This is a genomic window from Ruegeria sp. YKSD163 (assembly GCF_059612905.1).
Genome location: NZ_JBXWRM010000024.1, coordinates 1 through 54,066, shown reverse-complemented (window position 1 = coordinate 54,066; position 54,066 = coordinate 1). Strand labels below are relative to the sequence as shown.

At 60.6% G+C, this 54,066-nt stretch carries 57 protein-coding genes and 2 pseudogenes; 13 read left to right on the top strand and 46 right to left on the bottom strand.

From position 1 onward, the window contains the following. The 3 genes from AC2FNA_RS21475 to bhcA form a co-directional block, all read right to left on the bottom strand. Nucleotides 1–567 (bottom strand): alanine racemase (locus AC2FNA_RS21475; RefSeq protein WP_496830072.1); only part of this gene is annotated, 567 nt, incomplete at its 3' end. 14 nt (nucleotides 568–581) lie between these two features. Next, the gene (bhcB, locus tag AC2FNA_RS21470; RefSeq protein ID WP_234143796.1) at nucleotides 582–1,535 is read right to left on the bottom strand and encodes a beta-hydroxyaspartate dehydratase BhcB; all 954 of its coding nucleotides are present in this window, start codon (nucleotides 1,533–1,535) and stop codon (nucleotides 582–584) included. Between the two features lie 14 nt (nucleotides 1,536–1,549). Then, complete coding sequence (bhcA, locus tag AC2FNA_RS21465; RefSeq protein WP_496830069.1) at nucleotides 1,550–2,740, bottom strand: L-aspartate--glyoxylate aminotransferase BhcA; 1,191 nt, start codon at nucleotides 2,738–2,740, stop codon at nucleotides 1,550–1,552. A gap of 187 nt (nucleotides 2,741–2,927) precedes the next feature. Here bhcA and bhcR point away from each other — a divergent pair, with 187 nt between their 5' ends. Beyond that, nucleotides 2,928–3,749 carry an HTH-type transcriptional regulator BhcR gene (gene bhcR, locus AC2FNA_RS21460; RefSeq protein ID WP_496830067.1) on the top strand — a complete coding sequence of 274 codons (822 nt, stop codon included), beginning with the start codon at nucleotides 2,928–2,930 and terminating at the stop codon, nucleotides 3,747–3,749. A gap of 135 nt (nucleotides 3,750–3,884) precedes the next feature. On the opposite strand, the gene AC2FNA_RS21455 is transcribed toward bhcR, so the two are convergent. The 4 genes from AC2FNA_RS21455 to AC2FNA_RS21440 are packed head-to-tail and all read right to left on the bottom strand — an operon-like array spanning nucleotide 3,885 to nucleotide 9,660. Further along, nucleotides 3,885–5,126: an acyl-CoA dehydrogenase family protein gene (locus tag AC2FNA_RS21455; protein WP_496830065.1), complete on the bottom strand. Its 1,242-nt coding sequence runs from the start codon at nucleotides 5,124–5,126 to the stop codon at nucleotides 3,885–3,887. A gap of 28 nt (nucleotides 5,127–5,154) precedes the next feature. Next, on the bottom strand, nucleotides 5,155–6,702 hold the full coding sequence (locus tag AC2FNA_RS21450) for a class I adenylate-forming enzyme family protein (RefSeq protein WP_496830063.1): 1,548 nt from the start codon (nucleotides 6,700–6,702) through the stop codon (nucleotides 5,155–5,157). 23 nt (nucleotides 6,703–6,725) lie between these two features. Then, nucleotides 6,726–8,096, bottom strand: coding sequence for an acetyl-CoA carboxylase biotin carboxylase subunit (locus tag AC2FNA_RS21445; RefSeq protein ID WP_496830062.1), 1,371 nt, complete (start codon nucleotides 8,094–8,096; stop codon nucleotides 6,726–6,728). Between the two features lie 7 nt (nucleotides 8,097–8,103). Next, entirely contained in the window at nucleotides 8,104–9,660 is a 1,557-nt protein-coding gene (locus AC2FNA_RS21440) for an acyl-CoA carboxylase subunit beta (RefSeq protein ID WP_496830060.1), read from the bottom strand. A gap of 144 nt (nucleotides 9,661–9,804) precedes the next feature. On the opposite strand from AC2FNA_RS21440, the gene AC2FNA_RS21435 reads away from it, so the two are divergent. Both AC2FNA_RS21435 and AC2FNA_RS21430 read left to right on the top strand, forming a co-directional pair. Next, nucleotides 9,805–10,029, top strand: a complete 225-nt coding sequence (locus AC2FNA_RS21435) for a biotin/lipoyl-binding carrier protein (RefSeq protein ID WP_234143790.1) — start codon at nucleotides 9,805–9,807, stop codon at nucleotides 10,027–10,029. Nucleotides 10,030–10,072: 43 nt separating this feature from the next. Then, the gene (locus tag AC2FNA_RS21430) at nucleotides 10,073–10,810 is read left to right on the top strand and encodes a GntR family transcriptional regulator (RefSeq protein ID WP_234184806.1); all 738 of its coding nucleotides are present in this window, start codon (nucleotides 10,073–10,075) and stop codon (nucleotides 10,808–10,810) included. A gap of 2 nt (nucleotides 10,811–10,812) precedes the next feature. Here the strand turns inward: AC2FNA_RS21430 and AC2FNA_RS21425 are convergent, their stop codons facing one another. The 4 genes from AC2FNA_RS21425 to AC2FNA_RS21410 form a co-directional block, all read right to left on the bottom strand. Next, the gene (locus AC2FNA_RS21425; RefSeq protein WP_496830057.1) at nucleotides 10,813–11,718 is read right to left on the bottom strand and encodes an amidohydrolase family protein; all 906 of its coding nucleotides are present in this window, start codon (nucleotides 11,716–11,718) and stop codon (nucleotides 10,813–10,815) included. A 62-nt stretch (nucleotides 11,719–11,780) separates the two neighbouring features. After that, entirely contained in the window at nucleotides 11,781–12,809 is a 1,029-nt protein-coding gene (locus AC2FNA_RS21420; RefSeq protein WP_496830055.1) for a TRAP transporter substrate-binding protein, read from the bottom strand. 60 nt (nucleotides 12,810–12,869) lie between these two features. Further along, nucleotides 12,870–13,382 carry a TRAP transporter small permease gene (locus AC2FNA_RS21415; protein WP_496830053.1) on the bottom strand — a complete coding sequence of 171 codons (513 nt, stop codon included), beginning with the start codon at nucleotides 13,380–13,382 and terminating at the stop codon, nucleotides 12,870–12,872. A gap of 1 nt (nucleotide 13,383) precedes the next feature. Next, nucleotides 13,384–14,670, bottom strand: coding sequence for a TRAP transporter large permease (locus tag AC2FNA_RS21410; protein ID WP_496830051.1), 1,287 nt, complete (start codon nucleotides 14,668–14,670; stop codon nucleotides 13,384–13,386). A 162-nt stretch (nucleotides 14,671–14,832) separates the two neighbouring features. Between AC2FNA_RS21410 and AC2FNA_RS21405 the strand changes: the two genes are divergently transcribed. After that, complete coding sequence (locus AC2FNA_RS21405) at nucleotides 14,833–15,810, top strand: NADPH:quinone oxidoreductase family protein (RefSeq protein ID WP_496830049.1); 978 nt, start codon at nucleotides 14,833–14,835, stop codon at nucleotides 15,808–15,810. Between the two features lie 10 nt (nucleotides 15,811–15,820). Then, nucleotides 15,821–16,852: a phosphotransferase family protein gene (locus tag AC2FNA_RS21400; RefSeq protein ID WP_496830047.1), complete on the top strand. Its 1,032-nt coding sequence runs from the start codon at nucleotides 15,821–15,823 to the stop codon at nucleotides 16,850–16,852. A gap of 340 nt (nucleotides 16,853–17,192) precedes the next feature. Here the strand turns inward: AC2FNA_RS21400 and AC2FNA_RS21395 are convergent, their stop codons facing one another. Genes AC2FNA_RS21395 through AC2FNA_RS21385 form a run of 3 tightly spaced genes read right to left on the bottom strand, consistent with a single transcriptional unit; the run spans nucleotide 17,193 to nucleotide 18,688 of the window. Continuing rightward, nucleotides 17,193–17,438 (bottom strand): DUF2798 domain-containing protein, encoded by a 246-nt coding sequence (locus AC2FNA_RS21395; protein WP_496830045.1) that lies wholly within the window; start codon nucleotides 17,436–17,438, stop codon nucleotides 17,193–17,195. Continuing rightward, on the bottom strand, nucleotides 17,425–17,979 hold the full coding sequence (locus tag AC2FNA_RS21390) for an NADPH-dependent FMN reductase (RefSeq protein ID WP_496830043.1): 555 nt from the start codon (nucleotides 17,977–17,979) through the stop codon (nucleotides 17,425–17,427). The genes AC2FNA_RS21395 and AC2FNA_RS21390 overlap by 14 nt, the downstream gene beginning before the upstream one ends. A 16-nt stretch (nucleotides 17,980–17,995) precedes the next feature. Then, complete coding sequence (locus AC2FNA_RS21385; protein ID WP_496830041.1) at nucleotides 17,996–18,688, bottom strand: pirin family protein; 693 nt, start codon at nucleotides 18,686–18,688, stop codon at nucleotides 17,996–17,998. Nucleotides 18,689–18,799: 111 nt separating this feature from the next. Here AC2FNA_RS21385 and AC2FNA_RS21380 point away from each other — a divergent pair, with 111 nt between their 5' ends. Then, the gene (locus tag AC2FNA_RS21380; protein WP_496830039.1) at nucleotides 18,800–19,687 is read left to right on the top strand and encodes a LysR family transcriptional regulator; all 888 of its coding nucleotides are present in this window, start codon (nucleotides 18,800–18,802) and stop codon (nucleotides 19,685–19,687) included. A 396-nt stretch (nucleotides 19,688–20,083) separates the two neighbouring features. Here the strand turns inward: AC2FNA_RS21380 and AC2FNA_RS21375 are convergent, their stop codons facing one another. The 6 genes from AC2FNA_RS21375 to aptA form a co-directional block, all read right to left on the bottom strand. After that, nucleotides 20,084–20,566, bottom strand: coding sequence for a universal stress protein (locus AC2FNA_RS21375; RefSeq protein WP_496830037.1), 483 nt, complete (start codon nucleotides 20,564–20,566; stop codon nucleotides 20,084–20,086). 86 nt (nucleotides 20,567–20,652) lie between these two features. Further along, nucleotides 20,653–21,945 carry a TRAP transporter large permease gene (locus AC2FNA_RS21370; RefSeq protein WP_496830035.1) on the bottom strand — a complete coding sequence of 431 codons (1,293 nt, stop codon included), beginning with the start codon at nucleotides 21,943–21,945 and terminating at the stop codon, nucleotides 20,653–20,655. Next, the gene (locus AC2FNA_RS21365; protein WP_234143776.1) at nucleotides 21,942–22,556 is read right to left on the bottom strand and encodes a TRAP transporter small permease subunit; all 615 of its coding nucleotides are present in this window, start codon (nucleotides 22,554–22,556) and stop codon (nucleotides 21,942–21,944) included. Before AC2FNA_RS21365 ends, AC2FNA_RS21370 begins: the two co-directional genes overlap by 4 nt. A gap of 67 nt (nucleotides 22,557–22,623) precedes the next feature. Next, entirely contained in the window at nucleotides 22,624–23,631 is a 1,008-nt protein-coding gene (dctP, locus tag AC2FNA_RS21360) for a TRAP transporter substrate-binding protein DctP (protein WP_234143775.1), read from the bottom strand. Between the two features lie 57 nt (nucleotides 23,632–23,688). Continuing rightward, entirely contained in the window at nucleotides 23,689–24,120 is a 432-nt protein-coding gene (locus tag AC2FNA_RS21355) for a hypothetical protein (RefSeq protein ID WP_496830033.1), read from the bottom strand. 33 nt (nucleotides 24,121–24,153) lie between these two features. Next, the gene (gene aptA, locus AC2FNA_RS21350; RefSeq protein WP_496830031.1) at nucleotides 24,154–25,470 is read right to left on the bottom strand and encodes an omega-aminotransferase AptA; all 1,317 of its coding nucleotides are present in this window, start codon (nucleotides 25,468–25,470) and stop codon (nucleotides 24,154–24,156) included. Between the two features lie 231 nt (nucleotides 25,471–25,701). Between aptA and AC2FNA_RS21345 the strand changes: the two are divergent. Then, nucleotides 25,702–25,758, top strand: a pseudogene (locus AC2FNA_RS21345) (cupin domain-containing protein); the annotation flags it as partial. A gap of 9 nt (nucleotides 25,759–25,767) precedes the next feature. Here the strand turns inward: AC2FNA_RS21345 and AC2FNA_RS21340 are convergent. After that, nucleotides 25,768–26,064, bottom strand: coding sequence for a hypothetical protein (locus AC2FNA_RS21340; RefSeq protein WP_496830078.1), 297 nt, complete (start codon nucleotides 26,062–26,064; stop codon nucleotides 25,768–25,770). Between AC2FNA_RS21340 and AC2FNA_RS21335 the strand changes: the two genes are divergently transcribed. From AC2FNA_RS21335 to AC2FNA_RS21325, 3 genes are all read left to right on the top strand, one after another. Continuing rightward, nucleotides 25,948–26,184, top strand: a complete 237-nt coding sequence (locus tag AC2FNA_RS21335; RefSeq protein WP_496830076.1) for a cupin domain-containing protein — start codon at nucleotides 25,948–25,950, stop codon at nucleotides 26,182–26,184. The two genes, AC2FNA_RS21340 and AC2FNA_RS21335, sit on opposite strands and share 117 nt — an antisense overlap. A 113-nt stretch (nucleotides 26,185–26,297) precedes the next feature. Next, nucleotides 26,298–26,489, top strand: a complete 192-nt coding sequence (locus AC2FNA_RS21330; RefSeq protein WP_496830029.1) for a hypothetical protein — start codon at nucleotides 26,298–26,300, stop codon at nucleotides 26,487–26,489. 9 nt (nucleotides 26,490–26,498) lie between these two features. Beyond that, entirely contained in the window at nucleotides 26,499–26,813 is a 315-nt protein-coding gene (locus AC2FNA_RS21325) for an FAD-dependent oxidoreductase (RefSeq protein ID WP_496830074.1), read from the top strand. A 12-nt stretch (nucleotides 26,814–26,825) separates the two neighbouring features. On the opposite strand, the gene AC2FNA_RS21320 is transcribed toward AC2FNA_RS21325, so the two are convergent. From AC2FNA_RS21320 to AC2FNA_RS21255, 14 genes are all read right to left on the bottom strand, one after another. Further along, a complete protein-coding gene (locus AC2FNA_RS21320) occupies nucleotides 26,826–27,530 on the bottom strand; it encodes an ABC transporter ATP-binding protein (RefSeq protein WP_496830027.1) in 705 nt (234 codons plus the stop codon). Between the two features lie 11 nt (nucleotides 27,531–27,541). Then, complete coding sequence (locus tag AC2FNA_RS21315) at nucleotides 27,542–28,270, bottom strand: ABC transporter ATP-binding protein (RefSeq protein ID WP_496830025.1); 729 nt, start codon at nucleotides 28,268–28,270, stop codon at nucleotides 27,542–27,544. Further along, complete coding sequence (locus AC2FNA_RS21310) at nucleotides 28,267–29,217, bottom strand: branched-chain amino acid ABC transporter permease (RefSeq protein ID WP_496830023.1); 951 nt, start codon at nucleotides 29,215–29,217, stop codon at nucleotides 28,267–28,269. Before AC2FNA_RS21310 ends, AC2FNA_RS21315 begins: the two co-directional genes overlap by 4 nt. 1 nt (nucleotide 29,218) lies before the next feature. After that, on the bottom strand, nucleotides 29,219–30,070 hold the full coding sequence (locus AC2FNA_RS21305; RefSeq protein ID WP_234143769.1) for a branched-chain amino acid ABC transporter permease: 852 nt from the start codon (nucleotides 30,068–30,070) through the stop codon (nucleotides 29,219–29,221). Nucleotides 30,071–30,144: 74 nt separating this feature from the next. Beyond that, the gene (locus AC2FNA_RS21300; protein ID WP_496830020.1) at nucleotides 30,145–31,437 is read right to left on the bottom strand and encodes an ABC transporter substrate-binding protein; all 1,293 of its coding nucleotides are present in this window, start codon (nucleotides 31,435–31,437) and stop codon (nucleotides 30,145–30,147) included. A gap of 131 nt (nucleotides 31,438–31,568) precedes the next feature. Continuing rightward, nucleotides 31,569–31,712, bottom strand: a complete 144-nt coding sequence (locus AC2FNA_RS21295; RefSeq protein ID WP_496830018.1) for a hypothetical protein — start codon at nucleotides 31,710–31,712, stop codon at nucleotides 31,569–31,571. A 350-nt stretch (nucleotides 31,713–32,062) separates the two neighbouring features. Then, on the bottom strand, nucleotides 32,063–32,479 hold the full coding sequence (locus tag AC2FNA_RS21290; RefSeq protein ID WP_234143766.1) for a Rid family hydrolase: 417 nt from the start codon (nucleotides 32,477–32,479) through the stop codon (nucleotides 32,063–32,065). Beyond that, entirely contained in the window at nucleotides 32,476–33,660 is a 1,185-nt protein-coding gene (locus AC2FNA_RS21285) for a malate dehydrogenase (RefSeq protein WP_496830016.1), read from the bottom strand. Before AC2FNA_RS21285 ends, AC2FNA_RS21290 begins: the two co-directional genes overlap by 4 nt. After that, a complete protein-coding gene (locus tag AC2FNA_RS21280; protein ID WP_496830014.1) occupies nucleotides 33,657–34,280 on the bottom strand; it encodes a BMC domain-containing protein in 624 nt (207 codons plus the stop codon). The genes AC2FNA_RS21285 and AC2FNA_RS21280 overlap by 4 nt, the downstream gene beginning before the upstream one ends. A gap of 3 nt (nucleotides 34,281–34,283) precedes the next feature. Further along, a complete protein-coding gene (locus AC2FNA_RS21275) occupies nucleotides 34,284–35,663 on the bottom strand; it encodes an aldehyde dehydrogenase family protein (RefSeq protein WP_496830012.1) in 1,380 nt (459 codons plus the stop codon). Next, complete coding sequence (locus AC2FNA_RS21270) at nucleotides 35,656–36,819, bottom strand: hypothetical protein (protein WP_496830010.1); 1,164 nt, start codon at nucleotides 36,817–36,819, stop codon at nucleotides 35,656–35,658. Before AC2FNA_RS21270 ends, AC2FNA_RS21275 begins: the two co-directional genes overlap by 8 nt. A gap of 111 nt (nucleotides 36,820–36,930) precedes the next feature. Then, a complete protein-coding gene (locus tag AC2FNA_RS21265) occupies nucleotides 36,931–37,242 on the bottom strand; it encodes a BMC domain-containing protein (protein ID WP_234143761.1) in 312 nt (103 codons plus the stop codon). Nucleotides 37,243–37,282: 40 nt separating this feature from the next. Continuing rightward, nucleotides 37,283–37,546: a EutN/CcmL family microcompartment protein gene (locus AC2FNA_RS21260; RefSeq protein WP_234143760.1), complete on the bottom strand. Its 264-nt coding sequence runs from the start codon at nucleotides 37,544–37,546 to the stop codon at nucleotides 37,283–37,285. Beyond that, the gene (locus AC2FNA_RS21255) at nucleotides 37,546–38,841 is read right to left on the bottom strand and encodes a glutamine synthetase family protein (protein ID WP_496830008.1); all 1,296 of its coding nucleotides are present in this window, start codon (nucleotides 38,839–38,841) and stop codon (nucleotides 37,546–37,548) included. Before AC2FNA_RS21255 ends, AC2FNA_RS21260 begins: the two co-directional genes overlap by 1 nt. 46 nt (nucleotides 38,842–38,887) lie before the next feature. Here AC2FNA_RS21255 and AC2FNA_RS21250 point away from each other — a divergent pair, with 46 nt between their 5' ends. Further along, entirely contained in the window at nucleotides 38,888–40,078 is a 1,191-nt protein-coding gene (locus tag AC2FNA_RS21250; protein ID WP_496830006.1) for an FAD-dependent oxidoreductase, read from the top strand. Between the two features lie 32 nt (nucleotides 40,079–40,110). On the opposite strand, the gene AC2FNA_RS21245 is transcribed toward AC2FNA_RS21250, so the two are convergent. The 4 genes from AC2FNA_RS21245 to AC2FNA_RS21230 all read right to left on the bottom strand — a co-directional run bounded on the left by AC2FNA_RS21245 (nucleotide 40,111) and on the right by AC2FNA_RS21230 (nucleotide 43,976). After that, nucleotides 40,111–40,836, bottom strand: a complete 726-nt coding sequence (locus AC2FNA_RS21245) for a type 1 glutamine amidotransferase (RefSeq protein ID WP_496830004.1) — start codon at nucleotides 40,834–40,836, stop codon at nucleotides 40,111–40,113. 79 nt (nucleotides 40,837–40,915) lie between these two features. Continuing rightward, nucleotides 40,916–42,355 carry an FMN-binding glutamate synthase family protein gene (locus AC2FNA_RS21240; protein ID WP_234143756.1) on the bottom strand — a complete coding sequence of 480 codons (1,440 nt, stop codon included), beginning with the start codon at nucleotides 42,353–42,355 and terminating at the stop codon, nucleotides 40,916–40,918. Continuing rightward, complete coding sequence (locus AC2FNA_RS21235) at nucleotides 42,340–43,032, bottom strand: hypothetical protein (RefSeq protein WP_496830002.1); 693 nt, start codon at nucleotides 43,030–43,032, stop codon at nucleotides 42,340–42,342. Before AC2FNA_RS21235 ends, AC2FNA_RS21240 begins: the two co-directional genes overlap by 16 nt. Next, complete coding sequence (locus AC2FNA_RS21230; protein WP_496830000.1) at nucleotides 43,029–43,976, bottom strand: class II glutamine amidotransferase domain-containing protein; 948 nt, start codon at nucleotides 43,974–43,976, stop codon at nucleotides 43,029–43,031. The genes AC2FNA_RS21235 and AC2FNA_RS21230 overlap by 4 nt, the downstream gene beginning before the upstream one ends. On the opposite strand from AC2FNA_RS21230, the gene AC2FNA_RS21225 reads away from it, so the two are divergent. Next, a complete protein-coding gene (locus AC2FNA_RS21225) occupies nucleotides 43,893–44,789 on the top strand; it encodes a GntR family transcriptional regulator (protein ID WP_496829998.1) in 897 nt (298 codons plus the stop codon). The genes AC2FNA_RS21230 and AC2FNA_RS21225 overlap by 84 nt on opposite strands. A gap of 23 nt (nucleotides 44,790–44,812) precedes the next feature. On the opposite strand, the gene AC2FNA_RS21220 is transcribed toward AC2FNA_RS21225, so the two are convergent. Genes AC2FNA_RS21220 through AC2FNA_RS21190 form a run of 7 tightly spaced genes read right to left on the bottom strand, consistent with a single transcriptional unit; the run spans nucleotide 44,813 to nucleotide 53,261 of the window. After that, nucleotides 44,813–45,793, bottom strand: coding sequence for a response regulator transcription factor (locus AC2FNA_RS21220; RefSeq protein ID WP_496829996.1), 981 nt, complete (start codon nucleotides 45,791–45,793; stop codon nucleotides 44,813–44,815). A 27-nt stretch (nucleotides 45,794–45,820) separates the two neighbouring features. Further along, nucleotides 45,821–48,130 carry a N,N-dimethylformamidase beta subunit family domain-containing protein gene (locus tag AC2FNA_RS21215; protein WP_496829994.1) on the bottom strand — a complete coding sequence of 770 codons (2,310 nt, stop codon included), beginning with the start codon at nucleotides 48,128–48,130 and terminating at the stop codon, nucleotides 45,821–45,823. A 1-nt stretch (nucleotide 48,131) separates the two neighbouring features. Beyond that, the gene (locus tag AC2FNA_RS21210) at nucleotides 48,132–49,661 is read right to left on the bottom strand and encodes a branched-chain amino acid ABC transporter permease (RefSeq protein ID WP_234143750.1); all 1,530 of its coding nucleotides are present in this window, start codon (nucleotides 49,659–49,661) and stop codon (nucleotides 48,132–48,134) included. Nucleotides 49,662–49,664: 3 nt separating this feature from the next. Beyond that, nucleotides 49,665–50,594 carry a branched-chain amino acid ABC transporter permease gene (locus AC2FNA_RS21205; protein WP_496829992.1) on the bottom strand — a complete coding sequence of 310 codons (930 nt, stop codon included), beginning with the start codon at nucleotides 50,592–50,594 and terminating at the stop codon, nucleotides 49,665–49,667. Between the two features lie 5 nt (nucleotides 50,595–50,599). Beyond that, entirely contained in the window at nucleotides 50,600–51,298 is a 699-nt protein-coding gene (locus AC2FNA_RS21200) for an ABC transporter ATP-binding protein (RefSeq protein ID WP_496829990.1), read from the bottom strand. Continuing rightward, complete coding sequence (locus tag AC2FNA_RS21195) at nucleotides 51,291–52,028, bottom strand: ABC transporter ATP-binding protein (RefSeq protein ID WP_496829988.1); 738 nt, start codon at nucleotides 52,026–52,028, stop codon at nucleotides 51,291–51,293. Before AC2FNA_RS21195 ends, AC2FNA_RS21200 begins: the two co-directional genes overlap by 8 nt. A 15-nt stretch (nucleotides 52,029–52,043) precedes the next feature. Beyond that, nucleotides 52,044–53,261 carry an ABC transporter substrate-binding protein gene (locus AC2FNA_RS21190; protein WP_496829987.1) on the bottom strand — a complete coding sequence of 406 codons (1,218 nt, stop codon included), beginning with the start codon at nucleotides 53,259–53,261 and terminating at the stop codon, nucleotides 52,044–52,046. Between the two features lie 640 nt (nucleotides 53,262–53,901). Here AC2FNA_RS21190 and AC2FNA_RS21185 point away from each other — a divergent pair. Next, a pseudogene (locus AC2FNA_RS21185) lies at nucleotides 53,902–54,066 on the top strand (transposase); the annotation flags it as partial.

The following is a 54,066-nucleotide window of genomic DNA, read 5'->3' as shown; positions in this document are numbered from 1 at the left end:
GCCGCGATAGGTCAGGTTGTCCGCTGCGACGACGGCCTTGGCGATCTCGACCACCGCCGGGGTTGTCGTCACACCGCAGCGCCCGGCACCGCAGTCAATTTCCACGAAGACACCCAGCCGGGTGCCTGCCTTGACGGCCGCCGCCGACAGGTCCGCCACGTTGGCGACATCATCGACACAGACGATCACCTCACCCCCGCTCAGCTTCGGCAGCTGGACGAGACGCGCGATCTTGCCCGGATCGCGGACCTGGTTCGAGACGAGGATCTCCTGGATGCCGGCGCGGGCAAAGACCTCGGCCTCGCTGACCTTCTGGCAGCAGACGCCGATAGCACTGCCCAGGTCCATCTGCAGCTTCAGCACATCGACGGATTTGTGCATCTTGCCATGCGCGCGGTGGCGCATGCCATGCGCCTTGGCATAGTCGCCCATCTTCCTGATGTTGCGTTCAAGCGCGTCGAGATCCAGCACCAGAGCAGGCGTCTGGATATCGGCGGCATCCATGCCCGGCTTGGCGGGAATGTCGAAACCGACCTCGTAGGCGTCCAGGTCAATCGAGTCTTTCATGGGAATTCTCCTGTTCAGCCCTGCATCCAGGGCAGTTTGTCCAGATCGACGTTGCCGCCGGTGATGATCACGCCCACGCGCTTGCCACGAAACGCGTCGGGGTTCTTGAGGATGGTGGCCAGCGGCACGGCGCTGGAGGGTTCCATCACGATGCGCAGGTGCTTCCAGATCAGCTTCATCGCATCGACGATTTCCTGTTCCGAGGCGGTGTAGATCTCGGACACGTGGTGCGACACGAAATGCCAGGTCAGGTCCTTGAGCGGCACCAGCAGACCGTCAGCGATGGTCCTGGGCGCATCATCGGCAATGATGTGACCCGCCTTGAAGCTGCGATAGGCGTCGTCGGCCTGTTCGGGCTCGGCGGCGATCACCTGTGTTTCCGGCGCCAGCGTCGCCAGGGTCAGGCAGGTGCCCGAGATCATGCCGCCGCCCCCGATCGGGGCCACCACCATGTCGAGCCCGTCGGTCTGCTCCATGAATTCCTTCGAACAGGTGCCCTGCCCCGCGATCACGCGCGGATCGTTGTAGGGGTGGACGAAATCACCACCCGTCGCGGCCTGCACCTCGGCGAACGTCGCCTCGCGCGAGGTCGTGGAGGGCTCACATTCGGTGATCACGCCACCATAGCGACGCACCGTATCCTTCTTGGCCTGCGGCGCGGTGCGCGGCATGACCACGTTGCAGGGGATGCCCCGCAGCATCGCGGCATAGCTCAGGCACGAGGCATGATTGCCGCTCGAATGCGTCGCCACGCCCTTGGCCGCCTGCGCCTCGTCGAGGCCAAAGACCGCGTTGGTGGCCCCGCGCACCTTGAACGCGCCCGGCTCCTGAAAGTTCTCGCATTTGAAGAACAGCCGGCACCCCGCCAACTCGCTCAGATAATCCGACACTCGCACCGGCGTACGACGGATATACGGCGCAATCCGATCATGCGCACAAAGCATGTCCTCGTAGGAAGGAATATACATTCCTGGTCCCTCCCTCAGGCTGCTTTCAGCACCGAGGCGGCGCTATGTGACCGGAAATACGCCTGAGCGGCGGCAACACCCGACCCAAGCGGAACATCAAGTCCCAGATCGGCCATGCACATCTCGGCGGTGGCGATGCCCGACAGGGTCATGACATCGGTCAGGCTGCCCAGATGGCCGATGCGGAACACCTTGCCCGCGACCTCGCCCAGCCCGACACCAAAGGCGACACCATATTTGCTGGCGGCATGGGTCACGATATCGGTGGCGTTGAACCCCTCGGGCGTACGGATGGCGCTGACCGTGTCGGAATAGACATCCGGCGAGGCCGCGCACAGATCGAGCCCCCAGGCCCGCACCGCTGCGCGCACGCCTTCGGCGATGCGGTGGTGGCGGGCAAAGACATTCTCCAGCCCCTCGTCCAGCAGCATCCTGCACGCCTCGTTCAGCCCGTTCATCAGTCCCACCGCGGGGGTATAGGGATAGGCGCTGTTGGCATAGCCCCTGGCCATGTCATGCACATCGAAGAAGGTGCGCGGCAGGGTGCCGGTGCGGGTCGCCTCCATAGCCTTGGGGCTGAACCCGACAATCGCCAGCCCGGCCGGCAGCATGAAGCCCTTTTGCGAGCCGGTGACGGCCACATCCACCCCCCAGTCGTCGAAGCGGAAATCCATCGATCCGATCGAGCTGACCCCATCGACGAACAGAAGCGCCGGATGCTCCGCCTTGTCGAGCGCGCGACGCACCGCCGCGATATCCGAGCGGACCCCGGTTGCGGTCTCGTTATGGGTGGCCAGAACCGCCTTGATCCTGTGTTCGGTGTCGGCCGTCAGGATCTCTTCGTAACGATCCGCAGGCAGACCCTCGCCCCAGGGGGTTTCGACGACCTCGACCGCCAGCCCATGACGCTGGCACATGTCGATCCAGCGATGGGAAAACATGCCGTTGCGCGCGGCCAGCACCCCGTCGCCCGCCGACAGCGTATTGGTCAGCGCGGTTTCCCAGCCCCCGGTCCCGGTGGAGGGAAAGATGAAGACCTCGGCAGTTTCGCTTTTCAGCACTGCCCGAACCCCCGCCCGCGCCGGGTGCAGGATTTGCCCGAACAAGGGCGAGCGGTGGTCGATCGTCGGCATGTCGCAGGCCTTGCGCAGGCGTTCCGGGATATTGGTCGGCCCAGGGATGAAAACGGGGTTCTGGAAACTCATCTTGTGCCTCGTTCAGCGGATTCGGTGTCCTATCATCAACCGGGCACGACCCCTTGACAATTTTTTTGAAAATGTTTTTCACACTAGACAAATATCCATTTATATGTTTACTAACAAATACCTATAGTTTTTCATCTCTCCGAAGTGCGAAATCTGAAAAACGAAGAAACGACAGGAGTGCAGCGGTTTGGCGACGGAAAAACGGAAAAGAGGGCGGCCCAAGGCCTTTGCCGACAAGAGCGAGCAGAACACCAATCAGTCGCTCGACCGGGCCATCGACATCCTCGAATGCCTCGCCTCGGCGCGGGGGCTGACGCTGTCAGAGGTGGCGGACCGGCTCGACCTGGCGCCGGCGACGGTGTACCGGGCACTGCACACATTCGAGAGCCGCCGTCTGACCGAGATCGACCCGGAAACCCAGACCTGGCATATCGGCCCAGACCTGTTCCGACTGGGATCCGCCTTTTTGCTGCGCAGTTCGCTGGTCGAGCGCGCCCGCCCCGTTCTGCGCAAGCTGGTGGAAATGACCGGAGAAACCGCCAATATCGGGATCGAACGCGATGGCGAGATCCTGTTCCTGAGCCAGGTAGAGACCCAATCGAACATCCGCGCCTTTTTTCAACCCGGCACGCGCGCGCCGTTGCATGCCTCGGGGATCGGCAAGGCGCTGTTGTCGCAATACGACCGCGCCCGCATCGACAGGCTGCTGCCCGATCCACGGCTGGAACAGTTCACGATGAAGACGCTGTTCGACAAAGAGCGTCTCTTGGCCGAGCTTGACCTGATCCATCGTCGGGGCTGGGCGCTGGATGACGAGGAACGCACCCATGGCATGCGCTGTGTCGCCGCCCCGATCACCGATTTCACCGGCGAGGCGGTCGGTGGCATCTCTGTGTCCGGCCCCTCGGACAGGATGCCCGACGAGCGGTTGACAGAGATCGGCAACCTCGTGCGGGACGCGGCGATCGATCTGTCACGCAGGTTGGGCGCCCCGGTGCGGGCCGGTTGAGGTCGGCGGCAATTACAGCGATCACCTATCGTGGCCCTGCAATGACGGGGAGTATGCCGATCATCGGGCGGACGGATGTTTCGCAGGCTTTCGTGTCTTGTGAACAACGAAACACATGGCGCGCGTCGGGCAGTGTCAGCCAGCGACGGAGCGAATGTCGATACCCATGCGTCCCGCTGCGCGCTTGAATTCGGATCGGGCCATTGCACGGCGATGTACCTCGTCCGGCCCATCGGCAAGCCGCAGAGCGCGCTGCGCCGCATACATCCACGCCAGCGGCGTGTCATCGCAGACACCGGCCCCACCAAAGGCCTGAATCGCATCGTCGATCACCTTTGCAGCCATGCTCGGGGCGGCAATCTTGATCATTGCGATCTCGTCTTTGGCCGCCTTGTTGCCGACAGAACCCATCATCCACGCCGCCTTGAGACAGATCAGGCGGGTCATTTCGATGTTCAAACGCGCATTGGCGACGCGTTCTTCCCAGACCGAGTGCATGCCGATGGCTTTGCCGAATGCCTTGCGGCTCAGCAGTCGGTCGGTCATCAGTTCCAGCGCCCGCTCGGCGGCACCGATAGAGCGCATGCAATGGTGGATCCGTCCAGGACCAAGGCGCCCTTGCGCGATTTCGAAACCCCGGCCCTCGCCGAGCAACACATTCGAGACCGGCACGCGCACCTCGGCAAGCGATACCTCCATATGACCATGTGGCGCGTCGTCATAGCCAAACACGGGCAGATGGCGTTCCACCGTGACACCGGGCGTGTCCGCGGGCACCAGCACCATGGATTGCTGCGCATGAACCGACGCCGAGGGGTCAGTCTTGCCCATCACGATAAAGATCCGACAGCGCGGGTCCCCCGCCCCGGAAGACCACCATTTCCACCCGTTGATCACATAGTCGTCGCCATCGCGGCGCATTTCACATTCGATATTTGTCGCATCCGATGAAGCAACATCCGGTTCGGTCATCAGGAAGGCCGAGCGGATTTCACCCGCCAGCAACGGACGCAGCCAACGATCCTTCTGCTCCTCGGTTCCATAGAGAAAGAGCGTTTCCATGTTGCCGCTGTCGGGAGCGTTACAGTTGAATACTTCGGGCGCGATATGGCTGCGGCCCGTCAACTCTGCCAACGGTGCGTATTCCAGCACCGACAGCCCGGCGCCAAGTTCAGGATCGGGCAGGAACAGGTTCCACAAGCCCTCGGCGCGCGCCTTGGCTTTCAACTCTTCGATCACCGGCGGGACCGCCCAACGGGATGACGCCTGGCGTTGTTGTTCATGATACACCTGTTCGGCAGGATAGACATGGGCCGCCATGAAGGCGGCGAGCCGGGCTTCGTATTCTCTGGCCTTGGGGGATGGTGCAAAATCCATGAAACGGCCTCCTTGTCGTTGCCTAGGGTCAGCTTTGCGCCGCGATCTCTGCCAGGCGCATACGGTCCACCTTGTCCACGGGCGTGCGTGGCATGGTGTCGATCACGCTGATGCGCTTGGGCACCTTGAAATCCGCCAGCCGCCCCCTGCACCAGCCTTTGATCTCGTCGGCGGTCAACTCGGCGGCCAGTTCGACAAAGGCATGACCCACCTGCCCCCATTGCGGATCGTCAACGCCCAGTACGGCGGCCGCCCGAATGTCCGGATGCGCCTCGAGCGCGATCTCGATCTCGCGCGGATAGACATTGAAGCCACCCGATTTGTACATTTCCTTGCTGCGTCCGCAAAAAACGAGATAGCCATCCTCGCGGATCTTTGCCCGGTCACCCGTGTGCAGGAACCCGTCTGCCGTAAAGGCGGCGGCGCTGGCTTCGGGATTGTCCAAATAGCCTGCGAACGGATGCGGGTTTCTGACCTGCACCTCGCCTTCGGTTCCGATGGGCACCGGAACATCGGCCTCGTCGGCGATGCGCAACTCAAGGCGAGGATCAGGTTTGCCCGTCGTCTGCAACAGGATGTCCACGTCTCGAGTGGGCGGGGTAAAGACGATGGGACCGTTGCTTTCGGTCATGCCGTATTGCTGCGAGAAAACCGCGTCGCTCGCGCTCATCAGCCGCTTTAGCACGGCCTCGGGGATGGGTCCCGCACCCCAGCTGATCGCCTTGATCGAAGACAGATCCGTCGACCCGAAGTCGGGATGATCGACAAGCCGCGCAAGCATCGCGGGAACGCCACTCAGGATCGCCAGGTTCTCTTGCTCGACCGTCCTCAGCGTGACTCCCGGATCGAACTGTTCCGAGAGGATCATTTTTCCGCCCGACACCATGGCAACGCCAATGCCACTGGCCAGTGCGCCGATGTGATTGACCGGCAGGTCGATAAGCTGCGTCGGGGCCGGCAGATCGAACCGGTCCGTGTGCAGTGTATGCGAGCGGAACGCCAGACCGACATGGGTGATCAGAGCGCCTTTTGGCTTGCCGGTCGACCCGGAGGTATAGATCACCACGGCTGGCTGTTCGGGGTCCAGCTGTTCGAGCGCCACATGCCACCGGGCCATGGCGGTATCGCGAGGGACCGGAGCAGGCAGGCCCTCGATCATAAACTCTTGCTGGAAGCGGATGATGTCGAGCCCCAGCTCAGCTTCATGGCCTGCCAGGTCTTCGGAAAGGTCCCGGTTGCCGATACGGGTCATCGACATCAAAAGCGTCACATCTGCGTCGATGAGGATTTGCGCCTGTTCACGGCGCTGATAGCGGGGATTGATACCAATCCACGTCGCCCCTACTAGCCAGCACGCGAGCATGGACAGGATGGCTTCGGGTCGCGGGGGAAAAATTGCGGCGACACGGTCGCCCTGTTTTACCCCGTGGTCGCGTAGAACATCGGCTTGCGCCACCGCGAGGCAGGCCATCTCGGCAAAGGTCAGGCGATGAGCGCCAAAAACAAGCGCTTCCTTGTCCGGTTCACCAGCCAGAAACGGTTGCAATGCATGTAGAAGCGATTGGGGCGGTTTCATGGTCGTCCTTTCCGGCATCTCGCTCAGCTCCTGGAGGCAGACAACAGGTCGTCCAGATGCGTATCGATGAAACCCGTCCATACGTCGCCACCCTTGAACGTCGGATTCGATGTGACGGCGATCAGGAAATCCCGGTTCGTGACAAGACCTTCGACTTCGGTCGCGCGCAGCGCTGCATTGATCCGACCGATGGCCTGATCGCGGCTGTCCCCATAGGCGATGATCTTGGCAATCATCGGGTCATAGAACGGGGTGATCGTGTCTCCCTCGCGCACACCCGTGTCGATACGGATGCCCTCCATCCCTTCAGGCAGGGTGAAACGTTCCAGTGTGCCGGGTGAAGGGAGGAACTTTTTCGCCGGGTTCTCGGCGTAAAGCCGACACTCGACCGCATGGCCTGCAAGGGGTCGACCGCTCAGGTCGTCGGTCAGATCCTCGCCTGCAGCCAGACGCAGCTGGGCAGCGACGAGATCGGTTCCCGTGACCATTTCACTTACGGGGTGCTCAACCTGAATGCGCGTATTCATCTCGAGAAAGAAGAACTCTCCGGTGTCGGCATCCAACACGAATTCGACCGTCCCCGCGCCGCTATAATGCACAGCGCCTGCCAGCGCGCAGGCGACCTCTCCCATCCGCTCTGCAATCGTCCGATCCAGTTGTGGCGCAGGGCTTTCCTCGACCACTTTCTGGAAACGGCGCTGCAACGAACAGTCGCGTTCGAACAGATGCACCGCGCGCCCGTCACCAAAGCCGAACAGCTGGATTTCGATATGGCGCGCGCGGGCGATGTAGCGTTCCAGAAAGATGGAGCCGTCGCCGAAGCTCCGCGCAGCGGCGGACTGGGTGCGTTCGGCGATCTTGCGCAGCTTGGCCGGGTCGTCGACGCGCTGCATGCCGATACCGCCCCCGCCGGCCGTCGCCTTGACCAGCAGCGGAAACCCGACGGCGGCGCCTGCCGCCTCAAGCCCGTCGAGCTTGCCTTCGGCGAAACTTTCCGAGCCGGGCAGAACCGGCACGCCCGCCTTGATCGCAAGAACGCGGGCCTGCCCCTTGTCCCCCATGTCCGCGATCGTTTCCGGTGAAGGACCGACCCATGTCAGGCCCGCCCCGGTCACCTTGCGGGCAAACGCTGCGCTTTCGGCAAGAAACCCATAACCCGGATGCACCGCATCGGCACCGGTTGACCGAGCCGCCTCGATAAGTGCCTCCTGCTTGAGGTAGCTTTGCGCCGCCTGTGGCGGGCCAAGGCAGACGGAACGGTCTGCCATCGACACATGCATCGCGGCGGCATCGGCCTCTGAACAGACGGCGACCGTTTCGATCCCGAGTGACTTGGCCGCCCTGATGATGCGGCAGGCGATTTCTCCTCGATTGGCAATCAGCAGACGTTTCATGGTGACCTCACATCCGGAAGGTGCGGCCCTTGGGGCCCAGCTGGTCCGGAATCAGCTTCCAGGCGTCATCGAGCCAGTCATTGAGCAGCGCCCGGGTGTCGCGGGGGTCGATGATGTCGGGGATGCGGAATTTCTCTGCCGTCAAGAAGGGCGATTCCATGTGGAAGAAATGGCTTTCGATCTCGGCAAGGCGCACAGCGCGGGCCTCGGGGTCAAGCGCGTCCAGTTCCTTTTTGAACGCGGCCTCTGCTCCGCCATCGACCGGGATCGAGCCCCAACGCCCAGAGGGCCAGGCATAGTGCAGGTTGATCCCCTGAACCCGACCAAAGGTACTGCCCGCAAGCCCGTAGCACCGCCGCGTGATAATCGCACACCAGGGGACCTGGCTCTGTTCGATGGCCATGCAGACACGGACCGAACCCTTGACGGCACCTGTGCGCTCGGCCTCGGGGCCAACAATTGTACCGGGCTGGTCAACCATGTGAACGATCGGCAGGTGGAACGTATCGCACAGGTCGATGAACGCCTCCATCTTGCTGGCAGAAGCCTTGGTCATACCGCCGCCATATTGCATCGGGTCGGTGGTGATGACGCCGACGGGCCGCCCGCCAAGCCGTGCAAAACAGGTGACGATCGAGCGTCCATAACCCTTGGTCAGTTCAAAGACCGATCCCTTGTCAAAGACCATGTCGAGGATCTTGCGCGACTTGTAGACCTTGCGCTTGTCGCGCGGGATGATCTCGATCAGCTCTTCCTCGCGACGGTCCTTGGGGTCGTCGCTTTCGATGACGGGCGGCATTTCGTACACGCTCGACGGCAAGTAGGACAGGAATTTGCGGACCATCTCAAAGGCCTCTTCCTCGGTCTTTGCCTCGTTGCCCATCACGCCACTTTCGCGGGTATGAATCTTGGAACCGCCCAACTCTTCCTTGTCGACCTTGATCCCCATGCCGCGCTCGACAACCGGTGGGCCACCGGCAAAGACTTGGCTGGTGCCCTTGATCATAACCGAATAATGCGCCGTGGCGGCCTTGATCGCGCCAAGCCCGGCGCAGGGACCAAGGGCCAGCCCCACCACCGGGATCGTCCCCATCATCCGCGCAAGGCTCCAAGTGGGATAGGCAGGCAACTTGGTCGCGGCGTTCTGGTCTAGGATCTTGACGCTGCCACCGGCGCTTTCGACGAGGCGGATCAACGGCATGCGCATCGCCTCGGCGTAATTCTCGGCATAGATCCATTTTTCCGAAACCGTCGCCTCGGAAGATCCGCCCCGAATGGTCCAATCGTCCCCATCGATCGAGACCTTGCGCCCGTCGATCTTGCCGGTGCCAATCACCGCATTGGCCGGGGTTACATCGATCAGGTTATGATCCTTGTCATAGGTCGCCTTGCCGGTGAGCGCGCCGAGTTCCCGAAAGCTGCCCTTGTCGACGAGCATGTCGATCCGCTCGCGCACAGTCAGCCGCCCGGCATCATGCTGCCGCTTGACCGCCTCTGCGCCACCAAGCTCCTTGGCGATCTCGCGGCGCCTGTTGATCTCGTCAACTTCTTTCTGCCAGCTCATGAGGCGCTCCCTCCGGTCTTGTCACTCGGGTCGTCCATTCAGACTACACAAAATAAGATTGTTGACAATAAGAATGATTTAAAAAGAATGAAACCTGTCGTCGCCCGGGCCTGTCGGGCGTGCGGAAATCGTGGAGGATGAAGCATGAGTGACGAAACGATCGAATCCGAGATCGCGGGCACCGTCTGGAAAATCGAGGTCAAGGTTGGAGACACCGTGGAAGAGGAAGATGTCCTGATGATCCTGGAATCCATGAAGATGGAGATCCCGGCCGAGGCCAGTTGTGACGGCACCGTTTCCGAAATCCTTGTGGCGGAAGGCGACGCCATCTCGGAGGGTCAGCCGCTTGTGCGCATCACGCCAAGCTAATAAACTTTGCTTGGGCGTAATATGCAGCCGCAGGGACAAGTAGATGTATCAACAGACCACGGCACTGCATCGCGCGATGCTTGCTTCACTTAGGCCGTCGCTTGCGGGGGGAAGCGAAGCACTGTCGATTTCCGAGCAGATCGCGATGCAATTGGCCGATGAGATTGTCAACGAGCGCTACATGCCGAATGACCGGTTGCAGGAGATCGGCATTTCGGAGCGCTACAAGGTAAGTCGTGGCCCTGTACGCGAAGCCTTGCGTATTCTTGAAAATGCCGGGTTGGTCACGATCGCGCCCAGACGCGGGGCAATTGTCACTCAACTGTCCGCAAAAGAGGTTGCCGATGTTTTCGACATCCGCGCCGTGCTCGCGGGTCTTGGCGCGCGCCGGCTGGCCGAGACGCGTAGCAAGGATGACATCGACATGCTGCGCCGGCATCTTGCGGCCTTGAACAAGCTTGCCAAGAAAACGGGACCCAAGGCCTCGGCCGACTATGTCGACGCGGTGGTCGAGTTTGGGCTGTCCATCAGCGAGGCATCGGGCAATGAACGTCTCAACTCGATGGTGACCCTGCTCTTTCACCAGACCCTGCGGTACTCGCGGCTTGGCCTCTCGTCGCCGGAGCGCCGAGTTCAGTCCTGCGAAAACTGGTCGGAACTGGTCGATCACATTGCGGCAGGTCGGGGCGCTCAGGCCGAACAGACCGCGCGCCGTCTGGTCGAGGAATCCAAGGTCCACGCAATCCGGTTGCTGCGCGAAGAAAAAGACGCAGCCCCCTGACTTCAGATCCTGTAGAAGCGTTCAGCCGTGCCGATCAGCATGGCATGGCGTTCAACATCGGAAAAACCCGAGAGGATCTCGTCATAGGCTCGCCAGAGCCGACCGTAATCCGACATCAGCTTGTCGACGGGAAAGTTTGAGCCGAACATGATCCGGTCCGGTCCGAACGCATCGATGCAATGCAGGACAAAGGGGCGAATGCTTTCGGTTGACCAGTTGTTATCAACCATACCGAAGCCGCTGATTTTCATCGACAGATTTGGCAGTTCGGCCAAGCGCATGACGGCTTGCCGCCAGCCCTCGATATTCGCGTCATCCCGTTCGGCAGGCATCAGCGCGTGATCAAGAACGATGTCGAGTTCTGGGAGATCATCGGCCACTTCGATCAAGGCCGCGGCCTGTTGATGATAGATCTGCGCATCAAAGCTGAGGCCCATTTCGGAAAGTCTTTGCACCCCTGTCCGCCAGTCCGGGTTGGCCAAGAAATCCTGCGGAGCGCGGTTCAGTTTCGGGTCGTCATGCCGGTTAAGCACCTGCCGCACACCACGAAAGCGAGGGTGTTCCGCATGCGCTTCAAGCACCCGCCCCACATCCACCGAGGACAGATCGGCATAACCGACAATGGCGGTCGGCAGGTTGCCTGACCCCTCGTCCTGCGCGATTTCTTCAAGCCATCGGGTTTCCCCCACCGGATTCGAGAAATCGAAATTGGCCTGCACATGGACCGATTTCAGAACCGTCACCCTACCCTCTCGGGCATCTCTTTGCAGTTCGACAGGCGTGTAGTTACGCATGATGGCCGAGGTGTCGCCCCAGCCCCGGTCGCCGTGATCCTCAGTGTACCAAGGATAGCTTGCACCGTTCTTCTCTACATCCCAGAGGTGATGATGCGCGTCGATGATGTCCATGTTTCCCATCCTGAATAGGAACGAGACCTGCCGGGAGGAAGCAGGTCTCGCAAGTGACAGGCTCAGAGCGCGCCGGCCTCTTCGAGCAGCCCGATCAGCTCGGTCTGACCCTGCTCTTCCAGAATGCGCCGCGCAAGTGCCGGATCATAGGTGCCTTTGACAGCGACCCAGGCGTCAACCGCACCTTTCGACCATTCGGCCAGTTCCGTCTCGGTCGGGACATAGACCGCAACCTTGTCCTGCATCGCGGCGACGGCTTCTTCCTGCCAGGCCAGATCAAAGTTCAGCGCCTCGTTGGCAATGTCCACGGCAACCTTGTCGATGGCCTCCCTTGCCCAGTCGGGCAACTCGTCATAGCGCTGCTTGCTCATCATCACCGGTCGGCCACTGTAAGAGCTTTCCACGCGGGTGACGAATTTGGTCACCTCATAGAACTTGGCCGCGGAGACGAAAACGTCCTGCAGATACATGCCCTGAACGACGCCGGATTGCAGACCTTCATAGAGCGAGGCCCAGGCATACGGAATGGGAACCCCGCCCCACCCCTGCACCAGATTGAATTCGGTCGGGCTTTTGGTCACCCGGATCTTGAGACCGTTGAGATCGGAGGGCACACGGACTTCGCGCTCGGTATTGACCACGTTGCGGAAACCACCGGACGACACCGTCGCCAGCACGTGGATGCCCATTTCTTCGGCCGCCTGCTTGGCAAGCTCATCGCTCAGCCAACCGCGCATGATGGTCTCGGCTTCTTGCTGACCTTTGAACAGATAGGGCAGGTTCAGAATGTCGAACGTTTTGCCAAACGCACCCATGTTACCCGCCGAAACGGTTGTCATGTCGATCTGGCCAAGCCCCAACTGCTCCATGCAGGCCGCTTCGCTGCACAATGCGCCGCGTTGATGCACCTCCAGATCAATTCGGCCATCCGAGTATTTTTCGAGATTGGGTTCGATCACATCTGTCAGCAGCTTTCCGAAACCCCAGGTTGGTTGACCTGCCACGCCAAAGACCAACTTGATCTCGGCCTCGGCCCAGGCTGTTCCCGCAGTCAGAGCTGCCAGCGCACCTCCCAGCAGGGCGCTTCTCATCCGTTTCAATTTCATTTCAACCTCCTTGTTTCTTGTCGGGTTTGCACAATCGGCAAAGGTTCAGGGAAACTCCTGTTCGTCGGTATGCGGCTCTTCATCGAGCGGGCGGACAAACGAGAGGAGAGAGGCGACCAGGATGCCCGCTCCGGTGATCGGCAGGATCATCATCGGGTAGGATTTCGGCAGATTTCCAAGCTCCCAGTAAGAGCCCAGAATACGCGAAGCGGCCTCATGGCCCTTGATCAGCAACAGCAATCCAAAGCCCGCAAAAACAAGCGCCCAAAGCTTGCGGAAAAGCCTGCCGTACCGTGCGGGGATCATCTGATAGAGCGCCTCCATCGCGATGTTCGACCGTTCGCGCACGGCGATAATCAGGCCAAGAAACACCATCCAGACATTGGCGAAGAGCGCCAGTGTGTCGCCCCAGAATGGCGGATTGAGAAAGACGGTGCGCATGACCACCGTGTAGGCGATGAAAACCACCATCAGTACCAGCATGAAACCACAAATCACGGGAAGGGCGCGAAGGATCACGAAATCCGCCAGATCAGCAATGCGTTTCAAAAAGTCCATGTCAGATGAACCCCAACAGCTGCGGCAGGAAGAGCGTCAACGGCGCCAGGAAAAGCATAAGCAGCAGAACGACGATTTCGGCCACTAGGAATGGCACGAGGGCTGCTGCGGATTGCTCCAGCCGACAGCCAGCAATGGCGGTCGCCGTGAAATAGCAGACCCCGACGGGCGGGGTGACCGTGCCCAGCAGGAAACCGACAACCACGACAAGCGCCGCCTGGACCGGCTCATAGCCGGCGGTCTCGCAGGCGGCGACCAGCAAGGGGCCGAGCACAATGATATTGGCGGCGGCATCCATGATCATACCGGCAAGCAGGATAAGGCCCAGCAGCATGAGCGCGAAGAGGAACGGCGTTTCGGCAAAGCCGAGAAGCCAGTTCTGCAACATCTCAAGCGCCCCCAAACGCGCCAGAAGCCACGTGAAGGGACCGGCCGCAGCGATGATGACAAAGACCGACGCCGACATCCGCACCGTACGATTGAGCGCTCCGAGAAAAGACGCCAGATCGAGATCGCGATAGACGACGGTTCCGAGGGTAAGCGCAACCAGCGCCGTGATTGCCCCCGCCTCGACCGAGCTGAACCAGCCACCAAAAATGCCAACCACCAGGATCAGCGGAACGCTGAGCGCCAAAGACGCGCCCCATGCCGCAGCGATGAAGGCACGGATGGTAAACGGTTCATCTCCACGCTCGTGGTCTTTGGCCTTGGCGATGATCCACGCCGTCAACATGAGCAGCAAGCCGATCAGGATACCCGGCAGGACCCCCCCGGCGAACAGCGCGCCGACCGACAGATTCACAGAGCTGGCCAGCACGATCATGGCGATACTTGGCGGGATGATGCCGCCAATGGTCGAGCCGATCGCCGTGATCGCTGCCGCATAGGCCGGGGTGTACCCTTTTGCCTTCATGTCAGGGATCATGATCGTGCCTATGGTCGCGGTATCGGCCACGGCGGACCCGTTCATTCCCGCAAAGAACATGCTGGCCACGATGTTGACCTGTGCCAGCCCGCCGCGCATCCGCCCGACGATGACACGGCTGAGCCGCATGATCCGTTCGGTCACCGACGAGCCGTTCATAAGCTCGCCCGTGAGCATGAAGAAAGGAACCGCCACAAGCGGGAAGTGAGCGATGCCTTCGTACATCTGATGCGGTACGGTCAGCAGCGGCGCCGCGCCCGTCAGCAGGATGTATCCCGTCGGCATCACGATCATTGCCAGCGCCACAGGGGCGCCTACCAGCACGAGGATCACAAAGCAGACCACGAGCAGGATGATTTCCATCTGGCCCTATTCCTCCCATTTCGACAAACACCGCACTGCCTTTGCGAGCGGGTTGCGATACATGTTGTATGAGCCTAAGATGCGAACATAAAGATTGTCAACAATATTGGGCTAGAGTTCGAGAAGCCCCAGAACAGAGGATGGACGCCTGTGAAAGCGCTCATGAGCCATACGCCCGGAGGCCCCGAAACGCTGCGGATAGATGACATTCCTGCCCCGACACCCGCCGCGGGTGAAGTTCTGGTCAAGGTTCAGGCCGTGGGCCTCAACTTTCCTGATCTGTTGATCATAAGGGATTTGTATCAGTTCAAGCCACCCCGCCCTTTCGCCCCCGGCTCCGAAGTTTCCGGTATTGTCGAGGCCGTGGGTGACGGTGTCACCGGTCTCGCCGTTGGGGACAGGGTTCTTGCCTTCTCGGGCTGGGGCGGCCTGGCCGAACGTGTGGTTGTCGGGTCCGACAAGGTTTCAAAAATACCCGATGACATGCCATTCGAGGACGCTGCGGCCTTCATGATGACCTATGGCACATCCTATCACGCGCTCAGGGACCGCGCGGCTTTGGGCAAGGGGGACACGCTGCTGGTACTCGGCGCCTCTGGTGGTGTGGGCCTTGCCGCCGTCGAACTGGGCAAGGTCATGGGCGCACGGGTGCTGGCGGCGGTTTCATCAGAGGACAAGCTTCGCACCGCGCTGGATGCCGGGGCCGATGATGGCCTGGTCTATCCAAGAGGGGATTTCGACAAGAAGGAACTCGCAAGCCGATTCAAGGATCTCTGTGGCAAGGCGGGTGCGCATGTCATCTATGATCCGGTAGGTGGGGACTATTCGGAACCGGCCCTGCGCGCCATCGCTTGGGAAGGCCAATATCTTGTCGTCGGCTTTCCCGCTGGTATCGCCAAGCTTCCGATGAATCTGCCGCTGCTCAAGGCCTGTTCGATCACAGGCGTGTTCTGGGGCGCCGCCGTCGAACGCAATCCCGCGCGCCATGCCGAGGCAACCGCAGAGCTGTTCGGTTTCTACACCGCTGGCAAGGTGAAACCGAAGGTCGAGGTAATTCAGGGGCTGGAAAACGCGACCGCGGCGCTGGAAAAGCTCTCTCAGCGCACCGTGCAGGGCAAACTCGTCATCAGTCTGGGCTGAGGCGCGTCACATGCCGAAACCGCTTCACCAGTTCGACCGGCAAGAGTTGTCGACCTATCTCGCCACGCATATCGACAATTTCGGTCAGCTCGACGAGATCGAACGATTTGGCGGTGGGCAGTCAAATCCCACCTACCGGATCGTCAGTGGCCCGCATGCCTATGTTCTGCGTGCGAAACCACCCGGCCGTCTCCTGTCCTCGGCGCATCAGGTGGACCGCGAATTCCGGGTGCTCGGCGCATTGGCAGACACGCCGGTACCCGTTCCGAGGGTCTATCACCTGAGCGGCGAGCAGAACCCGCTTGGCACGATGTTCTACGTGATGGAAATGCTGGATGGCCGGATCTTCTGGGACCCGGCCCTGCCAGAACTGGTCCTCGGGGAACGCGCCGATGTCCATGATCAGATTTGTACCGCGCTGGCGCGGTTGCACGCGATTGATCCGGCATCAATCGGATTGGCCGATTTCGGTGCACCCGGCAATTACTTCTCTCGACAGCTCAGACGCTGGACAAAACAGTATCACGAAAGCGCCGACGGATACGCGGCCGGGATTGAACACCTAATCCGCTGGCTTGAGACCCATGAACCCGAGGACGACGGGCAGGTCAGCATCGTGCACGGCGATTTCAGGATCGACAACTTGGTCTTTTCCCATGATGCCGAAACCCTGATCGGTATTTTGGATTGGGAGCTTTGCACCCTCGGCCACCCGATTGCAGATCTGGCATATTTCTGCATGTGCCTCCGGTTGCCGGAAAATGGAGTCATCAAGGGATTGGGAAAGCTGGATCGCACCGCTCTGGGCCTTCCCGACGAAAGAGCATTTGTCGAACGCTACTGCGCGCAGCGCCGGATCGACCTTCCGCAAGACTGGGCGTTTGCGCTGGCCTTTTCCTTCTTTCGCCTGATCGCAATTGCAACGGGGGTCATCCAAAGGGCGCAGCAGGGCAACGCGACCAATCCCGCCAGCATGACGGAGATGCGGCAGGCGGTCGATAACCTCACGGCGCTTGCCATCGAGGTGACCCAAGGCCGGTAAGCCAATCCGCGGCTGACGCCCGACGGGCGCACCGACAAGAACCGCTGCTCGACCCATCATTTCATGATCGTATCGGTGACGGATGGCAAAACCGTGGCACCGGGCCGCGACGTTCTGGTTGTCTGCCTCTCGTTCGTGTAGCGGCCGTTTCGGTTGGTCAAAAACTCATTCGGCTCGGTCGTGGAAAGAAATTGCCAAGCCGGTCAAGCTGTGGCTTCCGCAAGACGCACAAGCGTGGATCAAGAAAGGCTTCCATACGCCGACACGTGATGCGCAACCGTGATCGATGCGTTCAGATCCAAGGTTCGGGAGGGCGCGATCACTCTCCCGAACCTGAAAATCAAAGCCATGTGCGCGCGGCCTTGTCTGCCACTCTCTTCGAGAAAAAACGCAGCGAGTTTCCGAACATCATATCCAGTGAAAACGCGATAGGCAGCGCAATCAGAATGCTTTGCCCCCAGACCCGCAGCCACAGCCACGAGACACCGAACTCCAAGAGGCTGAAGACACCCGACAACGCCATCGACATGAAGGCGGACATGACCAAAGAGCTCGCGAGCCGTTGTAGACGATCATGACGCAACATGTTCGACAACCTCCTGCATGGACAATGCCTTGGCCGCGGCGGACAGATCGGCCAGCGCGTTCGGCTCGGTGATGCGCCCGGTTTCCGCGTCATAAGCGTCATGAAAGCTCGCAACGGAAACCGCCGCCTTAAGGTCCGCGCCGAAAAACGGTGCCGAACCTTTGGCCGCGGCCAGCACGCTTCCTGCGCCCCCCGGTCCGGGAGAGGTCGCAAGGTAGACGGTCGGTTTGTTCTGGAACACTTTCTGATCGATCCGGCTCGCCCAGTCGAAGAGGTTCTTGTAGGCCGCGGAATAGGATCCATTGTGTTCGGCAAAGGATACGATCACGCCGTCGGCGGAACCGATCTTGTGGTAGAATTCTCTGGCTGCTTGCGGTTGGCCGATCTCCTTCTCGATATCTTCGCTGAAGATGGGCAGATCATAGTTGTTCAGGTCCAGGATCTCGATCTCGGCATTCGGAACCAGTGTTGCGGTAAACCGCGCCAACGCCTTGTTGATCGAGTTCTTCGTGTTACTTGCGCCAAACGCTACAATTTTCATGGGTGTTCTCCGATCGTTATTGGAAGGTTTCAGTGAATTGGATCAATACGAGGTTGCATCCGCTCTGCGTTTCCAGTTCGAGCGCATCACCCTCGATGATGTCGCCAGCCTTGACCGGCTCACCATTCGCTGTGGCGTGACCGTTACTGAGAAACGCCACGAAACGATGCCCGGTACGAGCGGTTTGCCCGGGGTTCAGAAGACCGATCTGGCACGTCATCTTGCTCTCGAATGTACCATCTGACCCGCCCAGCACGGTTGTGATCCGCCCCTGTTCAAGCGCGATGTCCCGGTACTCGGGCCTGAGCCCGCGTTTCGGAGGCAGAAACCAGATCTGCACCAGTTCCGTATGTTGACCGGTCAGATTGAATTCGGCGTGTTGCAGGCCCGTTCCCGCGCGTTGCACCTGGACACCCGGCCCTGTGATGGTCGTGCCGTGGCCGATAGTGCCTTCGTGGCCAATCTTGCCGTTGGGGATAAAGCTGATGATGTCCACATTCCGATGAGGATGCATCGGCGCGCCGTCTCCGGGCTTGTAATATCCCGTCGCCAGAAAGATGAAATCTCCCAATCCATGGCTGATACCGGGGCGCTTTTCAGCGCCCGGAAAGACGCGTGGGCTCTGCACCATGCGGGTCTCGACAATACCGGCAAAGCCACCTAACGGCAGGTCATCGCGGTGAATGATGCGTATGTTTGTCTGGGTCATCTCTGTTACTCGACTGTGTCCGAGAGCAACCTAGAACCGGCAATCAGCAATTGATAATATCGTTTCTTCACTATTATGATCTAATTATTAGATCACCACGAAGGCGCGACCATGACCCTGGAACAACTGATTGTTTTAAACGCCATTGTCGAACATGGCACATTTCGCGCGGCGGCAAGCCATTTGAACAAGGCTCAATCCGCCATCAGCCATATGATGAAAAAGCTTGAAGACGAGATCGGGTTCGAGTTGCTGTCGCGCGACGCCTATCGACCATCATTGACGGAACGGGGCGAGGTGATCTACCGACATGCCACACGCGTTCTGCAACGTGTACAGGAACTCAAGTCGATCTCGGCGACGTTGCGCAGCGAGCAAGAGGCCGAAGTGGCACTGACCGTCACGGCCACTTACCCGCTGCCTCCGATCCTGTCCCTGGTCAGCGAGATGACGGCCCGGTTCCAGGCCACTCATATCAAGATGTCACGCGACAACATGGGGGGATCGCTGGAAAGGCTTCTGGCCGGAGATGTGCAGATCGCAATCTCGACCCTGGATGACGTGCCGCTGGACCGCATCGAGGCGCTGCCTCTGAAACCGGTCATGATGATCCCCGTTTCACATCCCGATTTTCCTGCCGCCCAGGACGACCGGATGAAATCGGATACCGAGATGCAAACCCATATCCAGGTTGTGGTATCCGACAGCGCTCGTTCAGCCACGCAAAGCAGGGGCATCCTGCCGGGTGGCTTGCGCTGGACGGTGTCCGACTTCGCCACCAAAAAGGAGATCCTTTTAGCGAATATGGGCTGGGGCGGTTTGCCCCAGCACATGATACAGGCAGAATTGGACGAGGGTTCTTTGGTGCCGCTCAACATCGAAGGCTACCCGCCCACACGGGTTTCGCATTATGCGATGCGCAGGCGTGATGTGACGCAGGGCACGGTTGCGCAAGCCATTTGGGACAGCTTGAGGATGCCGAAGACCCAAGACGCCTGACAAGACCCCTGCGACCAAGCTTTCGGTCGGACAAGACGCCAGAAACCTGCCTTGGGGATTGCCCTTGTGCCGCTTGGTCGCTGCGGCACGATAGAAGGGCTGCACATCATTGAACGCCGTGGAGTTCGCGACGGCGAAGGGCGGCCGCTCCCAGAGATCGAAGCGCACAGCACCATCCGAGAAAATGGCCGCTCCACCTTGGCAGACGAGTGTGAACGAGGTCTTTCCCGATGCGGTTATTCTTGAGGTTTAGGTTACACGTCGCGTGGAGCAGATCACGCCGGGGCGGGAGCAACCCCGGCGTGATCCTCCTCAGGCTCAGAGCCTGGCAAGATTCCAATCACCATCTGCGGCAGGAATGCCAAAGCTCTGGCGGGAGTGGGCCCAACAGAAACGTCACAGTCGCAGCACGTGCACGGTGCAATGGGCGTGCCGAACCACCAGCGCCGCCGTCGAACCCAGAAAGAACTCCTTCATTCCCGGCCTGTGAGAGGCGAGAACGATGCAGTCTATGCCGTTGTTGTTGGCAAACTCGGTGATCGCCCGCCCGGCCGACTGGCCTTCGAGCAGAAGAGGAATGACACCGGTTTCCCCTCGCAGCCGCTCAGCCAGACTGGACTGTGCCTTGTTGTAGGATTTCTCGGAAACACCTTCGTCCATGTAGTACATGATCTGCTTGTTTGGTGGTTCATGGATATGGACTGCGGTGATTTTCCCTCCCTCGGAAGACAGGGCGCGGGCTGCCGCAAGTGCCTGTTCACTGATGCCGTGTTCCAACGAAAGAGCGACCAAAATATTGCTGTACATAGTTTTCCTCGCGTTTCGAGTTTCTGTCGTTTCGCCGGCTCTCCCGGCCTGCCACTTGTTCTCAAACGTCATTTTTCGGGCCGGTTGCCGCGCATCCCGGAACCCGATCCGGGATGCACGATTGTTGTCTTGATCCGGCGTGCCTTGGTCTGCGTGCCTTATTTCCCCAGCAGAAGGTCAGGCAAAAACAGGGCAAGCTCGGGAACGAACGTCGTCAGCATCAGCGTTGGCAGCCAGGCAAAGGTGATGAAGATCAAGGTCGGCCAAAGCATCCGCGAAACCGGCTCGTCACAGACCTGAGCACCCAGATAGAGCAAAGGTGCCGTCGGCGGGGTAATGTTCGCCATGCCGAGGTTTACGCCAATGACAGCCGCAAAATGGATCGGATCCATCCCGGTGCTTTGCGCGATGGGCAACAGGATCGGCGTTGCCAGAAGAAGGCCCGAGATATCATCCATCAGCATCCCGATCAGGATCATCACGACGTTGATCATCAGCAGGATGACGATCGGATTATCGGAAACCGAATAGACCAGGTCTTTGGCCAGCTGCGGCGCGCCCTGCGCGATCAGATTGTCCGATACGATCAGAACCATGAAGATCATGACCATCACCACGCCGATGGTGACGCCCGACCCCTGGATCGTTTGAGCCAGAGTTTTCCAGGTCAGGCCGCGGTAGAAATAGATCGCGATGGGGATCGAATAAACCACTGCGATACCCGCCGCTTCGGTGGGTGTCATGATACCACCATAGATCCCGCCGAGGATGATGAGAGGCATCATCAGGGCAGGCCCGGCAAGCCGTGCCTGACGACCGAAGGTTGGCAGGAAGGGCTTTGGCCGTTCCGTCAGGTTGATACCCTCGTATTTGCGCAGCATGAACTGATTGACCACGATCAGCAGCGTGATCAGGATGATCGCCGGTATCACGGTGGACAAAAAGCACTTCAGAACGTGCTGCTGAGCGACCCATCCGTACAGGATGTGGGACGAGCTTGGCGGAATCAGAAGACCAAGTGGGCTTGCGGCAACAATGAGCGCTGCCGATTGGCCCCCCGGATAATTGGCCTTTTTCAGGTGTGGCATCATGATGCCGCCGATACAGGTCAGCGTGGCGTTGGCACTGCCGGAAATCGACCCGAAGACCCCGCAAGCCAAGACGCCGGCCGCGCTGAGACCGCCCTTGATATGCCCGATGAACATTTCTGCAAGTGCGACAAGAGGCGCTGCGATCTTGCCTTTCTCCATGATACCGCCGGCAATCATGAAGAGCGGGATTGCCAGAAGAACCAGTGACCGGATCCCCGTCGAACCCGTCGGCAGGTATCCCGTGATCGATTGATCCCCGACAAGAGCGATAAAGATCAGAACCGCCCCAAAGGCCACAAAGACACTGACACCAAGAAGCAGCATCGCGCAGACGATAAGAAGACTACCGGTGATGATCATTTTGCGGCCCTCCTGGACAGGTCGGATTTCAGCGGAAGGCCAAGCCCCTTGCGGATATGAACGTAGAGGTAGGCAGCGGTGAACATCGCCATGAAGCCGAAGGCGATCATGATCCCGATCCGCCAGCTCACGAACGGAATGCGCAACACCGGGGTTGCCCGCAAACGAGGGAACGAGAAATCGTCAAGCAGCGAGACATAGCACGCGTAAACAAGAAACAGGATCACCAGCAATTCGACCACCAGCACGACAAACCCGCGCCACCAGATCAGCCGGGGGTTCTGGATCACGATCCCGAGTATGTCTGCATTGATGTGCAGATTTCGCGCCGAGGCGAGGACAGCACCGGCAAAAAAGCCGACGATGCTGATCCCCAGAAGCCATTCCTCGTAGGCAAAAAGGTCGCCGCCGAATCCGTATCTGATCACGACCACGGCGCCGAATGTGAATGCCATCAGAAACCCTGTGAACATCACGATCTGCCGCATGACCAATGCTACCAACTTCATGGGATAGCCAATGACAGCAGGCAGTTCGTCGGTGATCCTTTGCGGGCGGTTGCTTTCCTCGTCGAGGATGACCGGCGGCCGTTCGTCCAATGTGCTGGACATTTTCTCCCTCCCTTCCCTTTTACGCTGCAAAGCAAAAGGGGCCGGCTGTTGCGCCGGCCCCCGCTGGTCAGTTGTTCTTGGCTGCCAGCAGACGGTCGATGATGTCCTGCCCGACGTTCTTCGCCATTGACGGCCAGACCTTTTCCTGGACATGCGCAGCCATTGCGGCTTGCTCTTCGGCGCTCAGGCTCAGGATGGTGTAGCCCTTGTCGAGCAGCTTCTGCCCAAAGACCTCGTCGTTCTCGCGATTGTATGCAAAGAAGTCGTCCGAGGCCTTGCTCATCGCCGCCTGCAGGGCATTGCGCTGTTCGTCGTTCAGCTTGTCCAGCGTCCTCTGCGACGCATAGAAGGTCGTCAGTTCAGAGATCGAGTTGTATTCGACGAAATGCGTACCGACGTCCGACTTTGCGAAGATGGAGTAGGTCGCGGTCTTGGTGCAGCAGATCGCGCCATCGACGATGCCGGACTGGATTGCCGGAAAGATGTCACCCCAGGCCATCGTGGTTGCCTGGAAGCCGAGCTCTTCGACCATCGATTTCACGACGCTCGAAGACCAGACACGAATGTTCATGCCCTTGTCTTCGAAAGTGTTCCAGTTGGTCGGTTCCTGCGTGGCAACGATGCCGACGAAACCTTCCGGGTTCTGGGCCATGATCTTGACCCCATACTCCCCGGTAATTTCTTGCAGGATCTTGTTATACTCGGAATCCATGTTGCGCATGATGTTGTTCATGTCGTCCCAGCCGCTCACAAGGAACGGCATGGAAAGGAACTCGAGCCGGGGATCGGTATCCGCATAGATAAAGGCAGCGGCCAGATCGATATTGCCGCGCGCCACGTCCTCGAACAGTGCCTCGCCCGAGCCGAGCTGGTTTGCCGGAAAGACTTCAATCGTCAGTCCGACATTCGCTGCCGCGACGTCGGCCGCGACCTGCTCCATCATCTTCGTGCCCTGATGGTCGATCGGGAACACGCCGGCAAAGCGCAGCTTCATGTCATCTGCGGCTGCCGCGGTCGACATCACTGCGCCGATGGCGCCCGCAATCATGACGTTCTTGATCTTGTTCAAACTCATTTGGGTTTGTCCTCCTGTTGGCGAGTTTCGCCCGTCCCGTGACGGGCAATGATTTGCTCAAGACAGCAAATTTCTGGGATCTTCGAATTTGTGAGTAATGGTGCGGAGCGCCGTGTTGGCCCCGTTCACCAGGCGATCATTCCGGGGCAACGCCGCCTTGGCGCCGCTGTCAGCCAAAGACAGGGCACGCGGCAGGGTCACGTTGTCAGCGACACAGACCGAGGTGAGAGCGACACTATCCGGCGCTTTGGTGATGCAATATCGCACGACACCATTCACCACATGAGAAGGGTCGGCACGATTTGTCGCCTTGGACTTGGCAACGGCAACCGCTTGGCCCAATGTCTGCACGCCTACCAGCGGGACCCGTTCGGACCGCGCACCTGTCACGGGCTTGAAGACCGGTTGGGTTTCTTCTTGTTGTGGCGAAGCAGAGATTTGGCCACGCCTGTCGTGTCCGATCAAATCGATCGGGGGGGCATCTTTCATGATCTGGGTCCTTCTGGGAAAATCAGTCAGGGGTCATGGCAGGTCCGCCAGAACCTCGCCCAGTGTTTGGCACAGAGTTACGATTTCGGGCTCGGAGATGATCAGCGGCGGAGACAACGCGATGATGTCTCCGGTGACGCGGATCATGATCCCAGCGTCCCAGGCCCGTTTCATTGCCTCGTAGGCCCGCGCTCCCGGTGCGCCATCACGCTGCGCAAGTTCAATGGCACCGACCAGCCCCAGGTTCCGAATATCCATGACATTCGGCAAACCTTTCAGCGCATGCAGCTGTTCCTCCCAAACCCGCGACAACAACGCAGCACGCCTGAAGAGATCGTTTTGTTCGTAGCTCTCAAGCGTTGCCAGGGCCGCCGCGCAGGCCATCGGGTTGGCCGAATAAGTATAGCCGTGGAACAGTTCGATAGGCGCATCCGCGTTTTCCATGGCGGAATTGTAGATTTCGTCGCGCACGATCACGGCACCCATCGGGATGATGCCGTTTGTCAGCCCCTTCGCAGTGGTGATGATATCCGGGGTAACCTCGAAATACTCCGCAGCCGTGGCCGCGCCCAAACGGCCAAAGGCGGTGATCACCTCGTCGAAAATCAGGAGGATACCGTATCGGTCACAGATTTCGCGCAGACGTTTCAGATAGCCTTTCGGCGGCAACAGAACGCCCGTCGAGCCCGCCATCGGTTCGACGATCACTGCCGCGATGGTCGAGGCATCATGCAGGGCGACAATACGCTCCAGATCATCGGCAAGCTCTGCTCCATGAGCCGGGCAGCCACGCGAGAAAGCGTTACGCTCAAGGTCATGCGTATGCGGCAAATGATCGACGCCCGTCAGCAATGACCCGAAATACATCCGGTTCTTGACAATCCCGCCGACGGAAATGCCACCAAAGCCGGTCCCGTGATAACCGCGCTCCCGTCCGATCAGCCGAGTCCGCGACGCATCGCCCCGCATCCGGTGGTAGTGCAGTGCGATCTTCAGTGCAGTATCGACCGATTCAGACCCGGAATTGGTGAAGAATGCGTGGTTCATGCCTTCGGGCATCAAGGCGGTCAGCCTTGAGGAGAGTTCGAATGCCTGCGGATGCGAGAATTGAAAACTCGGCGCATAGTCCAGCTCTTGGACCTGGCGCTGCAAGGCCTCTACAATCAACGGATCGCGATGCCCAGCGTTGACGCACCAGAGACCGGCCGTACCATCCATGACCTTCCGACCGTCGGCGCTGGTATAAAACATGCCTTCGGCAGACTGGATCATCCGTGGGTCGCGCAGGAAATCGCGATTTGCCGTGAATGGCATCCAGAACGATGTCAAAGTGTTGCGCTTATCGAGCACCGGAAATCCCTCTTGGTGATTTTAATATTGTTGACATGTTTGCAGATGCGCCGAATGCTGTGCAGCCGGTTTTGTAGAGATCTCTAAGGCGTTGAAAACTTGGGAGTGCCAAACTATTCTGCTTTTGATCGAAAGCAGGAAAGCGCCTTGGGAGAATCCGTCACATCAGATTTGGAAGTTGCACGGCGATTGCGATTGATTCGAACGTCGAAGGGTTTGAGTCAGCGTGAAATGGCCAAGAGAGCAGGCGTCGGCAGCGGTACGATCTCACAGATCGAAAGTGCCTCGACCCAACCGTCAGTAGCGCTTCTCAAGAAAATCCTTGCCGGTGTTGATGTGAATCTGGGTTTTTTCTTCAGCTTCGAGTTGAAGGACGACGAAGGCTTCTTTTTTCCCCATAGCGGTATGCGCGACCTTGGCTCTCACGGTATTTCCTACCTTCTCGTCGCGGGTGAGCGGCGGAATCGCAAGCTTCAGATGCTGATAGAAGAATATGCAGTCGGTGCAGAGTCCGGCCGGACCGCGCTTTCGCACGAGGGCGAGGAATGCGCGGTGGTCATCGAGGGCAGGCTTGAGGTTACTGTCGATGGCCAATCCCGTGTTCTGGGACCCGGGGACGCTTACTATTTTTCCAGCATCCTTCCCCATCGGTTCCGTAATGCAGGTGACACCGCCTGCAAGGTGATCAGCGCATGCACGCCATCCTCGTTTTAGGATAAACACCTGTGCGTTCGGTTTTCACGCTGGCAACTCTACCCGGTCGATATCGGGCTACTCGTCCAGATAATCTCGACATTGACAGCACCCGCTGAACCTTCGCTCAGGCTGTGATTGCGACAAGATCGTCGCCGGTCCACCTGCCCGGCAGGCCAAACGACAATCGCATCCGGGATTCGACCGCTGGGCTGGAAATTGCGACGGTCTATGCCGCGCTGGGATCAGCGGTGTTGGTGGTCGAGTTCATGGACCAGATCGCCCCCGATGCCGAGGCCGTTCGTATCCTGCATACGGCGCTATAAGCGGATGGTATCACCCTGCATACCGGTACCAAGGTTGCCTCTGTCAAGGCGACCAAGTCGGCGCTGACACTGACATGCCAACATGCGTTCGAAGGCGCGATCAGGGCTGACGCCGTCATTCAAGCGGTTGGGCGCAGCGCCAGTGGCGACAAGATCTCGGTGACAAAGGCCAATATCGAGGTCATCGACCGGGGCGTCATCCCGGTCGATGGCTCGTGCGTCACCTCGAACCCGGCGATCTTTGCGATTGGCGATGTCACCGGCGACCCAATGTTGGCGTATCGCGCCACCGTTCACGGATTTAACGCCAGAGGATCGGGCTAATGTTTTTTGTCCTCATGTCCCGAAATACGCCCTGTTCAGATCATCGTCCTCCATCAACTCCTCGGGCGTGCCACTGATGCGCAGATGGCCGGTTTCGAGGACATGGACCCTGCGCGCGAGCGACATCGCGAAGTTGATGTTCTGTTCGGTGATCAGAATGGTCAGCCCGTCCTCTTCATTCAGACGACGCAGTGTCTGGGCAATCTCCGAGCAGACCTTGGGAGACAGGCCAATCGTGGGTTCGTCTACCAGCAGAAGCCGCGGAGAGGTCATCAAGGCCCGGCCCACGGACACCATCTGGCGTTCGCCGCCGGATTGGGTCGCGGTTTCCTGATTGGCGCGGGCCTTGAGAACGGGGAACAGTTCGTGCACATGGGCCAGGTTGCGGGCGATGTCGTCGCGGGCGGTGTAGCCACCTACCAGCAAGTTGTCCTCGACCGTCATGAAGGGGAACAGATGCGCCCGTTCAGGCGCGTAGCCCACGCCCATCTCGACGATTTCGGACGAGCGGCGCCCAACCAGGTTCTGCCCGTCCAGCCGGATCGCACCGGTATTCGAGACCATGCCCATGATCGAATCCATCAGCGTGGACTTGCCCGCACCATTGGTTCCGATCACCGCGACGATATCCCCCTTGTCGACCGAGAACGAGACGTCATGCAGCGATTGCGCCCGTCCGTAGAAAGCCGAGAGATTTTCGATTTCCAGCAATGCCATTGCGTGCCCCCTCAATGCCCCAGATAGGCCATGCGCACGGCCTCGTTGCTCATGACCTCCTGATAACTGCCCTGGCAGACGAATGTGCCCTGCGTCATCGCGATGGCGCGGTCAATCAGAGGTTCGAGCGAACGTAGATCGTGGCTGACGATGACATAGGTCAGCCCCTCTTGCCGCTTCTCGTTGAGCAGGCCAGAGATTTGCGAGATCTCGCCCGCTGTCAGTCCGGCGAACACCTCGTCCAACAGCATGACCTCGGGCCGGGTCGCCAGGGTTCGCGCCAGTTCGAGCTTGCGCAGGTCTCCCATGCTCAGCTCTGCCGGGTCGCGGTGCAGGTCCGCTTCGCTCAGCCCGACCGACCGGGCCAGGGCGACTCCCTCCTTGTGGTCAAAGGGCGACAGCAGCATGCCCAGGATCGAATCCGGCATCAGTCCGACCTCGATATTGGCCAGCACGTCCATGTCCGCAAAGGGGCGTGGCACCTGGTAGGTCCGCGCGACGCCCCGGCGGATACGCTTGTGGGTCGGCAGGCGCGTCAACTCCTCGCCATGCAAGCGGATCGAACCGGAATTGACCTTGTGCTCGCCCATGATCAGGGAAAAGATCGTGGTCTTGCCTGCTCCGTTTGGACCGATCAGCCCCACGCTTTCGCCCTTGTCCACCGCGAATGACATGTCATTTGTGGCCACCAGCCCGCCAAAACGCTTCACCACATGTTCGAGTTCAAGGATCGTGCTCATGTGCGGCCCCCGGTCAATCCGGCGCGGCCCTGCCGGATCACTTCGTAGAGGCCTTTGGGCTGATACATATAGAGCACCAGCGCAATGCCCCCATAGATGAAGTATCGCTCGGCCCCTGGCAGGACGGGCCGGAGGTATTCCAGCAGGAAGGTCAGGAAAAATGCTCCGCCCAGGGGGCCGATGATCGTCGAGGCCCCACCCAGAAGGGCGGCCACGATGATGGTGAATAGAAAGTTGATGTCGAAGAGCGCTCGCGGTGCGATGGAGCCCAGATAATGCACGTAGAAGGCGCCGCCAATTCCGGCGACTCCGGCGCCGACGGTAAAGGCGAACAGCTTCAGCTTGGTGGTGTTCAGGCCTGAACCTTCAACCGCTTCCTCGTTCATGCCGATGGCTGACAAAGCCGTGCCGAGTCGGGTTTTCATCATCGCCCACAGGGACATGGCGATCACCCCCATCAACCCGAGCGAAATATAATAGTTGTTCTCAGCGCCCCTGATCAGGGTCTCGACCCCCGAAATGCCGCGCGTGCCGCCGGTCAGATCGGGGCGGATCACCTGCACCAACTGATACATCAATTCCATGAAGGCCAGTGTGACCAGCGCGAAATAGGTGCCCTTGATGCGTAAGGCCGGCAGGAAGAAAAGGATTCCCGCTCCCATCGTCACCACAACGGCAATCGGGATCGAGTATCCCAAAGGCACGTCGAAACGATAGCTCAGGATCGCGCTGGTATAGGCCCCGATACCGATCAGAAAGGGGTGGCCGAAACTGATATAGCCGGTGCGCCCTGACAGCACATCCCAACTCATGGCGAAAATCGCCAGGTAATTGGCAAAGATGATGGTGCGCAGCGTCCCCTTGCCGACCAGTTGCGGCAGCAAGGCCATGCCACCGAGGAACAGCGCCCAGTAAAGCATATGTTGCCATTTGATTGCGGGTGTCATGTCAGAGCTCTCCCCGTCCGAACAGCCCTTTGGGCATCAGAACCAGCACCGTGATGATCAACAACATGGTGAACACGCCGCGTAGCTCGGCCGCGATCAGCGTCGTCGAGATGATCTCCATGAAGCCGATTATATGGGCGACGATCAGCGTGCCTATGATCGACCCGATGCCGCCGACGATCACCACGGCCACGGCAATGATCAGGGGCGCCACCCACATCGACGGCGAAAGCTGCGTGTAAGAGGCGAAGAAAACGCCCGCCACAGCGCCCAAAGCGCCCGACAGCCCCCATGTGATCATGTTGATCCGGTCCGGATTTATGCCGGAGAGCGCTGCGCCCTTCACGTCCATGCTGACCGCCGAAATGGCACGCCCGACATGAGTCCTTCGTACAAAGTGATAAAGCCCGATCAGGATGACCCAGCTGGCGATGGTGGCGGCCAAGATGTTGTAGGTAACCGTCGCGCCGCCAACCCGCCAGACCCCGTTCACGATAGGGTGCATGATTTTCGGACTGTCGTTGAACACCAGAACGATGCCCGCCTGGATCACCACCGCAAGGATCAGCGTCGAAATCTCCACGGCAACCGGGTCGGATTTCAAGGGCTTCACGATCAGACGGTGTTTCAGAAGTCCGGCAAGAATGCCGACCGCGACAGCCACCAGAATCCCGGCGATCTTTGGAAAGCCCAAGCTTTGCACTACCCAGAAATAACTGTACCCGCCCAGCATCAGATAGGCGCCATAGGCGAGGTTCAGAACGCGCCCGACGCTGAAGATCATGGTGAAACCGATGGAGATCAGCGCATAGAGGCCGCTCAGCAGCAGGCCCTGGATCAGGATCTGGCTCATGAGGTCATCCTTTGGGAAAAGTCATCGTCATCGATCCGGGGGCGTGACGAAAACGCCCCCGGACCAGCGAGGGGTCACTTGACCCAGCTTGGGACCTTGAATTCGCCGGTGGCGTATTTCGGTGGATAGACAACGGCGTTCGTGCCGTCCTCGTACCACTGGATCACCACCATCGACGGCGCGCCATCGTCATAGGGCGGCGTAATGTCAAAGCGGATGTTGTGCGGATAGGTGCGCCCGGTGCGCGGCTCCACCTCGCCCGGTTGCCAAAAGCCGTAGCGCAGCCACATCTGGCCATCCCGTTCCAGCACGATGTCCTGTTTCTCCATCGCATCGACCCAGGTCGTGTTGTTGAACCCGCCCGCCTCTTCGGCAGCTGCAAATGCCTGGTAAATGCCGTGATAGGCGTTGAACCCGTTGAAATGGGGGAATTTCGGACGACTGTCGCCAAACCGCTCCACGTATTTGTCAGCAAATGCCTTGCTTACGGGGTCCAACGCGAAGCCGACCGAGGGCACCGGCGACAAGGTCGAGATGCCACCCCCGGCGCCGCCGGTGTCTTCCCAGTATTCCTGGCCAAGTGCCGCCACGTTGACCCCGGTCATTGCCTTGGGCACCTGCAACTTCACGTATTGCGAGCTGACCACCTGCGAGTTGACCGACGAGATGATATAGATGAAATCCGCCCCGCTATCCACGGCCCGGTTGAAGATCGGCGAGAAGTCGACCGTCGCCACGTCATAGACGATGGTGTCCACCACCTCGATGCCCGCTTCGGGTGCCAGCAGCTGACTGACCAGCCCGTTGATGGCGCCGCCGAACGCGGTGTCTTCCTGAAGGATCACCACCGATTTCCAGCCCATCTGACCGGCCAGCACGTCTTTGCCGAAATCGATATAGAGTGTCGCCAACGCCTCGTCAGAGGCGACATTCATGAAATAGGGTTTGTAGTCGTCATAGTCCTCGACCAGCTTGTCGATGATGCCGATATAGCTGGTCCAGGTGTCCAGGGTCGGGATCTGATACTCGACCATACGCGGCAGCCAGCCAAGGCTCACATCGTCGATCGACCCGGATATGATGAAATCGACCTCTTCGGTTTCGGCAAGGTACTCATAGGCCTTGATGCCCTCGGTCACGTCCTCGCCGGTATCGGCCTCGATCAGGGTAATCTGCTGACCGCCAAGAACGCCTCCCCTGGCATTCAACTCGTCGATAGCGATCTGTGCCCCGCGCAGCGTGCTGCGACCCGCGTCGGATGCAAGCGATCCGATGAACCCCACCTTAACGTCCGCAGCGGCGATCCCGGCGCTCATCAAGCAGGCGAGCGAAACCGAACTCAGCCACAGTTGCGTGTTCCAATTCATGTTGATCCTCCCAGAGATGTGTATTCCGTATACAGTACACGGTATCCCAATTCAGTCAATCCTTGCATCCGCCGTGGAGAAAATCGTGACGCAGCCTGACGGCACACGGGCCCATCGAGAGTGCGAAGGGGTCAACCCTGACACGGCAACTCGAAAAGTCCCGCCATCGATTCGGCGAACCGCACACCTTCGGCGCCGCCATCGCAACTTGATCTCGCTTCGGCCAGCAGACCGGGCTCGACGGTATCGGCAAGCACCGCCAACATGCCCTGCATGTAGTCTGGGGTGATCTCGGGTGATGCTGGATGGTGAATACATGCGCTCCGATGGAATAGGCGCTGATGTCGGCCAGCAGATCATTGCCAAGCGTTATCGTGCCCTCGGGCAGACGGGTGACGATCTCGCTATGCGCGCGCCAGAAACGCATATCCTCCAGCCGGGGCTGCATCCAGAGCATCGGCGAAGCGGCTGGCAAACTCAGACACATCGGTGTCGCTCAGAAGAATAGCTATTTTCATCGGTGGCCTTGCGGTGATGGCTTGACACTCGCGGCCGGTCAGGGCCCGCCAAACCAAATGCCCGGATGTCTTGTTCCGCTCCGCCGGGCGGGGCGAACAGGGGTGGCTCAGGTCAACGGAATCGTACCATTCTCGTCATGGATCACGGCGTCGACCATGATTTCCACAACCATGCCCGGCGTGGTCAGCCCGGCCTCGACCGCCGCCATGACCGGATTAATGCCTTTGAAAGTCTCGCCATGGGCACGAACCAGCCCGGCTGCCCCCGTGGCCATGTCGGTCAGGAACCCTGTTGTACGCACAACGTGGCGCATCTCGGCGCCCACCTCCTCCAGCGCCTCGCGAATGCGGCCAAAGATATAGACCGACTGCGCATAGGCATCCCCAGGCGCGTGCAGTTTGCCGTTGGGTTCGATGGCGGTGGTGCCCGCAACCCAGACAAAGGGACCGACACGCTTTGCCCGAGCATAAGAGCCCACCTGTTCGAACCTACCGCCCGAGAAATAGGTTGCCTTGGCCATCATTCCGCCAGCCTATTGCGGATCGCCTCGGCCGCAGCCTTGAGCGCGGACAGTTCGTCCGGCAGGAGTTTCATTTCATCCACGCTCACCAGCCCGGACCGACCCAGATGACAAGGCACCCCCAGCACCACGCCGTCGATCCCGTATTCACCTTCCAACATGACCGAGACCGGCACCGTTCCTGCGCGCGCGCCGCGAATGTGGTCCATCACCTCGACCGAGCTGTGCGCTGGTGCGATCACCGCTGATCCGGTTTTCTTGAGGGCCACGACCTGGCCGCCGCCTGTTATCGCATCCTTGACGCAGGCGGCGATCTTTTCCTCGCTTAGGAACACGTCCAAAGGCCGCCCCTTTATGCGCGAGGCCGACACGATCGGGGCCATCTCCTCGCCATGACTGCCCAGCGTCACCGCCTCGACATCCGCAGTGGTCACGCCCGCAGCCATGGCCAGCGCATTGCGAAAACGCGAACTGTCCAGCGTTCCCGCCATGCCCAGCACCTGGTTGCGGGTAAACCCGGTCGCGCGCAGCATCTCGAAGGTCATTTCGTCCAGCGGATTGGTGACGACGATAACGATAGCGTTCGGCGCATGGGCAGCGATTGCCGCACCCGCGGCATGGATCACCCGGCGGTTCACGTCGATCAGGTCGGCGCGGGTCATGCCCGGCTGGCGCGGTCGCCCCGCCGTGACCAGTACCACATCGGCGCCTTCGACCAGGGACAGCGAGGTGCCGCCATTGGCCCGTGCCCGCGAGCGGGTTACGCCGCTGGCGTGGTTCATGTCCAGTGCCGCCGCCTCGGCGACGCCCGGTGAAATGTCGATCAGGGTCAGTTCCTCGGCCATGTCCGCATTGGCGCACAGATGCGCCGCGTTGGCCCCAACGCCACCTGCACCAATAAAGGCGATCTTGCGGAACCGGCGCGGCCGGTGACTGATCCGGTTCGACGGAGCCACCCATTTTGGCGAGCGCCGCCACAGCGCCCGGCGCGCGGCGGTGTTGCCGTCGGTGCGCACCGCAAGCGGTTTTTCCAACGGCCCGACCACCAGTGCAATGCCAAGGCGATCAGCCTGATCCCTGGCCTCGGAGGTCACGATGTCCCCCGGCAGGACCTCGATCATATTACGTTGGCGCTTGCGCGCCTCGGCGACCGTTTCGGCCCCTATGACGCGCCGCCTGCTCATTTCCGGGCGGTCCCGTCAATGGCCTCGATCGCAGCCGAAGCTGCCTCCAGCGCGTTCTTTACATCATCCTCTCCGCCCGAGACGAAGAGACGCCCGAATTTGCCCACCGCGCGCACCTCGACGATGTCGATATTGGCGGCTTTTTCGGCCTCGTTGGCAGCCTGCGTGATATAGGCGGCCGGTTCACATTCCACGATGCCCAGGGTCTGACCCGGCACGATCAGCGAGCCCTTGCGCCACTTGTTCAGAAGCTGCGCCTGATAGGGTTCGACACTGGTGATCAGCTGGGTCGAGGCGACGGTTGGTTTGATCCGGTCCGACATGCTTTGACCAAGCTCGGCCAGGATCGCATCGCGGGCCGCCGTCACTTCGGCGTTGGAACTGGACCGCAGGATGAAGAACCCGAACTCACGCTCGACCAGTTGCGTTGTGGTTTCCACCGACGACGCTTTGAGCGCCCGGTCGATCAGGGTAAACACTCCGTTGCCCGGCGCGAATTCACCGATCAGCACCGTATCGCCGGCCAGCGGAACCGACCCCTGGACGGTGGCACCGTTGAAAGCCGCGAATTTCGGTTGAAGGTTGTCGATCTGCACAAGCGCGCGAATGGTGATAGCCATTTATCAAGCTCCGTAATCTTCATAGATGTCGCGCCAAGGCCGGTTCTCGTAGGCCACGCGCTTGATGTTGATCAGGTGCAACGCCGTCACGTTGTCCGATGTGATCGAGCCCGACCATGTGCCGGTGCCCAGCATGAATGAGGGTTCCAGATCGGTGGAGTAGCCCATGCCACCCAGGATGCCTGGCGTGTTGACCAGGATGCGGCCCGTCGGAATGCGGCTGAACTCGGCCACGATCGAAGGATCGTCGGAATGGATGATCGACGAATGCCCCCAGCCCTCGAACTTGGCAATGCGCTCGGCGATGTTGACGCCTTCCTCGCTGGTCGGCGCCTCGAAGAACGCCAGCACCGGGTTCAGCTTTTCAGCCGTCAACGGGCGGTGCCAGCCGATCTCGGATTCCTCGCTGACAAGGCAGCGCGTGTTGGGCGGCAGCGAAATACTGGCCTGACGGGCGAGGCTTTCGGGGCTTTGCCCCACGTTGCTCGGGTTCATCGCGTGCTTGCCGGAAAAGATAACCTTGGCCAGCCGGTCGGCCTCTTGCGGTGTGCAGAAATAGGCACCGCGCATCTTCATCTCCTGGCGCAGCTCCCGGGCGATCTCCTTGTCCGCCACCACGGCCTGTTCGCTGACGCAGGCGGTACCATAGTCGAAGCATTTAGAGGTGATGATCTGCTCGGCCACTTCGCCCAGCATATGCGCCTTGGATTTGTGGACATAGCAGGGCACGTTGCCCGCCCCCACTGCCAAGGTCGGCTTGCCCGAGCTATAGGCCGCCTTGACCATCGCCGGCCCACCGGTGGCCATGACAACGCTGGTACGCTTGTGCCGCATCAGTTCGGCGGTGCCTTCCAGTGTGACTTCCTCCAGGCACTGGATCAGCCCTTTGGGGGCACCCATGCTCTCGGCGACGTCGGCAAGTATCTTGACCGTCTCGATCCCCGATTTCAGGCCGCGCGGATGCGGCGCGCAGACGATGGCGTTGCCGGCTTTCACTGCGCTCAGCACCTTGTAGATGATGGTGGAATTCGGGTTCGTCACCGGGATCAATGCAGCCACCACCCCCATCGGCACCCCGATAGCCGCGATCTTGGCGGCATCGTCGCGCCACAACACGCCCAGTGTCGTAATCTCGCGCAGGTAATCGGCCACCGACAGGGCATTGAAAAGGTTCTTCACCCGCTTGTCGGGCACGTTACCGTATCCGGTTTCCTCGACCGCCAGCACCGCCAGCCGCTCGGCCTCGGGTTCGATCGCGCGTGCCATGGCATCGACGATTTCGTCGATCAGCTTGGGGTCGGTGCCCAGAAACTTGTTGTAAGCTTCCCACGCCCGTTCGACGGTGCGGCGGGCGCTGGCGATGGATTTGAGATCCTTATCCATGGAGGCCCCCGTTCAGAATTGCATCAAACTGGAGGCGCGCTGCGCTGACATCCGTCGCCGTTACGCCGATTGAGTTGAGACTGCGCCCGGCTCCGCGCAGGTCGCGCTCGAGCACGGTCATGGCCAAGTCGATCATTGCCCGCGTCATCGGCACATTGCGTCCGGTCAGATCGGCTGCCGACACCAACGGGATCAGAGACCCGATCACCCCGGCGCGCAAAAGCTCCTTCGCCTCGGCGCTGTCGGGAATCTGCCGGGCGCCCGCGCCGCGCAGATTACCCGCGACCCTTTGTGTGGCTGCCACCGCGTCCTCGAGACCGCGCACGCCAAAATCTGCGGCCACGGCGACACGTTCTTCCCAAAGCCGCGCGATCACGGCCTGATGCGCTGCGCCGATCAGAGTGCGGAAAGTCGCGTTTTCGGCCAACGGCACGCCACCTTGCTGCACCAACGGCGCACCGTCGGAGGCGGCCGGACCACCAATCAGCAGTGCCGGAAGCTCGACCGCCGCACTGGCGTCGTCAAAGCCGGAATGCACGCACGAGAGTTCCGCACTGGCGTTGGGAAACAAGGGCTTCAACCCGGAAAGCACGTCGGAGCGACCCTGGGGGAGAGTCGCCACCGGAACCGGACCGCAAGCCGACAGGACCAGCGCCGACCTATCCCGCTGGATCCAGTAGGGTGCACCGCCGCATTCAACAATGGTCACATCGGCGGCACAACCGCCGGTCTGCAACAGCCAGGCCACCTCGACAGCGCCCAGAGAGCGGGCGTTGGGCAGAACCAGGACCTGCCCGTCCCGCAGATGATCCGCAAGAACCATTGCATAGGTGCGCTGCTTGTGGAGCGGACCGGTCAGCAGGATCAGTTCGGCCCCGGCTACAGCCTGATCCAGCGCCGCAGTGGTGCGGATGGATGGCCCCGAGGGCTGGTTTACATGGAACGAACCAATCGGGCCCTCGCCACGCAGGGTCACGCTGCCGGCGCTCCGCAAGTCGTCCAGTTCCTGCCCGTAAGCCGAAAAGAGAGTGACCTCCCGGTTTTCCGCAAGGGCCAGAGCAGCATACATGCGCGCATCGTCCCCGCCGCCCAGCACGGTCACCCGCGTCAGGGCGCGACCTGGGGTTGCGGCGCGGGTACTTGTCCGGCTGCTCACCGTGTTCGCGAATTCTTCAAATCCAGCAACGCTCATCTGTCACCTGCGCATGGGAAGCGGGTCGGCGAACTGACTGTCCGCCGCCTTGCCACTTCAGCTCTTGTTTCGGGTTCAGTCGGCGCTGCCGCCGCCAAGCGCCGAAAGGAAGCTTTCGAGTTCCTCATGCGGGCGCGCGATGACATGAACGGCAACCACTTCGCCGACCTTGTTGGCGGCAGTGGCACCGGCATCAGTTGCGGCCTTGACCGCTCCCACTTCGCCCCGGATCAGCGTCGAAATCAGGCCGCCGCCGGATTTGGTCTGACACACCATGGTGACACTGGCCGCCTTGACCATCGCGTCCGCCGCTTCGATCGACGCAACCAGGCCACGGGTTTCAATCATTCCCAGGGCGGTCTGCCCTGCAGCCGTTTTCTGAGCCATGCTCATTTCTCCTTTGATGTAGCTGTCTTTTCTGTTTGGTTCAGACCGACACGGTGTCGATCACTGCAATCAGCGTTGCATCGACCGGAAGACCGGCCGCGCCCGCGGGAATTCGTGCCGAGGAACCCTGCACCATCAGACACAGATCGCCGCGCCCGGCGCCGACCGTGTCCACGGCGACCAGCGAAGGTTCGATCACCTTGCCCCTGGCATCCTGGACGTCGACGATCAGCAACTTGTGACCCGACAGTCCGGCCGCCTTGGCCGTGGCCGTAGCCGTTCCGATGACACGAGCAATCCGCATCAGAAATTCCTCATGTAACGGTCAATCTCGACCTGCGTGACCTGTTGGGCAAAGAACTCGACCTCGCGCTCCGCCTGCTGGATCAGGATCAGTTTGCGGTCTTCACCCATCACGCGGGTCATCAACTCACTGTCCTTGGCCGCGGCAATCGCGTCGGGCAGGTTCAACGGCAGTGGATCGGCGCCTTCGAACTCATAGGCGTTGCCCATGCAGGGCTCGGTCGGACGCAAGCCCTGTTCGATCCCGTCAAGGCCGGCCGCGATGTCACAGGCCAACAGGTAATACGGGTTACAGTCGGCCGAAGCATCCCGCTTTTCGATCCGGACCGCGCTGGCATCGCCTTCGATCACCCGCAACCCGACGGTGCGGTTATCATAGCCCCAGCTGTTGTTGGTCGGGCAGAAGGTATAGGGCTGACGGCGGCGATAGGCGTTGGGCGTACTCGACCCGGCCAGCGCGATCTCGGCCATATGCTTTTGCAGACCAGCCAGGAACGACAAACCGGTATCATTCAGCTTGCCATCGTTTGAAAACGCGTTCCTGCCGTCTTTCCACAAAGAATAGTGGGTGTGGAACCCACTGCCCGATTGATCGATGAAAGGCTTGGCCATGAAGGTTGCCATATAGCCTTCGGACTGTGCTAGCTGCCGTACAAGCGAGCGGAACATGATCACCTGATCGGCCGATTTCAGCGCCTCGTCATAGCGGATGTTCACCTCGACCTGTCCTGGTCCGTATTCGGGGTTGGACTGCTCGATGGCGATGCCCATCTCGTTGATCTGCTGACGGATCGGCCCGAGAACGTGCTCCAGCCGAGCCGCGCGGGCCAGACTATAGACCTGGATTCCCGTATCCTTTGGTCTCAGCGTTTCGGGATCGAGAAGGTAGAATTCGAGCTCTGTTCCGGTCTTGACCTCGAACCCCATTCTTGCGGCCCTTTCGACCTGAGCCACCAATGCGCCGCGCGGGTCGATCGGAACCGGCTTGTGGTCCATTCCTTCGGCCCGTGCCATGCAGAAGGCCACACCGGGTTCCCACGGTGTCGCCACCGGCTTGGTCAGCGGGAACATGTGCATGTCAGGATAGCCATTGTCGAAATTGACATAAGGCGTGTCCCAGACATCCGACGTCATATCCAGCGCCAGAAGAGCAATCGAAAGCGCATTGCCGCTCTTGCACGTCGTTTCCCAATGGCTGGCGGGAATGCGCTTTCCGCGCATGATGCCATTTAGATCGCCCATGCCAAATGCCACCGTATGAGTGCCAGGCGGCAAGCTGTAATCCTGTTCGCTCAATATTTTTTCCTCCCGGTTCGCGACAAAAGTCTTTTGCGCTCACGTTATGTATACTGTATACAGAATGCAGCACCGTGCAAGAAGAAAGTTGGACGAGATGAAAAAACCCCAAGCAATCGTTGTCGGCGGGGGAATTGCCGGCCTCATGACCGCTGTTTCCCTGGCCCGCCGTGGCGTTCAGGTCGAGTTGATCGACCGATGGGAACCCGGCCACGCCCGCGCCACGTCCTCTGACTATAACCGTGTGATTCGCGCCATTCACGGCAAGGATCATTTCTATACCCGCTGGGCGCGCGAGGCGCGGTTGCGATGGCTCGAGCTCGAGCAGGAAACCGGGCAGAAACTCTATTACGAATGCGGAGCACTCATTCTTGCGACCGAGGGGCATTGCGCCTGGGAAGACAACACCTGCGCCACCTTCGACGCACTTGGCGTGCCCTATCACACCTATCGCCCCGATGATGTCAGAACCTTCTTTCCGCAGTTCGATCCGAAGGGGATCAAATATGCGATTCATGAACCCGAGGCCGGCATGATCATGGCGCATCGCGCCCTGATCACGGCTGTGGCCCTGCTCAAGCGGCTGGGTGGCACGATCCGGCGCGGGCATGTCACCACGGACGCGGCCGAACGCCCCTGTCTGGATGGCAAGCCGCTGGAGGCGGATCTGGTCGTTGTGGCCACCGGTCCCTGGATGGCCGACATGTTCCCGCGCACGGTCAAGCCGATCTCGGTCGTGGCCGGGGTGAACGTTCTCTATCACTCAACGCCGGACGGTTCGGAACTCTTCGACCAAAGCCGGATGCCTTGCTGGATCGACCACGGAAAAGGCAGCTTCGGCCTGCCATCCGTCGAAGGCTCGGGTGTCAAGGCTGCGGTCGTGATCCCCGACCAGATCGACCTGGACAACGACGAACGGCTGATCCGGCAAAAGATGATTTCGCGCACCCGGCAATACATTGACCACCGCCTGCCCGGATTGAAGGGGCAACGCGTTGTGGACAGCAAGTTCAACCAGATCATCATCACGCCCGACACCCACTTCATCCTGGACTTCCACCCCGAGCATAAAAACGTGCTGCTGGCCGGTGGATGTTCGGGGCACCTGTTGAAGCATGGGCCTGTGTTCGGCGAGTTTGCCGCCGGTGTCGGGCTCCGCGATTTCGGAACTCCGGACCGGTTCAAGCTGGGACCGCGCATGAAGCTTTCTCCGAACGAAAGCCCTTCGGGGAGATAAAGCACCTCGGCTGGTTGCACCGCCCGGCGCGATCAGGCGAAGGCGATCCCGACCCAGTTCCCGAGGATACGTTCAGCATCCGCTTCGAACTGCGGCGCGCGGTGCCGGTTAGTCACGATAAAGTCGCGCACCCCATCATCGCCCAGCATCGCGTCGAAATCCGCCTTGTATTCGGGCAACTTCAGGCAGGCGTCGATCATCTCCGGTGTCAGCTCCATGTGAAATTGCAGGCTGAACGCCCGGCGACCCGCTTGCATGGCCTGAACCCCGCATGCGGGTGACCGCGCCAGTGAAATCGCCCCTGGCGGAAGTCGCGAAACCTCGGCTCCGTGTCCCTGCACGCAGGTCATGACCGGACCGAGGCCGGAGAACAACACGTGCGCGGCACCGTCTTCCGTCAAGTCGACGGGCAGGATGCCGACTTCGGGCGATTTGCTTGGCCCAACCTCGCCGCCCAACGCGTCGGCAAGCAATTGATGGCCAAGACACAGCCCGAAGAACGGCAATCCAAAATCCCGAACTGCGGTGCGGATTGCCGCTTTCTCTGTCACCAACCAAGGGTATTGCTGCTCTTGCCATACCTGTTGCGGACCACCCAGAACCCACAACCCGTCAAATCCGCTCAAGTCGGGCACAGCGTCGCCCTGATCCAGTTGGACGGTGACCGGAACCAACCCATGCGCATCGAACAGTGGCAGGAAACGGCCAAGATGCTCGGCGGGATGATGTTGAAACACCAGAATGCGGCGACGCGCCATTATCATTCTCCTATGAAAAAGGACCGCGCCGGGGAGGTGGCACGGTCCTTCGCAACCCAAGGGCAAGTCGAGAACGAACTCAGCCCTTGCGTCCGCCCGCCCAATCGAATGGGCGGTCGATGCCAGCCATCTTGACGCCGGTAAAGGCCGATGCCTCGAAACTCAGCGCGCGCAGATCCTCGGTTTCGAGATTGTGCACAGACGACTTGCCGCAGGCTTTCGCCAGCGCCGTTACTTCCATGGTCATCGCGGTCAGCAGACGTGCGATCCGCTCGGCCCCGGCGGCCACGTTCATGCGCGCTTCCAGTTTCGGGTCCTGCGTGGCGATGCCGACCGGACAACGCCCGGTGTGGCAATGGTGGCAGGCTCCGGGTGAGGTACCAAGCGCCAGATAGTCCTCGAGATACCGGGGCGAGTTGCAGCCCAGGCCCATCATTGCGCCATTGCCTATCATCACCGCGTCAGCCCCAAGCGCCAGCGCCTTGGCCACGTCGGTTCCGGTGCGGATACCGCCGGCGGCCACGAGCGAGACCTTGCCGGACATGCCGCATTCGTCCAGCGCCTCGCGCGCGGCCGGAATGGCGGACATGGCGGGAATGCCGGTGTGGTTCAGCAGTAGTTCGGGTGAAGCGCCGGTGCCACCTTCGGCACCGTCGACCACGACCACGTCCGCTCCTGCCTTGGCGGCCACCGCCACATCATAGCGCGGGCGGGTCGCACCCATCTTGACGAAGATCGGCACCTTGTAGTCGGTGGCGATCCGCAGCTCCTCGATCTTGACCGCAAGGTCATCCGCACCCAGCCAGTCAGGGTGGCGGATGGTCGACCGCTGGTCGACACCTTCGGGCAGGGTGCGCATCTTCGACACGCGTGGAGAAACCTTCATCCCCAGAAGCAGACCGCCAGTGCCGGGTTTTGCGCCCTGCCCAACCACCAGTTCCAGTCCGTTTGCCCGGCGCAGGTGATCCAGGTCCAGCCCGTAGCGCGCCGGAGACATCTGGTAGACCAGCGTCTTCGATGCCGCACGCTCTTCCTCCAGCATGCCACCTTCGCCGGTGCAGGTCATCGTGCCCGCCTTGGACGCGCCATGACCCAGTGCTTCCTTTGCGCTGGCCGACAGAGCGCCAAAGGACATCGACGCGATGTAGATCGGGATATCCAGCTCGATAGGGTTCTCCACCAGCCCCCGGCCACCGCCCAGCACTGTCCTGGTCTCGCATTTCTCGCGATACCCTTCAAGCGGCAGCCGCGTCATGGTGGCCGGGACAAAGGTCAGGTCGTCCCAGGTAGGCAACCGTTTGTTGAAGGTGTTGTAACCCCGGACCTGATATCGCCCCAGCTGCGCCAGCGCGTGCATTTCCGAGATCGCTTCGGGTGTCCAGCGGGTCGAACCGCCTTCGTCATAGGATGACGGAACACCGGCGGGCCGCCCGTCTATGGCTCCGTCACCGAACTTGATCAGTTCTTCCGATGCTTCCTCGAACGGGAACTCGTAGGGTTGTTTTATATCATCAGCCATGCTTTTGCGTCCCTGCTTTCGAAGTACCAAAGGCGCTGTCCGGCAACGATCCGGCGCCAGTTGCGAGAAGTGTCTTTCAGACCCAAGGGATCGAGGATCGCATCGACCTCGGCCACCTGTTCGGCCGTGGGTTCGGTCACGACAGCGTCAACCCCGAGATCCTCGATATCGCCCGTAACCCAGACCTCGCCTTGCCACAGGGCATCGGCACAGGACGGCCCTGCACCGCCCAATGCGATGATCTTGCCACCATGCGCCATAAAGCCCGACTGATAACCGATCTTGCCTTCGACAATGATGTTGCCGCCCTTCATGGCGACACCGGCGCGAGGGCCGCAGTCTCCCTTGACGTGGATGGTTCCGCCCAGCATCGCAGCACCAACCGACATGCCGGCATATCCGCCAACGGTGATAAGGCCCGAGTCCATGGCCTCTCCGCAGCCCCAGCCGGCATTGCGCTGGATCTCGATGGTGGCGCCGTTGTTCAGGCCACCGCAATAGTAGCCCACCGACCCCTCGAACCGGATCTTGCAACCCGCGGGCAGGCCGACACCCAGATTGTGGCGCGACATCGTGTGGCGCACGACGATCGACTTGCCCGCCTTGGCCGCGGCCTGAATCTCTTCGTGGACTTCCCGGACCGGACGGTCGCCGACTTCGATGATGACGTCGCTCATGCCGCCGCCTCCCGGTTGCCGACACCCCAGATGCCGTGCAGGCTGGGACCGTCGTAATTGATAATATCGACGTCATCTTGGTCGAACACGCGACGCACGGCCTGTTCTTCGGTCGCGGCGGCGATGTCGCCATTCTGATTGACCACAACCAGCGGCTTCATCGCGAAGCGGTCCTTGGCCCAACCGATCCGGCCCGGCATTCCGATCATGTAGGTGAACACGCCGTCGATCTCCCTGATCGAACGGGTCAGCGCGGCCTCCAGGTCCAGCCCCTGTTTCATCCGGTCCGACACCCAGACGGCGATCAGCTCGCTGTCGTTGTAGGTCAGGAAGCGATAGCCCTTTCGCTGCAACCTGTCGCGCCAGGAGTAATAGTCGGTGATCTGACCATTGTGCACGATGGCCACATCGGCAAATGGACGTGCCCAGAACGGGTGGCTGGCATTTGGACGAACGTCGCTTTCGGTCGCCAGGCGGGCATGGCCCAGCCCATGCGTACCGATCATGTCGCGCACACCGTGCTTGTCGGCCACGGCATAGGCGCCGCCGGTGTCCTTGATTATTTCCAGCGACCGGCCCACGGATTGCATCTCCAGCCGGTCGCAGATTTCGTCGGCGGCTTGTGTCCAGCGGGCCAGATCCGCAGGATCCGTGATGGTCATTCGCACCGAATAGTGCTTGTCGCGGCTGTCATCCCAGGTCGGGTCATCGACGAAGTCGCCGCCGTGTTCCCGAAGGATCGCGTGAAAGTTCTCCAGGTCCTTGCCCAGGGTGGCGCGGTCAAATCCCATCGCGCGCACGACATAGCCGCTGTTCCTCGGGACACCGTAGATCGCAAATCCGGTGGAATCCGCCCCGCGATGCTCTTGCGCATGCATGAGCTCCACGAGATCGCGCCCCACCTTGCCCGGCGCGTTCAGTATTCGCCCAGCGATTCCGCACATATTCGTTTACCTCCAGTATTCGCCCATGGCGCACGGTTTCTTTCTCCGTATACTGTATACAGTACTCAAGAATGCGCAAGGGAAATTCGTCGCGTTCACACTTCCGCCGGACAGTTGTATCCTGTATCCCGGAACAAAAGGGCACATTGCATGGCTTTCAAATCTTTGTCGCAACCCCGACTTCGACTGGCGGATCAGGTCTATGAGCAGATCATGGCCGCGATTCGGGCGGGCGATATCTCCGCTCAGGATCGGATCGTTCAGGAAAAGCTTGCCGAACAGTTCGAAATCAGCCGCACGCCGGTCCGCGAGGCTCTGTTCCGAATGGAGCAGGAAGGCATTCTCGAGGTTGCCGGCCACGGCGGTTTCCGTATTCGTCAGCTTGATCTGGCCGAGATCCGCGAACTCTATGGCTCACGCTGCGCGATCGAAGCCTACGCCGCTCGGTTGCTTGCCAGCAACGGAAACAAGGCCGTTTACGATTCTCTGCGTGAAACGATTTCCAAGGCAGAAGACCTCCGAAACGACTCGGTTGAAGCCTATTTCATGGCCAACTACCAGATTCACCGCGCCATCGTGGAAGCATCGGAAAACCGCTACCTGCTGGAGTTCTCGGAAAACATCTGGAACCGGGGATCTTCCTTTACCGTGTTTTCGACGATCCGGTCCGGCGATCTGGCCAAATCACTTGGCGGGCACATGGCACTGATCGATGCCATCGAGACCAAGGACGGCTCGATCGCCGCTGCGGCCATGATCGACCATATCAACGACGGACTGGAATTGCAGATCGCGTCCGGCCAGTGGGAATAGTGGTTCTGACTTTGCTCGGTGGCTCAAATGCCGCGCAAAGAGTGTAGCAGCGACGACAGGCTTGCCCGGTTCGCGACCCCCAGCTTGGCATAGATCGCCTGTGTCTGGTTGCGGATCGTCGCCGGCGCCACGCCGAGGATGCGGGCAGCTTCCTTGTGGCTTTTGCCTGCCGCCAGAACCCGCGCGACCTCGCGCTCGCGGTGAGTCAGGAGGTCCAGCGGGCTGAGTCGTCTGAGGGTAAGCTTTCGCAATCCCATTCCACCGAGTCCGGGGGCCTCCTCGCAAGTCACGACCATATCCCGCTCGGTCATGATGTATTCGCCCGGTGTCTTGACCAGACGGCGCAGATGTTCGGGCAGCAGATCATCTTTCCATTCCGGCCAGAGCGTGCCCAATTGGTCCCGCAAATTGCCAAGCCCAAGAATGCCAATGCCGTTTTCGTTGACAAATATCGTCACGGAGCCTGCGCTTTCTCCACGCCCGGGCTCAGCGGTCGAAAGTTTCATCGCTTCCGACAGTTGATCCACGGCGCATTGCAGAAACTGCTGTTCGGTCTCGGACCAGTCCCGCACGTGACGACCCGTGCGGTAACTGGATAGATAGAACGAGGCGATGCGCCCCGGACGCATGTGCATCGCGGTGGCGAGTTTCGTCAGCCCGTAGGTGTCGGCCAAATGCACCATTCCCTCGGTCTGATGCGGGCCGGACCGGCTGTAGGTCGCGATCCCGCTCGGATCTTTCAGGAACTTTTCCGCCAGAAGATCGTCGTCGGCAATCGTCAGCCAGGTGTCGTAGAAATCATCCGGCAGGTTGACGGTGGCGTTGGCGTGCACCACCACCCCTTCCGGATTGATGTCGGCCCAGCCGTACCAAGCAGCATCAAACCCCAGGGTTTCCGACAATTCACCCACGGCCCAACGGGCAAGGCCTTCAGCATCGTCCGTCCGAACCCGGTCGTGGATCTCGGACACGAAACTGGAAAACGCGTGCAGGCTGTTCTTCATGCGGCTGCCCCCTTTGGACAGCGGGCTCTATCGCCATAGTTTTTCGTCGCCAGTATACTGTGTACCGGGTAATTTGCCATCCTTTATGAAGGCGTTCAGCACGTTGCGCATGATGGTGCCAACATTGTTTTCACCCCCGTGGCACGGCAAAGCCTGGCTCCATGCGATGGAACCCGCGGCAAAGACCGCGCCATTGTTCGGCGTGGTGAAATAGATCATGTCGCCACGCACCTGTGCGTCCTGGGTGCCGCCGCGACCCGGAAAGGCATAGGTAACCTCTTCGCTGACCAGCGGATAATTGTCGGAGTGACCCCAGCTCGAAGCCAGCAACATCGTGTGCGGAGGCGTGCCCAGCACAAGGTCGTACCGGTCAAGTTCGACCCCAGCTGCGCCGCCGAGGGCCAGCCCGAAATCGCCGATCGATTCCTGGTCGCCGATGCCTTCCATGATCCAAGAAACCCGCTTGTGGAACGAATCCGGCATCCGCTCGAACGACTCGCTGGAATCCATCCCTTCGGTGGTAAAGCCCAGACCCACGATCTTTTGTGGCGCTCGCCCGCGCGACCGCCACAGACCCGAACGCTCTCCGGTACAGGCCAGGTGCCCTTCTCCCGGTTCCGCCTGCCAAGCACGGCTGCCGGCATCCAGCTTGCGCACCTCGATGCAGTGCGGCTCGTCCTCGCGGGTGCCCGTGACCCAGTAATATCCGTTGCCACCAAGATACATTACCCGCCCCCCTTCGCGCAGGTAATCTTCGGTCCCGTCCATCATCTGTTCCGAGTAGTATTCGGGATGGGTACCGTTCAGGACCACTTTATAAGGGCGCAGGGCCGCGACACCTTCGGCATGCAGGTCATGATCGGTCAATACGTCATAGTCATAGCCCGCATGCTCAAGCCACCACAGCAGCGACAGGTCAGCCGGCAGCGCCCAGGGGAATCCCATGGCCGGAAGACGGTATTTCGGCCGCATCGAAATGATAGGCCGTCGCCAGGACGAATAGCAGCAGCCCGCACCATCGGTGTGATGGTCATAGGTCGACAGGCCGAATTCCTCGAGTTTCTTGAACTCCAGGTCCTCGGCGGTGACGATCGGCGTATGGCCGGTAATCGCCTGGGCGATCGGTGCCTCGTAGCTGAGATGTTCGTTGGCATAGGCCAGATAGGTGAAGGTCGGCAGCAGGAATGCGATCCGGGCGCGCGGGGTCCGGGGCCGCACGATAAAGGGAATGTGGTCCTCGGCCTCGCCGGCGCGCAGGCGCAGGGCATAGACCCCGCTGCGCAGATCGGCGGGCAGGGTCAGGGAATGTGTTTTCTCCCATTTGCTGTCGGTCAGGGCGTCGTCGTGAAAATGCACGCCCCCATAAGTTTCCGGCGCCATGTGGAAGCTGTCGGCCCCACGCCAATTCACCCCAGTCATCAGGCGCACCGGGCGGTTCACACCCTGCAAATGCAGCCCATGCGGCCCGGTGTCGGCAATTACATCCCCAACGCCCTTGGGCGTGATCCCCTCGGTCGGGTCCCAATAGGCGATCAGCTTGTCTTCACCAGGCTTGCCGCCGGAGGCCAGCGCCGCGATCTCGTCTCGCGTCAGAACCCGGCCGTAAACGCCGGAGCGGTCCAGCTTGCCGTTGAACAGGAAGGACGCATATGAGCCGCGCTGAGAGTTCCACGCCGTCGCGGCAGCCAGTTTGAACGGCGCATCCGCGCCGGTGTCGACCGGCTTGATCCGCAACACTTCCTCGACCCAGGTATCGTCCTCGAACGGCACCACGGTCGAAATGCGCGAGTTCCAAGCGTTCACGCAGTTGATCACGTGCAGCGCAGCTTGTCCCGTCGTGGAGTCAAAGCTGGCCGCGATAAAATACCAGGCGTAGGGCACCAGCGAAATCTCGGTCGTGATCTGGTCGACCTGCTTGCCGTCGCCCAGCCACAGCGAAACATGCCCTTCGGGGTCGATGCCCAGGCCATAGCCCCGGTTCCCCTCGATCGCCCAACGGCCCATGATCATCTGCCGTTCGGTCTTGGCCAGCGTTGGATAGACATGGGCAAAAAGGGTGAAGCTCTTGAGTCCTTCCAGACGCCCATCGGGGTCGTCGCATTGCGCAAAGGCCCCGATCTGGGTGTATTGCCGTTTCGCGTCAAGCCAGCGGGGCAGATCGACCTCGACCTCCTCTTCGATGAAACCTGGACCATCCGGGTTCTGGTCTCCGTGAACCAGACGCACCAGCTTTGCCTCGACCTCGTGGCGGCCTTCGACCGAAATCATGAAGTCGACGTTTTCCCCGGCCTTGGGGTTCAGCGGGTCGGCATAGCCGAAAATGCGGGTATTGGTCATGTCAGCTTTCCAACAGGTCGTTCACGCGCAGCAGGAACACCGCGTGATAGGCATCGTTGAGGTTTTCGTAGAGCTTGTCGTCCACCAGCCGCGGCGGTGCCCCTCGTACGCCCGAAAAGGCGACGATCTTGTATTTGTGGAACCCCTCGGGCAGGCGCATGATGGCATATTTGTCCGCCATCTCGCCGCGCCGGAAATAGTTCAGCACCCGGTTCAGGTTGTCGGAATGCTTGCCCAGCGGATCGCGCCGGTGCTCCTCGATCAGATCCTCGGTGATCAATGATTTCAGGTGATCGCGAAGACGCTTGTGAAAGCGGCGATAGTAGATCTCCTGCTTGTCAGTAAACTCAATCGCCTCTTCCGGCATGACCTCACCTCCCTTTTCCGTGCGGCGCGCACGCGCCTCTGATTTCTTGCGATTGCGATAGCCTCGGAACTGGTCGCGGATGCCGACGATGCCGTTATGGGTCCACAAAGTGACCCCCAGCATTATGGTCGCGATCAGCAACACGCGGAGCGGTCCCAGATCCAGCATGCCCTTGTCGATCAGCACCACGATGGCGGTGCCGATCACCGCGCCCTCGGACCGGCCCAATCCACCGATCACGATCATCGCGAACAGGAGAAGCAACTGGTCCAGCGAAAAGATCGAAGGCGAAATCGACTGGTAGAACATGGCATAGAACGCCCCGATCACCCCAAGCCCTGTCGAGGAGATCAGGAACACGTGCATCCGTGCCCGGCGGTAGTCGATGCCGATCGCCTCGGCAAAGGCCTCGCCGCCCACCTCTTCGCGTGAGGTTTGCAGCAGCATGCCAAGACGTTCGGAATTGACGATCCGGAACGTAAGCAGCGCCAGCAGCAGCAGGACGAACGCCCCGGCAAACCCCATCAGCAAACCGGGCCGTTGCAGGAACCACGCTTCGGGGATGAAACTGCCTACGTTATTGATCGAACCGTTGGTCGGACCCAGCACCTTCAACTGAACCACGAACAGGCGGCAGATCTCGGCAAATCCCATGGTCAGCAGGGCATAGTAGAGCCCGTCCAGCCGGGTCGACGGCAGGGCGAGCACCCCCCCGATCATCAGCCCGGCCATCCCGCCAGCCACGAACATCAGCGGCCATGGCAAGCCAAGCCAGACGTTCAAAGCGGCGGCCGCATAGCCACCGATGCCGACGATCGCAAGCGTGGCCAACGAAAAGATGCCCGCAGTCCCGATCACCAGCGTCCACAAAACGTTGATGGCCGCAAACATGCAGAAGATCGCCGCGATGGTCAGCATCGAATTCGACAGAAAGGGCGCAGCCACCAGAAGGCCACCCAGGCCCAGCGTCCACCACAATGGCCGTTTGTCGGCCAGCCGACGCTCTTGCCGCAAGGACTTGGGATTGGCGCGGCTGCGCCATTTCAGCAGGTGCCGGCGGGTGAAGGGCAACCGATAGCGGCGCATCGGCGCATCACTCGCCGGATAGAACAGCAACTCCTGCGGGCGCGTTCCGATCTGATAAAAGGTCTTGGTCTCGGACATGTGCTATTCCCGCGTCTCGTCCAACAGCCCACCCAAACCGCGAGGGCGGATGATCAGGACCGTGATGATGAAAATGAAGCTGGCAAACAGCACGTATCTCTGGCCCAGGAAGGGGATGGCCCCGACCGTGGCCTCGAGGAACCCGATAATGACGGCCCCGGCCACCGCACCGGGAACCGAACCCAGGCCGCCCAGCAAAGCGATGGTCAATCCTTTGATCAGCGGCAAGGCGCCAGAGGTGGGGCTGACGAATATCGTCTGGGAGAGAAGAATCGCCGCCAGCCCCGCCAGGGCCCCGGTCAGCATCGTGACCGGAAGCGCCGTCCATCGCACCGAGATCCCCGACAGCACCGCGCCTTCGGGATTCTGCATCATCGCCCGGATTTCCAGCCCCTTGCGCGACATCCTCAACCACAGCAACACCAAGGTCAGGATCACTGCGGTCGACAGGATCGCGCCGGCCTGGTCGTAGCGCACCGGAATGCCCAGAACCTCGAACTTGCCGAAGCCAAAGAGCTTGGGCAGGCCGCGCTGACGCGGACCGAAATACCACAACAGCAACTGCACCGTCGCCAGGTTGATCGCCAAGGTCATGATCAGCGACCGCACTGCGAAATTCGGCTTGTCATGGATCGGCAGGAAAGCCAGCAGGTAGATGAGCGCACCGAAAACCGCGCCAGCCAATATCCCCGCCCCAACCGTCACGCCCGCCGTTGCCAGCGTGGCCGCCAGCGTCTTGCCAAAAGCGGCGGCGATGACCGGCTTGGCGGCGGCTGACGCCAGCCAGGCGACATAGCCCGATACAGCAAAGGTGGCTCCATGGGCCATGTTGATCATGCCCACGGATGACCACAGGATCGAGATGCCAATCGCCATCAGCCCGTAGATGGCCGCCAGGTTCAGGCCGTGAATGATCGTTCCGAAAATGTCCATCGTCCCTACTCCAATCCCACGTGGCCGACATCGCCGCGCATGCGCCCCGCATGCATGCCGATCATCCGGTCGACCCGGCCCGACAGCAGCGCCACGTTTTGCTCGGCGATCACCATCGCGCGCCCTTCGGTCGGAAGGGAGAACAACGCCTCGACCACGCTGGCCGATATCTTGGGCGCTAGGCCCAGCGATGGTTCGTCGATCAGGTAGAGAGACGCCTCGACCATCAGCGCCCGGCCGACCGAGACCATGCGCCGCTCGCCACCCGACAGTTTTCCGACCAGCGCATCTTCCAGCCGTCTGAGCGGTGGAAAGATGTCCATGACCATCTCGCGGCGCTGACGACGCTCGCGCCAGGCAAGCCGCGTATAGGCACCGCAATCGAGGTGCTGGCGCACCGTGAGGCCGGGAAAGATGGCATCACCCTGCGGGGTCATGGCCAAGCCGAGGCGCACGATTGCGGGCGTCTTGCGCCCCGGTCCGGTGGACCGGGAGCCGCCGATCTCGACCCCGTTCAGCTTGATCGAACCGCTCTGCCACCCGACGAGATGCGACACGGCGCGAAAGAGCGTGGTCTTGCCGTGACCGTTCAGACCGACCAGCCCGACCCGTTCGCCTTCGCCGACGCGAAAATCGATCTCGTGCAGCACCCGAAGCGGGCCGTAACCCGCCGTCAACCCGGAAATCGTGAGCACATCAGGCATGTTCCGGCTCCTCGAAATAGGCGGCATGCACGCGCGGATCGTCGAACACCTCGCGCGGGGTGCCGGTGGCGATCACCTCGCCCAGGTCCAGCACGACGGCCCGGTCGGCAATTGCCGACAACAGTTCCAACCGGTGTTCGATCAGGACAGCACCCAGGGCGTATTCGTCGACCAGGCGGCGGATGATCAGGTCAAGTTCGTCGATCTCGGAATTGATCAGGCCTGAGGCCGGTTCATCCAAGAGCAGCACCTTGGGCTTGCGCATCAGGAGGCAGGCCAGGAGAAGCTTGCGCCGGTCGAAGGTATCGAGCGCACCACAGGGCGTGTCCCAGCTGCGGTGGAAATGCGCCAGGTGGCAGCCCCATTCCGCATCGAACCTCGTCAGATAGGGTTTATGCGAAAAACGCGCCGCGCGGAACACCTCGCTCGCGGTCATGGCCGAAGGCACCACCGGGCTCTGGTACGTGCGCGCCAGGCCCAGCCGAGCCCGGTCGTGCACCGCGTGGTCGGAAATATCGGTCCCGTCCAGCCAGATCTGCCCCGCAGTGGGTGTGTACCGTCCGCACAGAACCTCGAACAGCGAGGTCTTGCCAGCGCCGTTCGGCCCTACAAGTCCCATCACCTCGTGGTTTTCGACATGCAGAGCGACGTCGTTCAGGATCGGACGGCCGCCAAAGGATATTCCTATCCCCCGGCAGCCGAAGATGCCTTTGGTGTCCGCGATGGTCACTGCAAATGCCTTTGCTTACATCCACCAGGCGGGCTGGAACCCGGACTCTTCGAAAGGCGACGGAGCGATGATCTTGTGCTCACCGTCCTGCACCTGGAAGAAGAGATGCGCCTGTCCGCCCTCGGGATCGTCGGTCTGGTTGGGATAGCTGGTACCCGACTGGGTATCGTTATCGAACCGGTACAGCCCGCTCACCCCGCGATGCTGGATCGACCGGATGGCGTTGCCCACCGCGTCGAAATTGCCCGGATCAGTCTCGGCCCAGACCTTGGCCATCAGGTGCACCGTGTCGTAACCGGCACCGCTATAGACCAGCCCCATCGTACCGGGGAACTTCGCCTGATAGGCCGCGCGGAACGCTGCGCCCATCTCGTCGTTATAGGCGCCGATGACCGACCCCCAGACAAAACCGTTCGCCGCCTCGCCCGCGAGGTCAAGGAATTCCGGCTGTGACGGTCCGTATTGCAGGTAGACCAGCGAGCCTTCGACCGGGTCCACCGCAAAGGTCTGCGCGAAAGAGGCCAGTTCCGCTGCGACCCAGTGGTCGATCATGATCGCACCCGCATCTGTTTCCTTCAGCGCCCGCATGACCGGAGCCCAGTCCTGCACCGGGAACTGGATGTCGGTGACTGCGCCTAGCTCCCATTCGCCGCCCGAGGCCGCAATCGCATCTTGCGTCGCCTTCGAGATCGCCTGGGTATAGCCGATCTGCTCCTGCACGATGTGGATCTTGTTGTTCTTCGGCGTCCATGCGCCGCTGGATTTCAGATCCGAAAGGAACTTGACAAAACCCGAACCATAATAGGTTTCGGCCACATCGATCTGGAAAATGTTGCGGTATTTCTGCGGGTCGGACTTGAACAGGTCCAGCGAGGCCTGTTGGGTGTTGCCGTGAAGATAGGGAATGCCGGTCGCCGCTGCGGCCTCCATCGCCGGCTGCGGGATCAGTACGAAGGGCGACAGGATCGCGTGCGCGCCAGCCTCGTTGAGGTTCTGAAATGCAGCCAGCGTGCCCTCGGGTGTCAGGATGTCGATATCGACATTGTTGATCTCGAGCATGCGGCCCCCAACGCCGCCAGCGGCATTGATCTCTTCCACCGCCATGGTGACGCCGTTCATCCAGTCCTTCTGATCGGCAACACCAACCGGTCCGGACTGCGCCGTTGGCACGCCTAGAATGATCGGGTCTGCCGCGAGCGCAGGCGCGGCAATGGTTGCTGCCGTGACCGCCATCGCTGTCGATTTCAAGAAAAGTCTTCTGCTGATAAATGGCATTTCCGTTTCCTCACTGTTCACTGACCGTGAAGGAAACATCACCCGACCGCGTTCGGTCTATGGTGCAAATGCACTATGAAATCGGCCCTCCCGGAACGCGCAATCGCGGTCTGTAGTTTCCAAAGATTTACATATCTTCAGGCCGTATCAGGCTTTTTTGCACAAATTCTGTGAGGGATTAATCTTGTGAGTTCAATATGGTAGCCGTTCGGCACGAACAGTTGGACACCCCAGGCTTTCAAGACCAGAAACTGGCCAACCTATAACGAAGCGCGCAAACGCCAGAGCTTGCTGACGATCTGGCTCGATCCCAAGATGCGCTGGGTTACCGCTCTGACGGGCAGGCGCGACTGACGGCAGAGCCACCACAACGCCGCCACTCAAACCAGCAGGTCGATGAAGGTTTCAGCATGGCGCTGCGGGCTTTGAGGTATCTGGGCCGCGCTAGGCTGCGACGAAGGAGCGGATGCCACCGCCGAAGCCGCGTCGAAAGAAAGTAGCATTGTGTGAAGCGTCTGGGCCAGCGGTTGGCTGGATTGGGTCTCGATGATGACGGAGCCCCTACCCAAGAACGGGCGTCCATCCTGCGGCGCGAAAAAACGATCTTGCGTCAGCAGCCCTGCGCGATACCCGCACTGGGAAGAACACGCTACATCGGCTCGACGGGTTGTTCCGGCAATCGGTGTTCGGGCGGCTGGCCGGATACGAGGATGTCAACGACGCCGACCGGCTGGTCATCGATCCCGTGATGCGTCATGTCGTG

Bases quoted from the DNA above. Each gene is read 5' to 3' on its own strand.
- bhcB (WP_234143796.1), bottom strand. From the start codon at position 1,535: ATGTATATTCCTTCCTACGAGGACATGCTTTGTGCGCATGATCGGATT.
- bhcA (WP_496830069.1), bottom strand. From the start codon at position 2,740: ATGAGTTTCCAGAACCCCGTTTTCATCCCTGGGCCGACCAATATCCCG.
- AC2FNA_RS21455 (WP_496830065.1), bottom strand. From the start codon at position 5,126: ATGGATTTTGCACCATCCCCCAAGGCCAGAGAATACGAAGCCCGGCTC.
- AC2FNA_RS21450 (WP_496830063.1), bottom strand. From the start codon at position 6,702: ATGAAACCGCCCCAATCGCTTCTACATGCATTGCAACCGTTTCTGGCT.
- AC2FNA_RS21445 (WP_496830062.1), bottom strand. From the start codon at position 8,096: ATGAAACGTCTGCTGATTGCCAATCGAGGAGAAATCGCCTGCCGCATC.
- AC2FNA_RS21440 (WP_496830060.1), bottom strand. From the start codon at position 9,660: ATGAGCTGGCAGAAAGAAGTTGACGAGATCAACAGGCGCCGCGAGATC.
- AC2FNA_RS21435 (WP_234143790.1), top strand. From the start codon at position 9,805: ATGAGTGACGAAACGATCGAATCCGAGATCGCGGGCACCGTCTGGAAA.
- AC2FNA_RS21430 (WP_234184806.1), top strand. From the start codon at position 10,073: ATGTATCAACAGACCACGGCACTGCATCGCGCGATGCTTGCTTCACTT.
- AC2FNA_RS21425 (WP_496830057.1), bottom strand. From the start codon at position 11,718: ATGGACATCATCGACGCGCATCATCACCTCTGGGATGTAGAGAAGAAC.
- AC2FNA_RS21420 (WP_496830055.1), bottom strand. From the start codon at position 12,809: ATGAGAAGCGCCCTGCTGGGAGGTGCGCTGGCAGCTCTGACTGCGGGA.
- AC2FNA_RS21415 (WP_496830053.1), bottom strand. From the start codon at position 13,382: ATGGACTTTTTGAAACGCATTGCTGATCTGGCGGATTTCGTGATCCTT.
- AC2FNA_RS21410 (WP_496830051.1), bottom strand. From the start codon at position 14,670: ATGGAAATCATCCTGCTCGTGGTCTGCTTTGTGATCCTCGTGCTGGTA.
- AC2FNA_RS21405 (WP_496830049.1), top strand. From the start codon at position 14,833: ATGAGCCATACGCCCGGAGGCCCCGAAACGCTGCGGATAGATGACATT.
- AC2FNA_RS21400 (WP_496830047.1), top strand. From the start codon at position 15,821: ATGCCGAAACCGCTTCACCAGTTCGACCGGCAAGAGTTGTCGACCTAT.
- AC2FNA_RS21395 (WP_496830045.1), bottom strand. From the start codon at position 17,438: ATGTTGCGTCATGATCGTCTACAACGGCTCGCGAGCTCTTTGGTCATG.
- AC2FNA_RS21390 (WP_496830043.1), bottom strand. From the start codon at position 17,979: ATGAAAATTGTAGCGTTTGGCGCAAGTAACACGAAGAACTCGATCAAC.
- AC2FNA_RS21385 (WP_496830041.1), bottom strand. From the start codon at position 18,688: ATGACCCAGACAAACATACGCATCATTCACCGCGATGACCTGCCGTTA.
- AC2FNA_RS21380 (WP_496830039.1), top strand. From the start codon at position 18,800: ATGACCCTGGAACAACTGATTGTTTTAAACGCCATTGTCGAACATGGC.
- AC2FNA_RS21375 (WP_496830037.1), bottom strand. From the start codon at position 20,566: ATGACGTTTGAGAACAAGTGGCAGGCCGGGAGAGCCGGCGAAACGACA.
- AC2FNA_RS21370 (WP_496830035.1), bottom strand. From the start codon at position 21,945: ATGATCATCACCGGTAGTCTTCTTATCGTCTGCGCGATGCTGCTTCTT.
- AC2FNA_RS21365 (WP_234143776.1), bottom strand. From the start codon at position 22,556: ATGTCCAGCACATTGGACGAACGGCCGCCGGTCATCCTCGACGAGGAA.
- dctP (WP_234143775.1), bottom strand. From the start codon at position 23,631: ATGAGTTTGAACAAGATCAAGAACGTCATGATTGCGGGCGCCATCGGC.
- AC2FNA_RS21355 (WP_496830033.1), bottom strand. From the start codon at position 24,120: ATGAAAGATGCCCCCCCGATCGATTTGATCGGACACGACAGGCGTGGC.
- AC2FNA_RS21335 (WP_496830076.1), top strand. From the start codon at position 25,948: ATGCTGATAGAAGAATATGCAGTCGGTGCAGAGTCCGGCCGGACCGCG.
- AC2FNA_RS21320 (WP_496830027.1), bottom strand. From the start codon at position 27,530: ATGGCATTGCTGGAAATCGAAAATCTCTCGGCTTTCTACGGACGGGCG.
- AC2FNA_RS21315 (WP_496830025.1), bottom strand. From the start codon at position 28,270: ATGAGCACGATCCTTGAACTCGAACATGTGGTGAAGCGTTTTGGCGGG.
- AC2FNA_RS21310 (WP_496830023.1), bottom strand. From the start codon at position 29,217: ATGACACCCGCAATCAAATGGCAACATATGCTTTACTGGGCGCTGTTC.
- AC2FNA_RS21305 (WP_234143769.1), bottom strand. From the start codon at position 30,070: ATGAGCCAGATCCTGATCCAGGGCCTGCTGCTGAGCGGCCTCTATGCG.
- AC2FNA_RS21300 (WP_496830020.1), bottom strand. From the start codon at position 31,437: ATGAATTGGAACACGCAACTGTGGCTGAGTTCGGTTTCGCTCGCCTGC.
- AC2FNA_RS21295 (WP_496830018.1), bottom strand. From the start codon at position 31,712: ATGCAGGGCATGTTGGCGGTGCTTGCCGATACCGTCGAGCCCGGTCTG.
- AC2FNA_RS21290 (WP_234143766.1), bottom strand. From the start codon at position 32,479: ATGATGGCCAAGGCAACCTATTTCTCGGGCGGTAGGTTCGAACAGGTG.
- AC2FNA_RS21285 (WP_496830016.1), bottom strand. From the start codon at position 33,660: ATGAGCAGGCGGCGCGTCATAGGGGCCGAAACGGTCGCCGAGGCGCGC.
- AC2FNA_RS21280 (WP_496830014.1), bottom strand. From the start codon at position 34,280: ATGGCTATCACCATTCGCGCGCTTGTGCAGATCGACAACCTTCAACCG.
- AC2FNA_RS21275 (WP_496830012.1), bottom strand. From the start codon at position 35,663: ATGGATAAGGATCTCAAATCCATCGCCAGCGCCCGCCGCACCGTCGAA.
- AC2FNA_RS21265 (WP_234143761.1), bottom strand. From the start codon at position 37,242: ATGGCTCAGAAAACGGCTGCAGGGCAGACCGCCCTGGGAATGATTGAA.
- AC2FNA_RS21260 (WP_234143760.1), bottom strand. From the start codon at position 37,546: ATGCGGATTGCTCGTGTCATCGGAACGGCTACGGCCACGGCCAAGGCG.
- AC2FNA_RS21250 (WP_496830006.1), top strand. From the start codon at position 38,888: ATGTATACTGTATACAGAATGCAGCACCGTGCAAGAAGAAAGTTGGAC.
- AC2FNA_RS21245 (WP_496830004.1), bottom strand. From the start codon at position 40,836: ATGGCGCGTCGCCGCATTCTGGTGTTTCAACATCATCCCGCCGAGCAT.
- AC2FNA_RS21240 (WP_234143756.1), bottom strand. From the start codon at position 42,355: ATGGCTGATGATATAAAACAACCCTACGAGTTCCCGTTCGAGGAAGCA.
- AC2FNA_RS21235 (WP_496830002.1), bottom strand. From the start codon at position 43,032: ATGAGCGACGTCATCATCGAAGTCGGCGACCGTCCGGTCCGGGAAGTC.
- AC2FNA_RS21225 (WP_496829998.1), top strand. From the start codon at position 43,893: ATGCTCTTGCGCATGCATGAGCTCCACGAGATCGCGCCCCACCTTGCC.
- AC2FNA_RS21230 (WP_496830000.1), bottom strand. From the start codon at position 43,976: ATGTGCGGAATCGCTGGGCGAATACTGAACGCGCCGGGCAAGGTGGGG.
- AC2FNA_RS21220 (WP_496829996.1), bottom strand. From the start codon at position 45,793: ATGAAGAACAGCCTGCACGCGTTTTCCAGTTTCGTGTCCGAGATCCAC.
- AC2FNA_RS21215 (WP_496829994.1), bottom strand. From the start codon at position 48,130: ATGACCAATACCCGCATTTTCGGCTATGCCGACCCGCTGAACCCCAAG.
- AC2FNA_RS21210 (WP_234143750.1), bottom strand. From the start codon at position 49,661: ATGTCCGAGACCAAGACCTTTTATCAGATCGGAACGCGCCCGCAGGAG.
- AC2FNA_RS21205 (WP_496829992.1), bottom strand. From the start codon at position 50,594: ATGGACATTTTCGGAACGATCATTCACGGCCTGAACCTGGCGGCCATC.
- AC2FNA_RS21200 (WP_496829990.1), bottom strand. From the start codon at position 51,298: ATGCCTGATGTGCTCACGATTTCCGGGTTGACGGCGGGTTACGGCCCG.
- AC2FNA_RS21190 (WP_496829987.1), bottom strand. From the start codon at position 53,261: ATGGCGGTCACGGCAGCAACCATTGCCGCGCCTGCGCTCGCGGCAGAC.